52 protein-coding genes, 6 pseudogenes and 1 riboswitch (2 of these 59 only partly in view) are annotated in these 55662 nt (G+C 66.6%); of the genes and pseudogenes, 17 read left to right on the top strand and 41 right to left on the bottom strand.

Features of this window, described 5'->3' with window-relative positions; translation table 11 throughout:
• Both AB3G45_RS02475 and AB3G45_RS02470 read left to right on the top strand, forming a co-directional pair.
• A protein-coding gene (locus AB3G45_RS02475) for a DNA/RNA non-specific endonuclease (RefSeq protein WP_367829075.1) crosses the window boundary here: on the top strand, positions 1 to 1526 show its 3' portion. It extends 427 nt beyond the left edge of the window; only the last 1526 of its 1953 coding nucleotides appear in the window; its start codon lies beyond the left edge, outside the window; it ends in the stop codon at positions 1524 to 1526.
• A gap of 328 nt (positions 1527 to 1854) precedes the next feature.
• On the top strand, positions 1855 to 2445 hold the full coding sequence (locus tag AB3G45_RS02470) for a hypothetical protein (protein ID WP_367829074.1): 591 nt from the start codon (positions 1855 to 1857) through the stop codon (positions 2443 to 2445).
• On the opposite strand, the gene AB3G45_RS02465 is transcribed toward AB3G45_RS02470, so the two are convergent.
• Positions 2331 to 3032, bottom strand: a complete 702-nt coding sequence (locus tag AB3G45_RS02465) for an IS6 family transposase (RefSeq protein WP_367829073.1) — start codon at positions 3030 to 3032, stop codon at positions 2331 to 2333. The two genes, AB3G45_RS02470 and AB3G45_RS02465, sit on opposite strands and share 115 nt — an antisense overlap.
• A gap of 44 nt (positions 3033 to 3076) precedes the next feature.
• Here AB3G45_RS02465 and AB3G45_RS02460 point away from each other — a divergent pair, with 44 nt between their 5' ends.
• From AB3G45_RS02460 to AB3G45_RS02435, 6 genes and pseudogenes are all read left to right on the top strand, one after another.
• Positions 3077 to 3601, top strand: coding sequence for a dihydrodipicolinate synthase family protein (locus AB3G45_RS02460; RefSeq protein ID WP_367829072.1), 525 nt, complete (start codon positions 3077 to 3079; stop codon positions 3599 to 3601).
• 173 nt (positions 3602 to 3774) lie between these two features.
• Positions 3775 to 3996 (top strand): annotated as a pseudogene (locus AB3G45_RS02455) (NAD(P)-binding domain-containing protein); the annotation flags it as partial.
• A gap of 43 nt (positions 3997 to 4039) precedes the next feature.
• On the top strand, positions 4040 to 4612 hold the full coding sequence (locus AB3G45_RS02450; protein WP_367829071.1) for a pyrroline-5-carboxylate reductase dimerization domain-containing protein: 573 nt from the start codon (positions 4040 to 4042) through the stop codon (positions 4610 to 4612).
• A gap of 141 nt (positions 4613 to 4753) precedes the next feature.
• Positions 4754 to 4912: pseudogene (locus AB3G45_RS02445) on the top strand (IS6 family transposase); the annotation flags it as partial.
• Positions 4913 to 4962: 50 nt separating this feature from the next.
• Entirely contained in the window at positions 4963 to 5664 is a 702-nt protein-coding gene (locus AB3G45_RS02440; RefSeq protein WP_367829070.1) for an IS6 family transposase, read from the top strand.
• A gap of 662 nt (positions 5665 to 6326) precedes the next feature.
• Positions 6327 to 6626: a hypothetical protein gene (locus tag AB3G45_RS02435; RefSeq protein WP_367829069.1), complete on the top strand. Its 300-nt coding sequence runs from the start codon at positions 6327 to 6329 to the stop codon at positions 6624 to 6626.
• 35 nt (positions 6627 to 6661) lie between these two features.
• Here AB3G45_RS02435 and AB3G45_RS02430 read toward each other — a convergent pair whose 3' ends face one another.
• From AB3G45_RS02430 to AB3G45_RS02405, 6 genes and pseudogenes are all read right to left on the bottom strand, one after another.
• Positions 6662 to 6988 (bottom strand): hypothetical protein, encoded by a 327-nt coding sequence (locus tag AB3G45_RS02430; RefSeq protein ID WP_367829068.1) that lies wholly within the window; start codon positions 6986 to 6988, stop codon positions 6662 to 6664.
• 34 nt (positions 6989 to 7022) lie between these two features.
• Positions 7023 to 7778 (bottom strand): NYN domain-containing protein, encoded by a 756-nt coding sequence (locus AB3G45_RS02425; protein ID WP_367829067.1) that lies wholly within the window; start codon positions 7776 to 7778, stop codon positions 7023 to 7025.
• Between the two features lie 230 nt (positions 7779 to 8008).
• On the bottom strand, positions 8009 to 8521 hold the full coding sequence (locus AB3G45_RS02420) for a gluconokinase (RefSeq protein ID WP_367829332.1): 513 nt from the start codon (positions 8519 to 8521) through the stop codon (positions 8009 to 8011).
• A gap of 1 nt (position 8522) precedes the next feature.
• A pseudogene (locus tag AB3G45_RS02415) lies at positions 8523 to 8620 on the bottom strand (SDR family oxidoreductase); the annotation flags it as partial.
• 21 nt (positions 8621 to 8641) lie between these two features.
• Positions 8642 to 9054 (bottom strand): annotated as a pseudogene (locus tag AB3G45_RS02410) (biotin-dependent carboxyltransferase family protein); the annotation flags it as partial.
• Positions 9051 to 9293, bottom strand: a pseudogene (locus AB3G45_RS02405) (carboxyltransferase domain-containing protein); the annotation flags it as partial. The pseudogenes AB3G45_RS02410 and AB3G45_RS02405, both read right to left, overlap by 4 nt.
• A 137-nt stretch (positions 9294 to 9430) precedes the next feature.
• On the opposite strand from AB3G45_RS02405, the gene AB3G45_RS02400 reads away from it, so the two are divergent.
• Positions 9431 to 10168 (top strand): hypothetical protein, encoded by a 738-nt coding sequence (locus tag AB3G45_RS02400; RefSeq protein WP_367829066.1) that lies wholly within the window; start codon positions 9431 to 9433, stop codon positions 10166 to 10168.
• A 55-nt stretch (positions 10169 to 10223) separates the two neighbouring features.
• Here the strand turns inward: AB3G45_RS02400 and aztD are convergent, their stop codons facing one another.
• Both aztD and AB3G45_RS02390 read right to left on the bottom strand, forming a co-directional pair.
• Complete coding sequence (gene aztD / locus AB3G45_RS02395) at positions 10224 to 11453, bottom strand: zinc metallochaperone AztD (RefSeq protein WP_367829065.1); 1230 nt, start codon at positions 11451 to 11453, stop codon at positions 10224 to 10226.
• An 83-nt stretch (positions 11454 to 11536) separates the two neighbouring features.
• On the bottom strand, positions 11537 to 12415 hold the full coding sequence (locus AB3G45_RS02390) for a LysR family transcriptional regulator (RefSeq protein ID WP_367829064.1): 879 nt from the start codon (positions 12413 to 12415) through the stop codon (positions 11537 to 11539).
• Between the two features lie 98 nt (positions 12416 to 12513).
• On the opposite strand from AB3G45_RS02390, the gene AB3G45_RS02385 reads away from it, so the two are divergent.
• Positions 12514 to 13254 carry a sulfite exporter TauE/SafE family protein gene (locus tag AB3G45_RS02385; protein ID WP_367829063.1) on the top strand — a complete coding sequence of 247 codons (741 nt, stop codon included), beginning with the start codon at positions 12514 to 12516 and terminating at the stop codon, positions 13252 to 13254.
• A 16-nt stretch (positions 13255 to 13270) separates the two neighbouring features.
• On the opposite strand, the gene AB3G45_RS02380 is transcribed toward AB3G45_RS02385, so the two are convergent.
• The 14 genes from AB3G45_RS02380 to AB3G45_RS02315 all read right to left on the bottom strand — a co-directional run bounded on the left by AB3G45_RS02380 (position 13271) and on the right by AB3G45_RS02315 (position 29472).
• Entirely contained in the window at positions 13271 to 14563 is a 1293-nt protein-coding gene (locus AB3G45_RS02380; RefSeq protein WP_367829062.1) for an amidohydrolase family protein, read from the bottom strand.
• Positions 14560 to 15501 (bottom strand): ABC transporter permease, encoded by a 942-nt coding sequence (locus tag AB3G45_RS02375; protein ID WP_367829061.1) that lies wholly within the window; start codon positions 15499 to 15501, stop codon positions 14560 to 14562. The genes AB3G45_RS02380 and AB3G45_RS02375 overlap by 4 nt, the downstream gene beginning before the upstream one ends.
• 2 nt (positions 15502 to 15503) lie before the next feature.
• Complete coding sequence (locus AB3G45_RS02370; RefSeq protein ID WP_367829060.1) at positions 15504 to 16553, bottom strand: ABC transporter permease; 1050 nt, start codon at positions 16551 to 16553, stop codon at positions 15504 to 15506.
• Entirely contained in the window at positions 16543 to 18069 is a 1527-nt protein-coding gene (locus AB3G45_RS02365) for an ABC transporter ATP-binding protein (RefSeq protein WP_367829059.1), read from the bottom strand. Before AB3G45_RS02365 ends, AB3G45_RS02370 begins: the two co-directional genes overlap by 11 nt.
• 110 nt (positions 18070 to 18179) lie before the next feature.
• Complete coding sequence (locus AB3G45_RS02360; protein WP_367829058.1) at positions 18180 to 19205, bottom strand: BMP family protein; 1026 nt, start codon at positions 19203 to 19205, stop codon at positions 18180 to 18182.
• 145 nt (positions 19206 to 19350) lie between these two features.
• Positions 19351 to 20241: a 3-hydroxyisobutyrate dehydrogenase gene (gene mmsB / locus AB3G45_RS02355; protein WP_367829057.1), complete on the bottom strand. Its 891-nt coding sequence runs from the start codon at positions 20239 to 20241 to the stop codon at positions 19351 to 19353.
• Positions 20238 to 21326: an enoyl-CoA hydratase/isomerase family protein gene (locus AB3G45_RS02350; protein WP_367829056.1), complete on the bottom strand. Its 1089-nt coding sequence runs from the start codon at positions 21324 to 21326 to the stop codon at positions 20238 to 20240. The genes mmsB and AB3G45_RS02350 overlap by 4 nt, the downstream gene beginning before the upstream one ends.
• Positions 21310 to 22698 carry a dihydrolipoyl dehydrogenase gene (gene lpdA / locus AB3G45_RS02345; protein WP_367829055.1) on the bottom strand — a complete coding sequence of 463 codons (1389 nt, stop codon included), beginning with the start codon at positions 22696 to 22698 and terminating at the stop codon, positions 21310 to 21312. Before lpdA ends, AB3G45_RS02350 begins: the two co-directional genes overlap by 17 nt.
• A 4-nt stretch (positions 22699 to 22702) precedes the next feature.
• Positions 22703 to 24046: a dihydrolipoamide acetyltransferase family protein gene (locus AB3G45_RS02340; protein WP_367829054.1), complete on the bottom strand. Its 1344-nt coding sequence runs from the start codon at positions 24044 to 24046 to the stop codon at positions 22703 to 22705.
• Positions 24047 to 24049: 3 nt separating this feature from the next.
• Positions 24050 to 25063 (bottom strand): alpha-ketoacid dehydrogenase subunit beta, encoded by a 1014-nt coding sequence (locus AB3G45_RS02335; RefSeq protein ID WP_367829053.1) that lies wholly within the window; start codon positions 25061 to 25063, stop codon positions 24050 to 24052.
• Position 25064: 1 nt separating this feature from the next.
• Entirely contained in the window at positions 25065 to 26297 is a 1233-nt protein-coding gene (locus tag AB3G45_RS02330; RefSeq protein WP_367829052.1) for a 3-methyl-2-oxobutanoate dehydrogenase (2-methylpropanoyl-transferring) subunit alpha, read from the bottom strand.
• 64 nt (positions 26298 to 26361) lie between these two features.
• The gene (locus AB3G45_RS02325) at positions 26362 to 27489 is read right to left on the bottom strand and encodes an acyl-CoA dehydrogenase family protein (protein WP_367829051.1); all 1128 of its coding nucleotides are present in this window, start codon (positions 27487 to 27489) and stop codon (positions 26362 to 26364) included.
• Positions 27490 to 27502: 13 nt separating this feature from the next.
• On the bottom strand, positions 27503 to 28684 hold the full coding sequence (locus AB3G45_RS02320; protein ID WP_367829050.1) for an acetyl-CoA C-acyltransferase: 1182 nt from the start codon (positions 28682 to 28684) through the stop codon (positions 27503 to 27505).
• A gap of 20 nt (positions 28685 to 28704) precedes the next feature.
• Positions 28705 to 29472, bottom strand: coding sequence for a 3-hydroxyacyl-CoA dehydrogenase (locus AB3G45_RS02315; RefSeq protein ID WP_367829049.1), 768 nt, complete (start codon positions 29470 to 29472; stop codon positions 28705 to 28707).
• A 100-nt stretch (positions 29473 to 29572) separates the two neighbouring features.
• Here AB3G45_RS02315 and AB3G45_RS02310 point away from each other — a divergent pair, with 100 nt between their 5' ends.
• From AB3G45_RS02310 to AB3G45_RS02295, 4 genes and pseudogenes are all read left to right on the top strand, one after another.
• Complete coding sequence (locus AB3G45_RS02310; protein WP_367829048.1) at positions 29573 to 30643, top strand: AraC family transcriptional regulator; 1071 nt, start codon at positions 29573 to 29575, stop codon at positions 30641 to 30643.
• Positions 30644 to 30718: 75 nt separating this feature from the next.
• Positions 30719 to 31245, top strand: a pseudogene (locus AB3G45_RS02305) (zinc-binding dehydrogenase); the annotation flags it as partial.
• Between the two features lie 68 nt (positions 31246 to 31313).
• Positions 31314 to 32069, top strand: a complete 756-nt coding sequence (locus AB3G45_RS02300; RefSeq protein ID WP_367829047.1) for an SDR family oxidoreductase — start codon at positions 31314 to 31316, stop codon at positions 32067 to 32069.
• 22 nt (positions 32070 to 32091) lie between these two features.
• Positions 32092 to 32574: a gluconokinase gene (locus AB3G45_RS02295; RefSeq protein ID WP_367829331.1), complete on the top strand. Its 483-nt coding sequence runs from the start codon at positions 32092 to 32094 to the stop codon at positions 32572 to 32574.
• Positions 32575 to 32607: 33 nt separating this feature from the next.
• Here AB3G45_RS02295 and otnK read toward each other — a convergent pair whose 3' ends face one another.
• From otnK to AB3G45_RS02260, 7 genes are all read right to left on the bottom strand, one after another.
• Positions 32608 to 33879 (bottom strand): 3-oxo-tetronate kinase, encoded by a 1272-nt coding sequence (gene otnK, locus AB3G45_RS02290; RefSeq protein WP_367829046.1) that lies wholly within the window; start codon positions 33877 to 33879, stop codon positions 32608 to 32610.
• A 22-nt stretch (positions 33880 to 33901) separates the two neighbouring features.
• Entirely contained in the window at positions 33902 to 34567 is a 666-nt protein-coding gene (locus AB3G45_RS02285) for an aspartate/glutamate racemase family protein (protein WP_367829045.1), read from the bottom strand.
• Positions 34568 to 34592: 25 nt separating this feature from the next.
• Entirely contained in the window at positions 34593 to 35666 is a 1074-nt protein-coding gene (locus AB3G45_RS02280; protein ID WP_367829044.1) for an ABC transporter ATP-binding protein, read from the bottom strand.
• A complete protein-coding gene (locus AB3G45_RS02275) occupies positions 35659 to 37419 on the bottom strand; it encodes an ABC transporter permease (protein WP_367829043.1) in 1761 nt (586 codons plus the stop codon). Before AB3G45_RS02275 ends, AB3G45_RS02280 begins: the two co-directional genes overlap by 8 nt.
• A gap of 64 nt (positions 37420 to 37483) precedes the next feature.
• Positions 37484 to 38587 (bottom strand): ABC transporter substrate-binding protein, encoded by a 1104-nt coding sequence (locus tag AB3G45_RS02270; protein ID WP_367829042.1) that lies wholly within the window; start codon positions 38585 to 38587, stop codon positions 37484 to 37486.
• Between the two features lie 127 nt (positions 38588 to 38714).
• A complete protein-coding gene (locus tag AB3G45_RS02265; RefSeq protein WP_367829041.1) occupies positions 38715 to 39803 on the bottom strand; it encodes an isocitrate/isopropylmalate dehydrogenase family protein in 1089 nt (362 codons plus the stop codon).
• A gap of 88 nt (positions 39804 to 39891) precedes the next feature.
• Positions 39892 to 40818, bottom strand: a complete 927-nt coding sequence (locus tag AB3G45_RS02260) for a GntR family transcriptional regulator (protein WP_367829040.1) — start codon at positions 40816 to 40818, stop codon at positions 39892 to 39894.
• 187 nt (positions 40819 to 41005) lie between these two features.
• Between AB3G45_RS02260 and acnA the strand changes: the two genes are divergently transcribed.
• A complete protein-coding gene (gene acnA, locus AB3G45_RS02255; RefSeq protein ID WP_367829039.1) occupies positions 41006 to 43582 on the top strand; it encodes an aconitate hydratase AcnA in 2577 nt (858 codons plus the stop codon).
• Here acnA and AB3G45_RS02250 read toward each other — a convergent pair.
• The 10 genes from AB3G45_RS02250 to AB3G45_RS02205 form a co-directional block, all read right to left on the bottom strand.
• On the bottom strand, positions 43579 to 43722 hold the full coding sequence (locus tag AB3G45_RS02250; RefSeq protein ID WP_367829038.1) for a hypothetical protein: 144 nt from the start codon (positions 43720 to 43722) through the stop codon (positions 43579 to 43581). The two genes, acnA and AB3G45_RS02250, sit on opposite strands and share 4 nt — an antisense overlap.
• A 31-nt stretch (positions 43723 to 43753) precedes the next feature.
• Positions 43754 to 44185: a heme-binding protein gene (locus tag AB3G45_RS02245; protein ID WP_367829037.1), complete on the bottom strand. Its 432-nt coding sequence runs from the start codon at positions 44183 to 44185 to the stop codon at positions 43754 to 43756.
• A gap of 90 nt (positions 44186 to 44275) precedes the next feature.
• A complete protein-coding gene (locus AB3G45_RS02240) occupies positions 44276 to 45517 on the bottom strand; it encodes a D-amino acid dehydrogenase (RefSeq protein ID WP_367829036.1) in 1242 nt (413 codons plus the stop codon).
• 149 nt (positions 45518 to 45666) lie between these two features.
• Positions 45667 to 45757: riboswitch (glycine riboswitch) on the bottom strand.
• Positions 45758 to 45793: 36 nt separating this feature from the next.
• Entirely contained in the window at positions 45794 to 47224 is a 1431-nt protein-coding gene (locus AB3G45_RS02235; RefSeq protein ID WP_367829035.1) for an MFS transporter, read from the bottom strand.
• 153 nt (positions 47225 to 47377) lie between these two features.
• A complete protein-coding gene (locus tag AB3G45_RS02230; RefSeq protein WP_367829034.1) occupies positions 47378 to 48403 on the bottom strand; it encodes an aliphatic sulfonate ABC transporter substrate-binding protein in 1026 nt (341 codons plus the stop codon).
• Positions 48404 to 48455: 52 nt separating this feature from the next.
• Positions 48456 to 49319: an ABC transporter permease gene (locus AB3G45_RS02225; protein ID WP_367829033.1), complete on the bottom strand. Its 864-nt coding sequence runs from the start codon at positions 49317 to 49319 to the stop codon at positions 48456 to 48458.
• Between the two features lie 11 nt (positions 49320 to 49330).
• Positions 49331 to 50167 (bottom strand): ABC transporter ATP-binding protein, encoded by an 837-nt coding sequence (locus tag AB3G45_RS02220; RefSeq protein WP_367829032.1) that lies wholly within the window; start codon positions 50165 to 50167, stop codon positions 49331 to 49333.
• Between the two features lie 13 nt (positions 50168 to 50180).
• Positions 50181 to 50510 (bottom strand): 4Fe-4S binding protein, encoded by a 330-nt coding sequence (locus AB3G45_RS02215; protein WP_367829031.1) that lies wholly within the window; start codon positions 50508 to 50510, stop codon positions 50181 to 50183.
• Between the two features lie 3 nt (positions 50511 to 50513).
• Positions 50514 to 52139, bottom strand: coding sequence for an FAD-dependent oxidoreductase (locus AB3G45_RS02210; protein ID WP_367829030.1), 1626 nt, complete (start codon positions 52137 to 52139; stop codon positions 50514 to 50516).
• Between the two features lie 39 nt (positions 52140 to 52178).
• Positions 52179 to 52766 (bottom strand): thioredoxin family protein, encoded by a 588-nt coding sequence (locus AB3G45_RS02205; RefSeq protein WP_367829029.1) that lies wholly within the window; start codon positions 52764 to 52766, stop codon positions 52179 to 52181.
• 417 nt (positions 52767 to 53183) lie between these two features.
• On the opposite strand from AB3G45_RS02205, the gene AB3G45_RS02200 reads away from it, so the two are divergent.
• Together AB3G45_RS02200 and AB3G45_RS02195 are read left to right on the top strand one after the other, a co-directional pair.
• On the top strand, positions 53184 to 54224 hold the full coding sequence (locus tag AB3G45_RS02200) for a glutamine synthetase beta-grasp domain-containing protein (RefSeq protein ID WP_367829028.1): 1041 nt from the start codon (positions 53184 to 53186) through the stop codon (positions 54222 to 54224).
• A gap of 172 nt (positions 54225 to 54396) precedes the next feature.
• Positions 54397 to 55530, top strand: a complete 1134-nt coding sequence (locus AB3G45_RS02195; protein WP_367829027.1) for an aminotransferase — start codon at positions 54397 to 54399, stop codon at positions 55528 to 55530.
• A gap of 5 nt (positions 55531 to 55535) precedes the next feature.
• Here the strand turns inward: AB3G45_RS02195 and otsB are convergent, their stop codons facing one another.
• On the bottom strand, positions 55536 to 55662 hold the 3' portion of the coding sequence (gene otsB, locus AB3G45_RS02190; RefSeq protein WP_367829330.1) for a trehalose-phosphatase. Its footprint extends 689 nt past the window's final position; the window shows 127 of its 816 coding nt (coding positions 690-816); its start codon lies off the right edge, out of view — the gene reads right to left on this strand; it ends in the stop codon at positions 55536 to 55538.

The following is a 55662-nucleotide window of genomic DNA, read 5'->3' as shown; positions in this document are numbered from 1 at the left end:
CCGGCTTTCTGATCGACGACACGCTGGTGGTGACCAACCGCCACGTCGCCCTGATCTTCGCCGAGCGTTTGCGCATGGGCTATCGCTTCCGCCGCGGCCGTTTCGGCGCCGAGATGGAGGCGCGGCTTAATTATCACGGCTTCCTCGGATCGGCCTCGAAGCTGCGCGCCGAAGTCAGCGACGTGCTGTACATCGCTGCCGATCACGAACCCGACTTCGCGCTGCTTCGGGTTGCCCGGCTGGACGACGCCCCGAAGCTGGCCCTCCTCGGCGGAACGCACCGGACGGAACCGCAAACGCCGGTCGCCGTGGTCGGCTATCCGGCCGAGGATGGCGACCGGAACGACACGCCCCTGATGGACGAGGTGTTTCGCGGCCAGTACGAAGTGAAACGGCTGGCCCCCGGCTTCGTCACCGCGCGGTCGGACAACGACATCGTGCTCCTGGCCGACTACTCCTCGCTCGGGGGCAATTCCGGCTCCCCGGTCATCGAGTTGAGCAGCGGCAAGGTGCTGGGCCTGCATTTTGCCGGACGCTTCATGGAGAACAACTATGCCGTCGCCGCCGATGTCGTCGAATCGGCGCGCGCCCAGGTGATCCGCAGCCTTCCCGGCACGGCGATCCCCGCGCCGCAACACATTTCGAAACCCGATGCGTTCGCCGCCCGCAACGGTTACGACCCTCACTTCCTGGGAACCGGCACGCTCTCCGTTCCGCTGCCCGGGCTCGGTTCCTGGGAGGCTGATGTGGCCCCGGTTTCCGACGCTGCCGACGGTGTCCTGCGCTACCGCAACTTCTCGGTGATCCAGTCGGCCTCGCGCCGGCTGCCGCTGGTGACGGCGGTGAATATCGACGGCACGCAGTCGGTGGTGCTGAAGCGCAAGGGCGAGTGGCGGCTGGATGGGCGGATCGAGGCGAAGCACCAGATCGGCAACGCGCTTTACGTCGAAAACGCGCTCGACCGCGGCCACATGGTCCGCCGGCGCGACCCGGGCTGGGGGCCGCACGCGCAAGAGGCGGAGATCGACACCTTCCACTACACGAATAGCGCGCCCCAGCACGAAGACCTGAACCAGAGGGACTGGGTCGGGCTGGAGGACTATGTGCTCGAAGCCGCCGAGACGCGCGGCTTCCGTGTCTCGGTCCTGACCGGTCCGGTGTTCGATGCGGCCGACCGCAAGCTGAAGGTGCAGCCCGGCGCCGAAGACGTCCCGATTCCTGAAGAGTTCTGGAAAGTCGCCGTCATGGTGAACGACGCGACGGGACAGCTTTCGGCCACGGGGTACGTGTTGTCGCAGGGCCGCATGATCCGGAATCTGATCGAAAGCCCCTTCGTCTACGGCCGGTACAAGACCTATCAGGTGCGCATCGCGCTGATCGCGGCCGAAACGGGGCTCGACTTCTCGGCGCTTACCCCGTTCGATCCGCTCGGCGCCGATACGCCGACCGAGGCCAGCTTCGCGGCGGTGGCGCGGGTGGTGAACGGACCGGGCAGCCTCGTCCTTGGCTCGACGGGCCTGTCCTGAGATTGTGCGAGGCCGGCATGTTCGTCATGACAACAGCGGAAATGACCACGTTTACCGGGCGCCTGAGACGTCTCGGCGCCCAGAATCTCGCCCTTCTCTATCTCGACGTGCTCGGGGAAGACGCATCCCATACATTGACGCAGCCGCCTCTGACGACGGTTGTGCAACTCGCGGGCAGGATCGGGTTCAGCGCCACGGACGTCCTGGCTACCTGCGACTGGCTGGCCGCGAATTTCCCCGGCGCGCCCGAAAACGACGACATCGCGCGCATCGCGGACCGCCTGCGCAAGCAGGCGGCGCTGCGGGCGGACAACCCGGTGGACGAGCTGTGGATCGGGGCAACCGCACCGGCCTGCGCAATCTCCTGCGCGACATCTGCGACCACGGCTTCGACTACGGCCTCATCTACGTCGCCGGCGCCACCGCGTCGGGGCGCACGCACAGCAAGCACCTGATCCGCCACGTCGCGGCCCGGCACAACATCCGATACTATATCGTCGATTTCCATATAGAGACCGAGGCGCGGACCCTCGGCCATCTTTACGAGCATCTGAAAGCCGCTTATCGCCTCGCCACGCTGGATGTGCCGATCCACCAGGGGGCGACGCCGGGCGACGTGGCGTTCCGCTTCGCGGCGCGGCTGCGGGCCCAACTCCAGATCGCAATTGAAAAGACGCCGAAACCTTGGGTGGTGATCGATTTCACCGACGAGGTGATCGACCCCGCCGTCGCCGAGTTCATCGGCAGGCACCGTAAACTTAACGCTCGTCAGGCGACAGCGCGGGCTCCTGCTCGGCTTTCCGACTATATCCGAGCGATTTCCGCCCATACGCTCATGGCGGCGGCGCGCAGTTCGCGGTGGTGGCTGGCGGAAATGTCGTGGCGTGAAATGTTGAACAGGTTGGCAATCGGGTCGTGAATGGAGGCGAAGCGCTGCAACTGTCGCCGTGACTTGAAGCGCTTCATGATCCGCTCTCGTCGTCGGACGGGCTGATGGGAGTTCTCTGCCCGGTTGTTGAGGCCTTTGTGGGATCGATGCTCGACGCCGGGCATGATCTCTCGTTTCGCAGCGTCATAGGATCGGAGCTTATCGGTGACTATAACGCGTGGAGCCCGACCTTGACCTTTCAGCAGCTTGCGCATCCGGCGTTTGGCTGCCTTGGCATCGCGGCGGCTTTGAACCAAAACCTCCAGGACAAATCCGTCCTGATCAACAGCCCGCCACAGCCAATGCCTCTCGCCTCGGATCGAAATGACGGCCTCATCAAGATGCCACTTGTCGCCGAGCCGACCGAAAGAACGTCGACGGATCTTGTTGGCAAAGTTGCGACCGAATTTCTCTGCCCACAATCGGATCGTTTGATGCGAAACGATGATCCCTCGCGCCGCCAGCATGTCTTCAACCATCCGCAGGCTGAGCGGAAAACGGAAATACTGCCAAACAGCATGGGCAATGATTTCGGCGGGAAAACGATGGCGGCGGTAAAGAGGGTCTCGGTCAGTCATGGCCGAGCATCCCACATTGAACTCCACTCTTCGTTAAGTTGACGATGCCCCCGATCCTGCTGTACGAAATTCCATACCGCACACGCTTCTCCATGCAGCCGGAAATCATTCACGAGCTTTCCCGTCACGAACGAATCATCGGGATGAAAGTCTGCAATACGGACATGTTTCACTTCCTGCAGATTCTCGCGGGCGTGGATGCAAGCTTCGCGGTGTTGAGCGGCGAAGATACCCTTTTCCCGCTGCATATCGCAGCCGGCGCGCCGGGAGGCATGATCGTTCTGCCGACATTGCTTCCAAAGGCTTGGCGCCAGATCTTCGACCTCGCTTCCACAGGCAAGACGACCGAGGCTCTGGCTCGGCACCGTGAGTTCATTCCGCTGATCAAGATGGCCTTCGCCGAGACCAATCCCGGACCGATCAAGGCTGTCATGGATCTTATCGGCGTGGATTCGCCGGAACTGCTCGCTCCGCTCGTCCCGCCGGCGCAGTCACTGCGCGAACCGTTGCGCGCCGAAGTCAAGCGGTTGCTTGCAAAGTTCGAATCGGGCTGCGATACCGACGCATAACGGATCGAGTTTGAAGATTGTTTTTACGCCACACCAACACCCCGGTGCCTTCGGTGCCCGGGGTGTACCGACTATGGCACCAAGTATATGGCGCCAGAGCATTTTGCATGCCAAACGTCTTCGTTTGGCGTCCGACAAAATGCGGCAAAACAAAGAATTAGAGCGTCGTTCTGATGCCATCAGAATACAAAGCGCTCGGCTCTCGCGAGAAGGAATCTGTCATGATCTTGGGGTTTATCGGTACTGGCGCGATCACTGCTGCAATCGTCGATGGGCTGCTGCGGACAGATTATCCGGCGAGCAGGATTCTCATCTCTGCGCGGAATGCGGAGATTTCCACGCGCCTTGCATCGCTGAGCCCGAAAGTTCAGGTGCGGCAGGACAACCAGCAGATCGTCAACGAAGCCCGAACTTCTCTTCCTTGCGGTCCGTCCGCAGGTGGCGCGCGCCATTATCGGCGCCCTTTCCTTTCCGCCGAGCTGCAAAATCGTCAGCCTGATCGCGACTATCCGGTCGGAGACGCTGGCCGAGTGGATCGGACGCGCAGGGAGCATCACCCGTGCGATCCCGCTTCCTTCTGTCGCCGAGCTTTCCGGCGTCACCGCCATCTATCCGCAAGACCAGGTGGTCGAGGAACTTTTCGGCCAGCTCGGCCAGGTCGTTGCGGCGGCCTCTCTGGGTGAATTCGACGGCTATGCCGCCGCCAGCGCCCTGATGGGCACCTATTTCGGTTTGCTTGCGACCGCCGCAGGATGGATGGTGGAACGGGGCGCAGATAACCAGCGTGCGCGCGCCTATCTCGGCTCGCTGTTCCACGGACTTGCCCAAACCACGGCCGCCGATGAACGCAGCTTCTCCGACCTGATCGAAGCCCATTCCACACCCAACGGCCTGAACGCCCAGGCCTGGCAGCAGTTCAGGGCCGACGGTGGCGCAAAGATTCTTCGCGATGCACTCGCGGCAGTCGCACTGAGACTCGAAAATTCGATTCCCAATGAACGCGCGGATTGAGACAGGCCGAGATTTCAGCGGGGCCTGTCGCAAATTTCTGCGCTTAACGGCATGACCGTCGGAAGAGAAATTTCCGCTCCAGATGTTGTGGAGGCATCGTAACCTTAACCGGGAATCGATTAAAATGTGAGATCTGGCGGCATAACCAGATTTGCTCGTGATCCTCTTTATCGTCGTCACCGATTTCCAGCTGACGCCATCGCCCATGCGGTATGGCTCTATTTCCGGTTTCCGTTGAGCCTGCGTATGGTCGAAGATCTGTTGGCCGAACGCGGCATAGTGTCTCGTCAGACCGTGAGACGGAATCGTCAACTTAACGAAACGTGGAATTCGATGTGCGATGACGGGCCATGACGAACCGTGATCCACTTTATCGCCGCCATCGCTTTCCCGCTGAAGTCATTTCCCACGCCGTTTGGCTTTATTTCCGCTTCCCTCTCAGCCTGCGGATGGTTGGGGACATGCTGGCTTCGCGTGGGATCATTGTCTCGCATCAGACAGTCCGGCTGTGGGCGGAGAAATTCGGGCGAACCTTCGCCAGCGACATCCGTCGTCGCTCATCCAGTCAACTCGGCGACAAATGGTATCTCGACGAGGTAGTCATTTCGATCCGTGGCAAGAAGCATTGGCTCTGGCGTGCCGTCGACCAGGACGGGTTTGTTCTGGACGTTCTCGTGCAAAGCCGCCGCAATGCTAAGGCGGCCAAGCGCCTCATGCGCAAGCTTTTGAAGCGTCAGGGCCGGGTGCCCAGGGTGATGATCACCGACAAGCTTCGGTCCTACGATGCTGCAAAACGTGAGGTTATGCCCGGTGTCGAGCATCGCTCCCACAAAGGCCTGAACAATCGGGCGGAGAATTCCCACCAGCCAGTGCGGCGGCGAGAGCGCATCATGAAGCGGTTCAAGTCACAGCGACATCTACAACGCTTTGTCTCGATCCATGCTCCGATTGCCAACCTGTTCCACATCCCTCGCCACGACATCACCTCCAACCATCATCGCGAACTGCGTGCAGCAGCGATGGACCTGTGGACGAAAATCGCTCAGGCATGACCGACAAAATAAGCCGGCGTCATGGTCTGTGGCTCCTTTGCCGTTAAGTTTACGATGCCGTCCATCCTCTTGCGCGCTCGCGCGTAATCCCGCGAGCGCGCGCTATTGCAAAGCGCCGCACCGCTCTTATTTCTTGCTACGGAGGTCATTGGAGTAGCTGCGATGCAGGAATCCGTCATAAATATCGTATCGATTGATGCGGTCGAAATCTTGGTGCCGAGCGGAAACAAGGGCCGGCTCCGATGCTCTGTCATCTGTCTCTGTTGCGAGCGGGCGGACCAGCCGATGGACGACGATGGCTGCGGCATTTGCGATGCGTGCCTCGGTTTACCCATTCGAGCGACAGATGCTTCCGACGGCCTTGAAACTCCGACACCCTCCCCCCATCTATCGCTCACTGCCCGTCATCGATGACTGCCTGCAGCGATTGAACTCAGTCGCGCGTTCGTAGTCGTCCGGGTCCGAAGGGCGCTCCCCGAAAGGGTCGAGCGCCCTTCGTCATTTCGGCAGGACGCCGACCATGATTGCGATGGTCGTTTGACTTCCTGTCATACCGCACCAGATGAGCACCGTTCGTCCGACTCAAGCGGAGGAACTGGGGAGGTCTCGCAGCCCCGCTGCATCGGATCTCCCCATCAACATGAGTGCATGCAGGACACGAAATGCCGCTTATCAGAAAGCAGGGCGCATCGGCGCCGAAGGAACTCGGACTGTTCTGGCCAATGCAGACGTCCGACGGAATGACCGTCGACGTCTTCATCTATGCCAGCGCACTGCAGCGACTTGATCCGGAATCGGTTGGCCCGGTCGGGTTGCTCAAACGACATAGGGCTTTGCTCGAAAGCATCGCGAGCGAGAAATTCGACCGAGGAGACGCGACCGGCACCAATCTGCTTCATATTACGGAAGAGGATCTGCACGTCGCTCAAGCGAGCGAAGCGAAGGCAGACGACGTACAGTAGGGGCCCAAACTCGCTGGGAACGCCAACATGCGTTATCAGGAATCCGTCGCCGGGATCGCGCGCCGTCCCTCGGCTTTCTTCGCTTTCAGCGCGGCTTCAATCTGCCTGATCGCCTTTGCCGCCTCGAGCAAGATTGCCTTCATCTCGTCGTCGTAGAGATGCACCGGCATCCCTCCCGCCTGAATGAGATCCATGGCCTCGGCGGATTCCTGAAGCCGCCCGGGCTCCCCGAGCAAATCCCAGCCCTCCTTGATCGTGACATAGGCGCGTCCGAGCAGTCGAAGCTTTTCGCCTTCGGAGAGCGTTTGCACCTCGTCCGCTGCCCTCGTCAGTTCCGCGACCACGTCCGCAATTCTCTGCACCAATCACCTCCACCGGGTGGGGCCACCGGCAGCTCTACGACGGATTTGCTTTTGGTTTTGACTTGGCCTGTGGCTTGATCCGGATACGCACCACTCCCCCCTGCGGATGGTCGATCTCGAAGGCGTTCGTCTTACGTACGAGGTCGCTGAGTTTCCGGAAGCCGTAGGTGCGCGGATCGAAATCGGACGCGAGATTTGCAAGCTGCGTCCCGACCGCGCCAAGGGGGACCCAGCCGTCCTCGCTCTCCATCTGCGCGATAACCTTGCGGATAATCGGCACTGCGGCCGATGGCTGCTGCAGGGGTTTCGCGGCGGTGGTGGATTCCACTTCATTCGCGGGCGCGGAAGGCAGAAGGTTCTCGGTATAGACAAACCGCCGGCAGGCCTGACGGAAGCTCTCCGGCGTCTTCTGTTCTCCGAAACCGAACACATCGACACCCTGCTCGCGGATGCGCGCGGCAAGCCGCGTGAAATCGCTGTCGGAGGAAACCAGGCAGAACCCGTCGAAACGACCGCTATGGAGGAGGTCCATGGCGTCGATCACCAGGGTGATGTCGGAGGCGTTCTTGCCCGTCGTATAGGCGAACTGCTGCTGTGGGATGATCGCATGCTTGGCCAATATCTCGGCCCAGGTCTTCGAGCGCGCGCTGGAGAAATCACCGTAGATGCGGCGGACGCTGGCCTCGCCGATCTTGGCAATCTCCTCGAACAGGCCATCCGCGATCTTCGCAGAGGCATTGTCAGCATCGATGAGAACGGCAAGGCGGGGCGAACGGGGTTCGGATGGCATGAAGCCTCCTGTCAGAGGATGCGGCAGGTGAGTATACCGCCCCAAGACCGGAGGTCGATAGAAATTGGAGTGAGGATGGGATAGCGCGCAATGGAGTACGTTGCCAAAGGAACGCCAAATCGTGGAGATAGAGCTTCAGTCATCGCCACCGCGTGAGCGCTTCATCAGAACGGAATAGTAGGCCATGCGTTCCGGCTGGCGCTCTTGAAGGGATTTGAACCAAGGTTGCGCTATAGTTCGCCAAGCTGCATAGCGATCGTGTCAACAATCGCCCGCAGCATTTTGTCGATATCGACTGTGATTGCGGCTTCGTCTTCGGCCGATGGTTCGAGCGCTGCGAACTGGCTGTCGATGAGGCTGATGGGCATGAAATGGCCGGAGCGGGCGGCCATTCGGGTGGCGATCAGGTCGCGTGTGCCGGCAAGGTGGATGAAAGTGACCGGTCCCTTTGCATGGTCGCGGATGCGGTCGCGATACCGCCGCTTCAGCGCGGAGCAGCCGATGATGTGGATGCCGTGCGGATCAACGAGCTTCTGCCCGACGAGGGTGAGCCAGGGCCAGCGATCGTCGTCGGTGAGCGGCTCGCCGCGGCTCATCCTGGCGATGTTTGCCGGCGGGTGCAGGTCGTCGCCGTCGAGATAGGTCGCGCCGATCCGGGCGGCGAGCGCCGCGCCGACGGCGGACTTGCCGCAGCCGGCGACGCCCATCAGGACGATGCGCCTTAGGTTGGAAAGATCGACCATCTCAGAGCGAAGCCGTGATGCCACCGTCGACATAGAGCACATGTCCGTTGACGAAGGAGGGGAGGCATCGGAGGAGAGAAAGATGCCCGCAGCGAGCACGCGCCCGCCCATATCGCCGAAGCCGCCGAAGCCGCCGCGTAGCGACGTGCTGGCGAGCCCATGACCGGAGCAACCTCCACCCCGCCCGCAAGGCAGAGATAGGCCCGTGCATCCTTCAGCGGCGGCGCAAGTTCCAGCACCTGGCCGGCATTCGCCTCGGCCGTCCACCAGGGCTGCAACGGCACACCGTCAAGTGTCGCCCGGCAATCCGCCCCGGTGAGGGCAAAAGCGCCGCGTTCGGAAAAACGCGCGCGGAAGGGAAACGTCTGCACCTCGATACCAGCGGCGTCCGGCGCATTACCGAGAAGAACATTGCCGATCCGAAGCGCCAGCGGATCCATCGCGCCACAGGCCGTGACGCCGATATTGCGGTAGCCGGGCCGGCCGAGGTCCTGGACCGTATTCAGCGGCCCCGTTGCGACGATCTCGATCACAACTCGATCCTTTCGGGACGGAAACGCACGGTATCACCGGGCGCCATGACCGCTGGGGCCGCGGCCATGGGATCGAACATCCGCAATTCGGCAAAGCCGATGGAGTTCCAGCCGTTCGGCCCGGTCAGCACGGCAACGCCGGGCTGCATGCCGCCGATCGTCACGCAGCCGCGCGCCATGTGGAGCGAGGGCACGGTCTTGCGCGGCATGTGGATGCGCGGGTCGAGCCCGTGCAGGTAAGGCCCTGCGCGCTGGCGCTGAACGGGAGCTTGAGCGCAAGCGCTACGCTGCGGCGCTGGCAGAACGCCAGTTCAATCGTGTTGATCCTGATAACCGCCTGGTCGCCGCCGAACTGGAGCGTCGATGGGAAGCAGCATTGAGCGAACTTCGCGCTGCCGAAGATGCCTTTACGCGGCGAGCATCCACTGAACCCTCCAGTCGAACGGGATTTAGCAGAGACCTCAATAACAAGGTTGTCGCGCTATTCGATCGCCTTCCCCAAATCTGGGCCGACGTTGCGACGACGGACGCTCATCGCAAGGCACTGTTACGATGCCTTATCGAAAAAGTCGTCCTTGACCGCGGTGAACGTGACATTGCTTTGGCGAGGATCGTGTGGCGCGGCGGCGCCGTGACTGACCTTCACGTCAAAATGAAAGTCAATTCCATCGCCAAGCTCACGCGCGGTGAAGAACTACGCGCGCGCCTTCTGGAGCTCGCTCGGACGGGCATGCCTGACGATGAAATCGCTGAAGTTCTCATGCGCGAAGGGCACCATTCGCCCAACTGCGAGGACGAGGTTTTGCCGATCACAGTGCAACGCCTGCGCCTTGCAGCGGGCATCAAGGTGAAGGCGCAGCGCAACAGATGGACGCACGGATCTAATTTGCTCAGCGCCGTACAACTGGCCGCCAGACTCGATATCCCCGTCAATTGGATTTACGTCCAGATCAGGCGAAAGCGCCTGCTCATCGACCAGCAGTCCACCGGAGCGTATTTGTTCCAGAATTCTCCGAGTGTTACCAACGCGGTTCGCGACCTACGTAACCACGCCATTGGCCACCTCGATCTGAGAGTCAGTCAGCCTCACCAGGAGGGGCATCAACATGCGTAGTCGTTCATCGATGTGGAATGCCGGCGGCAAGCCGGCATTCCACGATGAAAGGATTTCAGTGGCTGGCGCCCGATCCGCCGGCAGCGACGATCGCGAAGGGCTGGCCCTCGATGGCGATGGTGCGGCTCTCCTTCAGCGTCTGCGGGTCGACGAGACGCACGAGGCCCTTGCGCGGGTCGGTGACGGCGATGTGATCGCCGGCAACCGCCAGGCGCGGACGCGGGTCGCGCCAGTGCCCGTCCTTGCTGTAGGGTTCGGTGACGGTCCCGGATCTGGTGATCGCACCGTCCACGACGTCCAGGAGATGGAGCCTGCCGTCTTCCGTCAGGATGTAGCCGTTGCGCGGCCGGGCGGGATCGAGGACGAAATCGACGCGCCGCAGCGGCAGCTCGACAAGGCGGTAGGGCTCCTCGGCGTCGGGCTCGATGAGCACGACCTTGTCCTCGCCGTAGTTCCCCAGGAAGAACTGCATGGACGTGCCGCCGAGCAGGGTGGAGACCTTGCCCTCCGGCAGCCCGTCGCCATAGGCGAGCATGTCGAGCGTCGGGCCGTCCATGCCGCCCGGCCGGGCGACGAGCACGCCCTCCGCGCAGCCGAACGCCACCAGGCGCGCCGAGGTCGCCTCGCCGTGCAGCCCCGTGCAGGTGGCGACGTCGCCCACCTGCTTGCCGTTCCTGTCCAGCACGCGCAGGCCGAGGCGCGGCGGCAGTTCGCCCTCCTTCACCGCCGCTTCCATGTCCGGCACGGAGACGAGCAGATGATTGCCCATCGGGACGGCGACGCCGTGATGCGCGGCTGTCGTGTCATAGGAGTTCAACTCCGCCTTGCCCTCCAGCAGCGCGCTTTCCGCAACGAGATCGAACCTGCCGCCGCGGTCGTGGAAGATCGCGATCTCATCGCCGTGGGCCACCACATGGCCGGGTTTTTCGCCGCTGATCGTCGTGGGAAGGAGCCTCGGCTCGCTGACCTCGATATCGCGATGTTCGCCGTGGTCCGAAAGCGCAATGCCGGTGTCGATCGCATGGATCAGGTTCTGGTCGCCCTGGACGGCGAAGACGGTGCGGCCCGTCTCGCTGAGGGAAAGGGCCGCATAGCCCTTCAGGTCGAAGCGGCCGATTTCCCTGCCCGTGCCGAGATCGATGGCGCGGACCACGGGCTGCGTGTGATCGGCGACGAACAGCCGCCAGGTCTCGTGCTGTGCCTCGTCCGCATGGACGGCGATTGGGAGGGCGAGGGTCGCAAGGATGGTGGTGGCGAGAAGGGCGCCGGAGCCGGAGCGGGGCATGATGTCTCCTATTAATGTAATAACGTAACGTAGTTTTGTTATAGCGTTACATCTTGCTTGTCCAGCGTTTGTGGCGCCGGCCGCTACACGGCCGCCAGATGCTCCAGAAGGTGGCGAACGACGGGATCGAGCGGCCGGGATTGATGAACGCACAGCAGCAGGCGGCGCGTCGCCCAGGGCGCGCTCAGCGGCACGCAGCGGATGGGCAGGCTGCGCCGGCAGCGCCGGGCCGCAACCTCCGGAAGGATGCCGACGCCGGCCCCCGCGGCCACGAGACGGCAGATCCCCCCGAAGGTCCGCAGGCGGATGCGCGCGCGAAGCTTCTGCCCGATCCGCAGGGCTTGCTGGTCGATATGGTCCTGCAGCGCACCGGCAAAGCCGATGTGATCTTCGCCGAACAGGTCCGGGAAGGCGATCTGCCTGTGCTTCGCCAGCGGATGGTCCTGCGGCAGCACCGCGACGAGGCGGTCCACCGCAAAAGGGAAGGTTGCAAGCGCGCCGGCATCGACGGCGTCGGAGACGATGCCGATCTCGGCCAGCCCGCGCGCCACCGCAACCACGGTGTCGCGGCTCGGCCGTTCGGAGAGGTCGATATCCACCCGGGGATGGGCCGCAGGCCACGGGGCGAGGCGTTCGGGCAGGAATTCGGTGATCGCCGCCGTGTTGGCGAGGACCCGGATCGTCGGCCGCAGCCCGCGCGCATGCTCGGACATGTCCGCATGCATGGTGCCGACCTGGTGCAGCACGAGGCGGGCATGGTGGGCCAGCGTCTCCCCGGCGCGGGTCGGCGTCACGCCGCGGCGGCCGCGCTCGAGAAGCCGCACGCCGCCCGAGGCCTCCATGTCGCGCAGCCGCTCGCTCGCCGCCGCGACCGAGAGGTTGGCGGCAAGGGCGCCATGCGTGATGCTGCCGGCGTCGACGATGGCCAGGAAGAGACGGAGATCGGCAAGGTCAAAGCGCATTTTTCGAGCGTAGCACGGATTGTGCCTTCGGAAAAACCGGAGGCTGGTGCTGGACCTTCCGGCTTGTGCCCGCGGCATGTCCGCCGTTATCTCCCCGCATGGACACGACCGAAATCGTCATCGTCACCGCGACCTTCTTCCTTGCCGGCATCGTCAAGGGCGTCACCGGCATGGGCCTGCCGACCGTCGCCATGGGGGTGCTGGGGGCGCTGATCTCGCCCTTGAGCGCTGCGGCCCTGCTGCTCGTGCCCTCCTTCGTCACCAATCTCTGGCAACTGCTTGCCGGTCCGGATTTCAGGGCGGTCCTGCGCCGGTTCTGGCCGATGATGGCGATGCTTGTCATCGGCACGGTCCTGGGGGCGGGCCTGCTTGCCGGGGGCGATACCGCCCGGTCGACCATGGTGCTCGGCCTCACGCTTGCGGCCTATGCCGTCTATTCCCTGTGCGCGGGGGCAAGGCACGTACCGCCGTCCTGGCAGCCCGTCGCCTCGCCGCTCGTCGGTCTTGCGAGCGGCATCGTCACGGGCGCGACCGGCGTGTTCGTCATTCCGGCCGTGCCCTATCTCCAGTCCCTCGGCCTCGGCAAAGACGCGCTGGTCCAGGCGCTGGGCCTTTCCTTCACCGTCTCGACGATAGCCCTTGGCCTTGCGCTCGGCCTGCACGGCGCGCTGCCGGCGGAGAGCCTGCTGCCGTCGCTCCTCGCCGTCGCGCCGGCCCTGGCAGGCATGGGGACGGGACAGGCGATCCGGCGGCACATCCACCCGGCGACCTTCCGCCGCTGCTTTCTCGCCTGCCTGCTGCTGCTCGGCTGCGAGATGGCACTCCGGCCGTTCCTGTGAGGCGGCGCGGCCCGGTCTACCGTTCTTGCGGCGGAACGGTGTGGCGGCGGTTGATGCTTGCTGGCCGCCCCTCGATCGACAGGGCGGTATCGCGCTTCTCGCGCTCCGCCACGACCTTGCCCTTGGCCACGACGCAGAGCCGCTCAGCGCGCAGCCGCACCGCCTCGATGGGATTGCCCGCATCCAGCACGACGAGGCTTGCCGACTTGCCGACGGCAAGGCCGAGGCGGTCGAGGCCCATGATCTCGGCATTGACCCGGGTGACCATGTCGAAGCAGGCGCGCATGTCCGCGGGCGAGGACATCTGGGCGACGTGCAGGCCCATGAAGGCGACGTCGAGCATGTCGGCCGTGCCCAGCGAATACCAGGGGTCGAGCACGCAATCCTGGCCCCAGCCCACCCGGATGCCGGCCTTCAGCATCTCCGGCACGCGCGTCATGCCGCGGCGCTTGGGATAGGTGTCGTGGCGGCCCTGCAGCATGATGTTGATGAGCGGGTTGGGGATGGCCGACACGCCCGCCTCGGCGATCAGCGGCAGCAGCTTGGAGACGTAGTAATTGTCCATCGAATGCATCGAGGTGAGGTGCGAGCCGGCCACCCGGCCCTGCAGCCCGAGCCGCTGGGTCTCGTAGGCCAGTTGCTCGATATGGCGGGAGTGCGGGTCGTCCGTCTCGTCGCAATGCAGGTCGACCATCAGGCCGCGCTTCGCCGCGATCTCGCAAAGCTCGGTGACGGAGCGCGTGCCGTCCGCCATGGTGCGCTCGAAATGCGGGATGCCGCCAACGACGTCGACGCCCATGTCGAGGGCGCGGATGGTGTTCTCGCGGGCCTTGGGCGAACGGTAGAGGCCGTCCTGCGGGAAGGCGACGAGCTGGAGGTCGATATAGGGGGCGATCTCCTTCTTCACCTCGATGAGGGCTTCCACCGCCAGCAGGCGATCGTCGCAGGTATCGACATGGGTGCGGATGGCAAGCAGGCCCATCGAGACCGCCCAGTCGCAATAGGCGAGCGCCCGCTCCTTGACGGCCTCGTGCGTGAGCAGCGGCTTGAGCTCGCCCCAGAGCGAAATGCCTTCGAGCAGCGTGCCCGAGGCGTTGATGCGCGGCAGGCCGTAGGAAAGCGTCGCATCCATGTGGAAATGCGGATCGACGAAGGGCTGGCTGACGAGGTTGCCCGTCGCATCGACGATACGGCCGGCGGCCGCGTCGAGGCGCGGCTCGATCGCGGCGATCGTCTCGCCCTCGATGCCGATGTCGGCGACGGTTCCATCGGGCAGCGTGCCGCCCTTGACGATCAGGTCGAAGCTCATCTTTCGCCTTTCTGGTAGGATATCATCAAAGCCTTGGGATAGGTAGCGCGGCGCGCCACCAGAATCAGCGCCAGGATCGACAGCGCATAGGGCATCATCAGGAAGACCTGGTAGGGCACGATGCCGCCCGATATCTGCTGCAGGCGGATCTGGTAAGCGTCGAAGGCGGCGAACAGGATGGCGCCGACCAGCGCCTTGCCCGGCCGCCAGGAGCCGAAGACGACGAGCGCGATGCAGATCCAGCCGCGGCCGTTGATCATCTCGAAGAAGAACGAGTTGAACGCCGACATGGTGAGGAAGGCGCCGCCGACCGCCATCAGCGCGCTGCCGGCGACGACCGCGCCCATGCGGATGCCGGTGACCGAGATGCCCTGCGCTTCCACCGCGGACGGGTTCTCGCCGGCCGCGCGCACGGCAAGGCCGACGGGCGTGCGATAGAGCACCCAGGTGACGAGCACGACGGCGAGGAAGGCGAGATAGGTCAGCGGCGTCTGCGTGAACAGCGCCTCGCCGAGCACGGGAATGCTCGACAGGCCGGGGATTGCCAGCGGCTGGAACGGCTCGATCTTCGGCGGCGACGTCACTTCCGGCAATAGGAGGCGGTAGGTGAAATAGGTGAGGCTCGTCGCCAGCAGCGTGACGCCGATGCCGACGACATGCTGCGACAGGCCGAGCGGCACGGTGAGCGTGGCATGCAGCAGGCCGAACAGGGCGCCCGCGAGCGCGGCCACCAGCACGCCGGCCCAAAGGTCCCCGCCGCCATAGACGGTGAACCAGCCGGCGAAGGCACCGACGGTCATGATGCCCTCGATGCCGAGATTGAGCACGCCGGCCCGCTCGCAGATCAGTTCGCCCATGGTCGCGAAGATCAGCGGCGACGCAATGCGGATGACGGCGACCCAGAAGGAGGCGGTGAAGAGGATTTCGAGCGCGTCCATCGTCACCTCCACCTGATCCTGTAGCGCGTCAGAAGGATCGCCACCACCATGGTCAACAGCGAGGTGGCCACCATGACATCGGCGATATAGCTCGGCACCTTGGCGGCGCGGCTCATCGCATCGGCGCCGACGAAGATGCCGGCGACGAAGATCGCCGAGGCGACGACGCCGAGCGGATTGAGCATCGCCAGCATGGCGACGACGATGCCGGTGTAGCCGTAGCCGGCCGACAGGTCGAGCGTCAGGTTGCCCTTGAGCCCGGAGACTTCGGAAAAGCCGGCAAGCGCCGCCAGCCCGCCGGAGAGCAGCGCCGTCTTCATCAGCACGCGGTTGACCGGAATGCCGACGAAGCGCGCGCCTTCCGGATTGTGGCCGACCGCGCGCATCTCGTAGCCGAGTTTCGTCTTCTTCGTGACGACCCATACCACGACGGCCGCAACGATCGCGATGACGAAGCCGAGATGCAGGCGCTTGCCCTGGACGAGGCGCGGCAGTTGCGCCTCCGCGACGACCTTCTGGGATTGCGGCCAGCCCAGCCCCATCGGGTCCTTCAGCACGCCTTCGAGCAGCATGGACACGAAGAGCAGGACGATGAAATTCAAAAGCAGCGTGGTGACCACCTCGTCGACGCCGAAGCGCGTCTTCAGGACGGCGGGGCCGAGCAGGAGCAGCGCGCCGGCCGCCATCGCCGCAGCCATCAGCACCGGGACCAGCAGCGCCGGGGGCAGAGGCAGGGCGCCGGTCCCGAGCACCACGGTGAGCACGCCGCCGATATAGAGCTGCGCCTCGGCACCGATGTTCCAGAGCTTGGCGCGGAAGGCGACGGCGACGGCAAGGCCCGTGAAGATCAGCGGTGTCGCGCGGGTCAGGGTTTCGAGCAGCGCGAATTGCGAGCTGGCCGCACCCCGGGCGACGAGATAGAAGACCGAGAGCGGCGACGCCCCGGCCGCCAGAACGAGAAGCGAGACCAGAAGCAGCGTGGCGGCGACGGCCGCCAGAGGAAACAGGAGGGTGACCGCGAGCGTCGGCGCGGGTTTGGGCTCAAGCCGCATCGTCGCGCTCCCCGCCGTGGCCGGCCATCAGTTCCCCCAGTTCGCGGATGCTGCGTTCGCCGCGCGCCGACGGCGTCGACAGGCGTCCCTTTGACATGACGATGATGCGGTCGGACAAGGCCAGGATTTCCTCAAGATCTTCCGAGATCAGCAGGACGGCCGCGCCGCGTTCCCGCGCGGCAAGCAGCATGCGGTGGACATAGGCGACGGCGCCGACATCGAGGCCGCGCGTCGGCTGGCTGGCAAGGATCACCGCCGGTTCCGGATCGAGCGCGCGCCCCAGGATGAGCTTCTGCATGTTGCCGCCCGACAAGAGGCGGATGCGTGCCTCGGGCGAGGGACATTTCACGTCGTAGTCGGCGATGATCTTCTCGGCGAAGCGCCGCGCGGCCTTCCAGTCGAGAAACCCCATGCGGCTGAAGCGCGGACTGCCGTAGCGCTCGGCGATGACGTTCTCGGTGACGCTCATGTCGCCGATGGTGCCGACGGCATGGCGGTCTTCCGGAATGCGCGCCACGCCATGGTCGAGCGCGACGCGCGGCGACCAGCCGGCAACCGTCTGCCCGGCGACCGAAATGCTGCCGCCGGTCGCGCGCCGGGTGCCGGCGATGAGCGCGGCAAGAGCCGCCTGGCCGTTGCCGGAAACACCCGCCAGGCCGGTGATCTCGCCGGCGCTGAGGGCGAGCGATATGCCGTCGAGCCCGGCGCCGTTATAAGGCGCGGTCGAGACACGGTCGAGCACCAGGAGCGGCACCCCGATCTTGGCCGGGCTGACCTCCGCGGGCTTCACCTCCTGGCCGACCATCAGGGCCGCCAGTTCCTTGCGGTCGGTCGAGGCCGTCGCGCGCTCGCCGGCGAGCCGCCCCCCGCGCAGCACCAGCACGCGATCGCTGACGGCCATCACCTCGTGCAGCTTGTGGGAGATGAAGATGATCGACAGGCCCCTGGCGACGAGCAGCTTCAACGTGCGAAACAGCGCGTCGGTCTCGGCCGGGGTCAGAACGGCGGTCGGCTCGTCGAGGATCAGGACGCGGGCGTCGCGATAGAGCGCCTTGAGGATCTCGACACGCTGGCGCTCGCCGACCGAGAGCGTGGAGACGGTGGCCGCCGGATCGACGGCAAGGCCGAAATCGGCGGAGAGTTGCGCGATGCGCCGCCGCGCCGCCGCCCGGTCGAGCCGGGCGCGCCAGAGGCTTTGCGTGCCGAGCGCGATGTTCTCCTGCACCGTCATGTTGTCGGCGAGGGTGAAATGCTGGTGCACCATGCCTATGCCGGCATCGAGCGCCGCACGCGGATCGCCCGGCGGCAGCCGCTCGCCGAAGGCCTCCACGGTGCCCGCATCGGCGACATAGTGGCCGAAGAGGATGTTCATCAGCGTCGTCTTGCCGGCGCCGTTCTCCCCGAGCAGCGCGACGACCTCGCCGCGCTTCAGGTCGAAGGAGATGGCGTCATTGGCCTTGAGCGGACCGAAACGCTTGCTGATGCCGGAAAGACGGAGGACGGGAGTATCGGACACGCGGACGACCGGAACGGGATTTCGAGGACAGGGCTTTCGCGGGGAGGGACGGCGGCGGCGCGTTCATCCGCGCCGCCGCCGTCCCTCCCCGCGAATGGAAGAGCGGAATGCTAGCTCGATTTCGGCTCGGCGTCGTTGATCTCGACGGTGAAGGACCCGTCCTTGATCGACTTTTCCTTCTCGGCGACCCTGGCCTTCACGTCGTCGGGAACCTTGGCGTCAAAGGTGCCGAGCGGGGCGAGTGAACAGCCGCCGTTCTTCATGAAGGAATAGACGCCGTAGTCGTCCGCCTTGAAGGAACCGGCCTTCACCTCCGCGATCGCCTTGTCCAGCGTCGGCTCGAAATGCCACAGCGCGGAGGCGACCACGGTCTCCGGGTAGTCCGCCTGGGTATCGATGACATTGCCGATGGCGAGGACGTTCTTCTCCTTGGCCGCGTCGGACACGCCGAAACGCTCGGCATAGAGCAGGTCCGCGCCGCCGTCGATCTGGGCGAAGGCGGTTTCCTTGGCCTTGGGCGGATCGAACCACGAGCCGATGAAGGCGACCTGGAATCTGGCGTCCGGGGCCGTTTCCTTCACGCCCGCCATGAAGGCGTTCATCAGGCGGTTGACTTCCGGGATCGGATAGCCACCGACCATGCCGATGTTCTTCGACTTGGTCATGGCGCCGGCGACGAGGCCGGAAAGGTAGGAGGCGTCCTGGATATAGTTGTCGAAGACCGAGAAGTTCGGCACGGCGGCGTCGGGCTTGAAGCTCGAGCCCATCAGGAAGGCGACGTCCGGATAATCCCGGGCGACGGCGCGGGCGGCGTCCTCCACGCCGAAGACCTCGCCGAGGATCAGCTTGTGGCCGGCCTCGCAATATTCGCGCATGACGCGCTCATAATCGTTGTTGGCGGTGTTTTCCGAATAGACATATTCGATGTCCCCGCGCTCCTTGGCAGCATTGGCCGCCTTGTGGATGCGGCTGACCCATTGCTGCTCGACAGGGACGGTATAGATGGCCGCGACCTTGAGCGGATCGGCGGCGATGAGGCGGCCGGGCAGGCCCACGGCGGCGAGCGCGGCGGAGCCGCCGGCGGCCTTGATCAGGGTTCGTCTGGAAATGCCGAAATTGAACGGATTGCGTTGCATTCGATTCCCCTCTGCTTATCGCGCAATTCATTGAAAAGCGTCTTTTTTTACCACTTGGTCAACATAGGTGAAATCGCGCGCGGCGGCAATCGGCCGTGGCGGAAAGTTCGCCGCGGTCCCCCTCGACAAGATGACGGCCTGCCGCCTATCGCGTGTCCGTCTTGTCGCGCAGCAGGGTGATGATGGCGGAAAAATCCTTGCCGGCGAACCCCTCGTCGGCGAACTGCTGGTAGAGCGCCGTCGCCGCGGCGCCGAGCGGCGTCATCGCGCCTGCATCCTGCGCGGCCGCCTGCGAAAGCTTCAGGTCCTTCAGCATCAGCGCTGCGGCGAAGCCCGGCTCATAGCCGTGATTGGCCGGCGAGGCGGGGACCGGTCCCGGCACGGGGCAATAGGTGGTGAGCGACCAGCATTGGCCGGAGGAGACCGAAGCGACGTCGAACAGCGCCTGGGGCGAAAGGCCGAGCCGCTCGCCGAGCACGAAGGCCTCGCTGACGGCGATCATGCTGATGCCGAGGATCATGTTGTTGCAGACTTTCGCCGCCTGGCCGGCGGAAGCGCCGCCGCAATGGATGACCTTCCTGCCCATGGTCTCGAACAATGCCTTCGCGCCGGCGAAGACCGCCGCGTCTCCGCCCACCATGAAGGTGAGCGTGCCGGCCGATGCGCCCCCCGTCCCGCCCGAGACGGGCGCGTCGAGCGCGGGACAGCCATGCGCCACGGCCAGCGCATGCGCCTTGCGGGCGCTGGCCATGTCGATGGTCGAGCAGTCGATGAGCAGCGTGCCCGGCGGCACGACGGCAACGAGCTCGTGCCAGACGGAAAGCACATGCGCGCCGGCCGGCAGCATGGTGATGACGATGCCAGCGCCGGAAACGGCCTCCGCGACCGAGGCGGTGGCCGAAATCCCCTGTTCCGCGGCATGGTCCAGCAAGGCGGCCGCAAGGTCGAAGCCGCGCACGGCATGGCCGGCCTTCACGAGATTGGCGGCCATGGGACCGCCCATATGGCCAAGGCCGATGAAGGCGATGGTGCTCATTTCCCGTCTCCTTTCCCTGTATCCGCGGCAAAGAGCGGCTCTGCCGACGGCGCGAAGAAGGCCGCGACATCCTCCTCCGTGACCTTGTCCAGGCGCGCCGGGCGCCATTGCGGGTTGCGGTCCTTGTCGACGACCGCGGCGCGGACGCCCTCATAGAAATCATGGCTGCGCAGCACGGCCGCCGTGGCGGAAAACTCCCGTTCCAGGCAGGTTTCGAGCGCGGCCTCCTGCCGTCCGAGGCGGAGCAGGCGCAGCGTCACTTTCAGGCTGAGCGGCGATTTCGTCCGCAGGACGGCGAGCGTCCTTTCAGCGAAAGCCGACCCGTCCCTTGCAAGCGCGTCAATGATCTCCTCGATCGTGTCGAAGGCGAAAAGGCGGTCGATCGATGGCTGCTGCGTCGCGATCCCGCCCGGGGACTGCGCCTCCGCAAAGGCGTCGATCGCGGCCGACACATCGGCCCCTCCGGCGGATGCCGGCAGGCGGGACAGGGCTTCGGCCAGATCCGGCAGGCGGTCCGAGGGCACATGGCTGTCGGCAAGGCCGAAGGCGATGACGTCGGCGGCGGCCAGCGGCTCGCCGGTCAATCCGGCATAGGTGCCGAGTTCGTCCCGCCTGCGCGTGAGGAACCACGAGGCGCCGACATCGGGGAAGAAGCCGATGCCGGTCTCGGGCATGGCGAAGCGGGTGCGCTCGGTGACGACCCGGTGGCCGGCATAGACCGAAACGCCGACCCCGCCGCCCATGACGATGCCGTCCATGAAGGCGACGAAGGGCTTTTCGAGCCGGCCGAGGCGCGCGTTCAGGCGATATTCCTCGCGCCAGAAATCGACGGGCTCCGGCGAGCCGGCCCTGCCGCCGTCATAGATCATGCGGATGTCGCCGCCGGCACACAGCCCCCGTTCGCCCTCACCGGAAATGAGCACCGCCGCGACACGGGGATCCTCTTCGAAGGCATCCAGCGCCTTCTCGATGTCACGGACCATCGCAAGCGTCAGGCTGTTGAGCGCCTTCGGCCGGTTGAGCCGGATGCGGCCGAGCGTGCCGGTGCGCTCGATCAGGGTCTGGGGTTCAGATGTGGAGGGCATGGCCGAGGGCTTTCAATGCGGCTTCCTGCAAGCCTTCGCTGCGGGTCGGGTGAGCATGAATGGTGCCGGCTATGTCCTCCAGCCGCGCGCCCATTTCAAGCGCCAGCGAGAAGGCGCTGGACAGTTCCGACACCCCGGCGCCGACCGCCTGCAGGCCGAGCACCAGATTGGTGTCCGCACGCGCCACCGCGCGGACGAAGCCGTCTTCGGACTGGGTCGTCATGGCGCGGCCATTGGCATTGAAGGGGAACAGACCGACGCGGATCTCGTAGCCCTGCGCGCGGGCCTCGTCGGGCGAAAGGCCGGCGGTGACGATTTCCGGATCGGTGAAGCAGACGGCGGGGATGGCGCGCTTGTCCCAGACGCGCTTGCGGCCGGCGACGATCTCCGCCACCATCTCGCCCTGCGCCATGGCGCGATGCGCCAGCATCGGCTCGCCGGTGACGTCGCCGATGGCGTAGACGCCGCGCATGGAGGTGCGGCAGTGATCGTCGATGCGGATGAAGCGGCCGGCGCGGTCGAGATCGAGCTCTTCGAGGCCCCAGCCCTCGGTGCGCGGCCTGCGGCCGACGGTGACGAGCACCTTGTCGGCGGCAATGCGCTTTTCCGCGCCGGATGCGGTCTCGACCGCCAGCGCCTCATCGGAAAAACCTTTTGCCTTGACGCCGGTCAGCACGCTGACGCCGAGATCGGCAAGGCGCTTTGCCACCGGCTTGACGAGTTCGGCATCGTATTGCGGCAGGATCTGCGGCATGGCCTCGACCACCGTCACCTTCGCGCCCAGCTTGGCGAAGGCCGTGCCGAGTTCGAGGCCGATATAGCCGCCGCCCACCACGGCGAGCTTTTGCGGCACGCTTTGTAGCGACAGCGCCCCGGTGGAGGAGAGGATCGCGCCGCCGAAGGGCAGCGCCGGCAGTTCGACCGGTTCGGAGCCCGTGGCGATAACGACCGTCTCGGCGCGGATGAGCTGGGTGCCGGTCTCGGTCTCCACCTCGACGGTCTTGCCGTCGCGAAACCGCGCCTCGCCGTGCACGATCTTGACCCTCGCCTTGCGCAGGAGGCCGAGCACGCCGCTGTTCAGCCGCCCGACGATGCCGTCCTTCCAGCGGACGGTCTGGGCAAGGTCCAGCTTCGGCGCCTCGACGGTGATGCCGAGCGCGTTGGGACCGGTCATGTGGCGCACCTTGTCGAATTCCTCCGCCGCATGGATCAGCGCCTTGGAGGGGATGCAGCCGACATTGAGGCAGGTGCCGCCGGCCTTGGCCTTTTCGACGATGACCGTATCGAGACCGAGCTGGCCGGCGCGGATGGCGCAGATATAGCCGCCGGGGCCGGCGCCGATGACGAGGAGCTTGCAGACGATCTCTTTCATGTCCTCAGCCTTCGATGAAGATCAGGGCGGGGGTTTCGATGAGGGCCTTGATGCGCTGGACGAACACCGCCGCATCGAAGCCGTCGACGATCCGGTGGTCGAAGCTCGACGACAGGTTCATCATCTTGCGCGGGATGAACTGGCTGCCGTCCCAGACGGGCCGCGTCACGATCTTGTTGACGCCGACGATCGCCACCTCCGGGTGGTTGATGATCGGCGTCGTGACGATGCCGCCGAGCGCGCCGAGCGAGGTGATGGTGATGGTGGAGCCCGAAAGCTCCTCGCGCGCGGCGGTGCCGTTGCGGGCGGCGTCGGCCAGACGCGTCAGTTCGGCGGCGCTGTCCCAGATCGTCCGCGCCTCGGCATGGCGCACGACCGGCACCGTCAGGCCGGCCGGCGTCTGCGTGGCGATGCCGATATGGACGGCGCTGTGACGGGTGACGATGCCGGCATCGTCGTCGAAGGTGGCGTTGACGCCCGGCTGCTCGCCGAGCGTCCTGACCAGCGCCCGCATCAGGAAGGGCAGGATGGTCAGTTTTTGCTGGTCGGGCTTGCGGCCGGCATTCATCGTCGCGCGCAGGTCTTCCAGATCGGTGACATCCACCTCCTCGACATAGGTGATGTGGGGAATGCGCGTGCTGGCGAGCCGCATTTTCTCCGCGATACGGCGGCGCAGGCCCGTGACCTTCACCTCCTCCGTACCGGTCTTGCGGGCAAGGCCGGCCGGCGTAGCGACGGGCTGCGCGCCGCGCGCGACGAACTGGTAGAGGTCGTCATGGGTGATGCGGCCGGCCGGGCCGGTGCCGGACACCTGCCTGAGATCGACGCCGGCCTCCTGCGCACGCAGCCGCACGGCGGGCGAGGCGAGCGGCTTGTCATGAACATCCGGTCCGGCACGACTTCCCTTCTCCCCAGCGGGGAGAACGTGGCCCCCCCGCGTCTTGCCGGAGGCGAGCCCGAGGACAGGCTCCGGGCCGGATGAGGGGGGCGGCTGGCTCGGCGCGGGGGAAGATACCCCCTCATCCGCCCTTCGGGCACCTTCTCCCCGCTGGGGAGAAGGAAGGGGCTGCCGCTCCTCTTCCGTTACGGTCTCAGCGTCGCCCTCTTCCGCAACTTCGATGCGCAGCAGCGGCGCTTTCACGGCCACCGTGTCGCCGATCTCGGCGCCGAGCCAGAGCACGGTGCCGTTGACGGGCGAGGGAATCTCCACCGTCGCCTTGTCGGTCATCACGGCGGCGAGCACCATGTCCTCGCGCACCGGATCGCCCGGCTTGACGTGCCATTCGACCAGCTCGGCCTCGGCCACCCCTTCGCCCACATCGGGCATCTTGATGACGAACTCGCCCATCCTTCAGCCCTCCATCACTTCTTTGAGCGCCCGGCCGACGCGGGCCGGGCCGGGGAAATAGTCCCATTCCTGCGCGTGCGGATAGGGCGTGTCCCAGCCCGTCACGCGCACCACCGGCGCTTCGAGGCTGTAGAAGCAGTGCTCCTGAACCAGCGACACCACCTCCGCGCCGAAGCCGGAGGTCAGCGTCGCCTCGTGCACGACGACGCAGCGGCCGGTCTTCTTCACCGATTGCACGATGGTGTCGAGATCGAGCGGCAGGAGGCTGCGGAGATCGATCACCTCGGCGTCGATCCTCGTCTCTTCGGCCGCGGCGAGCGCCACATGCACCATCGTGCCATAGGCGACGACGGTGATGGCGCTGCCGGACCGGCGGATCTCGGCCTTGCCGATGGGGATCGTGTAATGCCCCTCCGGCACCTCGCCGAGGTCGTGCTTCGACCAGGGCGTCACCGGCCTTTCGTGATGGCCGTCGAAGGGACCGTTGTAGAGGCGCTTCGGTTCCAGGAACATCACCGGGTCCGGGTCCTCGATGGCGGCGATCAAGAGGCCCTTGGCATCGTGGGGGTTGGAGGGAACCACTACCTTCAGCCCGCAGACATGGGTAAAGAGCGCTTCCGGGCTCTGGCTGTGCGTCTGGCCGCCGAAAATGCCGCCGCCGGTCGGCATGCGCACCACGATCGGGCAGGTGAAGTCGCCGTTGGAGCGATAGCGGATGCGCGCCGCCTCCTGCGTGATCTGGTCGTAGGCCGGGTACATGTAGTCGGCGAACTGGATCTCGACGCAGGGTTTCAGCCCGTAAGCCGCCATGCCGATGGCGGTGCCGAGGATGCCGGATTCGTTGATCGGCGCGTCGAAGCAGCGCGTCTTGCCGTATTTCGCCTGCAAGCCTTGGGTCGCGCGGAAAACCCCGCCGAAATAGCCGACATCCTCGCCGAAGACGACCACGTCGTCGTCGCGTCCCATCGAGACGTCCATGGCGCTGCGCACGGCCTCGATCATCGTCATTCTTGCCATGTCAGTATCCTGCCTTCTGCCGCTGGCGGCAGATATGGGCGGGCATTTCCGCATAGACGCCCTCGAAGATATCGCGCACCGACGGCTTGCCCCCGGCATGCAGCGTGCCGTGGCTCTCGGCCTGCTTCTGCGCCTGGATCACCTCGTCGAGGATTTCGGCTTCCGCCTGGGTATGGCGCTCCTCCGACCAGACCCCGCGCACGATGAGGTGCTTCTTCAGCCTGAGCACGGGGTCGCCGAGCGGCCAGGCCTCGGATTCGGTCTTCGGGCGATAGGCGCTCGGATCGTCCGAGGTGGAGTGGGCGCCGACGCGGTAGGTGACGTATTCGATCAGCGTCGGGCCGAGATTGCGCCGCGCCCGCTCGGCCGCCCATCTGGCGACGGCGTAGACCGCGAGGTAATCGTTGCCGTCGACGCGCAGCGCCGGGATACCGAAGCCGAGGCCGCGGGCGGCAAAGGTGCCGGAGCCGCCGCGAGCGATGCCCTGGAAGGTCGAGATGGCCCACTGGTTGTTGACGATGTTGAGGATGACCGGGGCCTTGTAGGTGGAGGCGAAGACGAGGGCGGAGTGGAAATCGGATTCCGCGGTCGAGCCGTCGCCGATCCAGGCGGCCGCGATCTTCGTGTCCTTCTTGATGGCGGACGCCATGGCCCAGCCGACGGCCTGCACATATTGCGTGGCGAGGTTGCCGGAGATGGTGAAGAAGCCGTTCGCCTTGGAGGAATACATGATCGGCAACTGACGGCCGCGCAGCGGATCCGCCTCGTTCGAGTAGATCTGGTTCATCATCTCGACCATCGGATAGTCGTCGGCGATGAGCAGCCCCGCCTGCCGGTAGGTCGGAAAATTCATGTCGCCCTTCTTGAGCGCCTTGCGGAAGGCGGAAGCGACCGCCTCCTCGCCGAGATGCTGCATGTAGAAGGAGGTTTTCCCCTGCCGCTGCGCCATCAGCATGCGGGCGTCGAAGGCGCGCAGCTTCATCATGTTGCGCAGGCCCGTCAGCAGTTCCTCGTCGGAAAGCAGCCCGGCCCACGGCCCGACCGCCTCGCCGTCGCGGTTAAGCACGCGGATGATCGAATAGGCGAGATCGCGGATATCCTCCGGCGCCGCATCGACCGCCGGGCGCGGCACCGCGCCGGCTTTCGCGATCCTGACGTTGGAGAAATCCGGCTCGCCGCCCGGCCGGACCGCCGGCTCGGGGACGTGCAGGCTCAGATGCGGAACCTCGGTCATGCCCTGTCGTACCTCCCTGTCGGCCACGCCCGCCGCTCTCCCCGCGACGGGCACGGCCCGAACACTATAGATTGCGCGCGATGACGATGCGCTGGACGTCGCTCGTTCCCTCGTAGATCTGGCAGATGCGCACGTCGCGATAGATGCGCTCGACGGGGTAATCCGCCATGTAGCCGTAGCCGCCATGGATCTGGATCGCGTCGGAGCAGACCTTCTCCGCCATTTCCGACGCGAACAGCTTTGCCATCGAGGCCTCGGTGAGGCAGGGCAGACCCTCCTCCTTCAGCTGGGCGGCATGCAGCACCATCTGGCGCGCCACCTCGATCTGCGTCGCCATGTCGGCCAGCCGGAAGGCGACGGCCTGATGGTCGATGATCGGCGTGCCGAAGGCGGTGCGCTCGCGGGCGTAATCGCGCGCCGCCTCGAAAGCCGCCCGCGCCATGCCGACGGACTGCGCGGCGATGCCGATACGCCCGCCTTCGAGGTTCGAGAGCGCGATCCGGTAGCCCTCCCCTTCCGCTCCCAGCCTGTTTTCGACGGGAATGCGCATGGCGGAAAAGGCGATCTGGCAGGTGTCGGAGGAATGCAGGCCCAGCTTCTCTTCCACGCGCACGACCTCGTAGCCGGGCGTATCGGTCGGCACGAGGAAGGCGGAAATGCCCTTCTTGCCCGCCTCGGGATCGGTGACGGCAAAGACGATTATGAGGTTGCCGTTCCTGCCCGAGGTGATGAACTGTTTCGCGCCGTCGATGACATAGTGGTCGCCGTCGCGGCGGGCGCGGGTTTTCAGGTTCGAGGCGTCGGAGCCGGCCTGCGGCTCGGTCAGGGCAAAGCCGCCGATCCATTCGCCGGAGGCGAGCTTCGGCAGGAAGCGCTCCTTCTGCGCCTCCGTGCCGTATTTCAGGATCGGCACGCAGCCGACGGAACTGTGCACGCTCATGATGGTCGAGGAGGGACCGTCGCCGGCGGCGATCTCCTCTAGCGCCACGGCATAGGCGACCGCGCCCGTCTGCGACCCGCCATAGGCTTCCGGCACCAGCATGCCGAGGAAGCCGAGTTCGCCCATTTCCGCCAACTCCTCGCGCGGAAAACGGCTCTGCCTGTCGCGCTCGGCGGCGCCCGGCGCGAGCCGCTCGCGGGAAAAATCGCGCGCCATGTCGCGGATCTGGGTCTGCTGTTCCGTCAGGATCATGTCCGGCCTCCGTTCAGTGCCGCTCGATGGCGACCGCCGTCGCCTCGCCGCCGCCGATGCAGAGCGTCGCCATGCCGCGCTTCAGGTCGTAGCGTTGCAGCGCGGCAAGCAGCGTGACGAGCACGCGCGCGCCGGAAGCGCCGATGGGATGGCCGAGCGCGCAGGCGCCGCCGTGGACGTTCACCTTGTCATGCGGCAGGTCTAGGTCGCGCATCGCCGCCATGGCGACGACGGCGAAAGCCTCGTTGACCTCGAACAGGTCGACATCGCCAAGGTTCCAGCCGGTGCGTTCGGCAAGTTTCCTCAGCGCGCCGATGGGGGCGGTCGCGAAGAGATTGGGCGCCTGCGCATGCGTGGCATGGCCGACGATGGTGGCGAGCGGCGTAAGACCCTCGCGTTCCGCCTGCGAGCGGCGTATCAGCACCAGCGCCGCCGCGCCATCGGAGATGGAGGAGGCGTTCGCCGCGGTCACCGTGCCGCCTTCGCGGAAGGCGGGCTTGAGCGTCGGTATCTTCTCCAGCCTCGCCTTGCCGGGCTGCTCGTCGCGGCCGACCACGGTTTTCGCGCGGCCCACCGTGACGGGGACGATCTCGCCATTGAAAGCGCCGCTCTCGATGGCGTCGCGGGCGCGGGTGAGCGAGGTCACGGCATAGTCGTCCTGCGCGGGGCGGGTGAACTGGTAGGCCTCGGCGCAATCCTCGGCGAAGGTGCCCATCAGGCGACCCTTGTCATAGGCGTCCTCCAGCCCGTCGAGGAACATGTGGTCGATGACGCGGCCGTGGCCGAGCCGGTAGCCGCCGCGCGCCCTATCGAGCAGGTAGGGCGCGTTCGTCATGCTCTCCATGCCGCCGGCAACGGCGATCGAGGCGCTGCCGGCGGCGATGAAATCATGCGCCAGCATGACGGCCTTCATGCCCGAGCCGCACATCTTGTTGACGGTGGTGGCCCCGGCGGAAAACGGCAGACCCGCGCCGATGGCCGCCTGCCGGGCCGGCGCCTGGCCCTGGCCTGCCGGCAGTACGCAGCCGAAGACCGTCTCCTCGACGCTATCGGGGCTGACGCCGCTGCGCTCCAGCGCGGCGCGGATGGCGGCCGCGCCGAGTTCCGGCGCGGTGGCGTCCTTGAGGTCGCCCTGGAAGCCGCCCATCGGGGTGCGGGCCGAACCGACGATGACGATGGGATCCTGCAGCATCATGAAACCTCCCGGGACCGGCCTCAGCGCGGCGCCATGCGCAGCGCGCCGTCGAGGCGGATGACCTCGCCATTCAGCATGACGTTCTCGACTATGTGGCGCACCAGGGCCGCAAATTCCACCGGTCTGCCGAGGCGCGGCGGAAAAGGCACGCTCCGCCCCAGCGAATCCTGCACCTCCTGCGGCATGCCGGCCATCATCGGCGTCTCGAAAATGCCGGGCGCGATGGAGACGACGCGGATGCCTGAGCGGGCCAGCTCCCGGGCGATCGGCAGCGTCATGGCGGCAACCCCGCCCTTGGAGGCCGCATAGGCCGCCTGGCCGACCTGCCCGTCGAAGGCGGCGACCGAGGCCGTGTTGACGATGACGCCGCGCTCGCCGTCCGCCCCCGGCTCCTCTTTCGCGATGGCTGCTGCTGCCAGCCGGATCATGTTGAAGGTGCCGATGAGATTGATGCCGACGGTGCGGGCAAAACTGTCGAGCCGGTGCGGCCCGTCGCGACCGATCACCTTCTCGCCGGGCGCGACGCCGGCGCAGTTCACCAGCCCGTTGAGATGGCCGAAGCGTTCCAGCGCGCGGTCGACGGCGGCCTCGCCGTCCTTCTCCTGCGTGACGTCGGTCTTGATGAAGGCCGCGTTTGCGCCAAGCCCGGCGGCGATGCCGGCCCCGGCATCGGCATTGACGTCGGCGATGACGACATTCGCCCCTTCGCCCGCCAGCATGCGCGCCACGGCAGCGCCGAGGCCCGAACCACCGCCGGTGACGACGAAGGTCTTGTCGCGGATCAACATGCGGCTCTCCTCCAGCGCATTCGATTTCGACGGGGCTGGTCCCAGGCATCCGGGGCCTGTCCGGCTTGCGTCACTCTAGGCCGGTGCGATATTGCATGCGATGACCGAAGCGCCGCGAATTTTCGGCCAGTTTTACCACATTTCGCAGGGCATGACGATGACGGAAACCGGACGGCGCATGATATCGCCTTTCTTCGTGGAAGAGGCGCTCGATTGCCTGAGACGGCAGGGGAAATCGCCGAAAAAGGTGCTGGCCGCCATCGGCCTGCCCGCCCGGATCGAAGGACCGATCTCCGCCGAAGGCTACGGCGCCCTGTGGCTGGCGATCGCCGCCGAAATGGACGACGAGTTCTTCGGCATGGGCGGACGGCCGATGCGGTGCGGCAGCTTCACCCTGCTGTGCCATTGCGTCCTGCATGCCAAAACCCTCGACCAGGGGCTGCGGCGTGCGCTGCGTTTCCTCAACGTGGTGCTGGAAGACCCTGCGGGGCATGTCGAGATCGCCGACGGGCTGGCGCAGATCGTGCTGACGGATCGGGCGGACGGGCGCTCGGCCTTCGCCTACCGCGCCTACTGGATCCTGCTGCACGGCATCGCGTGCTGGCTCGTCGGGCGCCGCATTCCCCTGCGGATGGTCGATTTCCGCTGTGCCGAGCCCGATCACGGCGCGGATTACCGGCTTTTCTTCGGCGCGCCGGTGCGCTTTTCGCAAGCGGTCTCCCGGCTCGCCTTGGATGCCTCCGTGTTGAAGCTGCCGATCGCGCGCAGCGAGCAGGCGTTGAAGCAGTTCCTGCGCAACGCGCCGGCCAATATCCTCGTGCGATACCGCTACGATGCGGGCCTTGCCGCCGCCATCCGCAAGCGGCTGCGGCAGGTGCCGCCCGCCTCGTGGGGCGCGTTCGACGACCTGGCGGCGCAGATGCGCATGTCGCCCTCGACCCTCCGGCACCGCCTGCAGGCGGAGGGCCGGACCTATGCGACGATCCGCGACGAGATCCGGCGCGACCTCGCCGTCGAATTGCTGCAGACGACGACGCTCGGGGTCGGGGAGATCGCCGCCCGGCTCGGCTTTTCCGAACCCAGCGCCTTCCACCGCGCCTTCCGCAAGTGGACGGCCAAGAGCCCGGCCGGCTTTCGCCGGGAAACGGCGACGGCCTCCGGATCCCGCTGAGGGCCGCAGCGGCTGCTGTCGCGCACGATCAGCCGCGCCCCGGCATCGACCGTCGTCAGCCGCCGGCACGCAGATGCCGCCGAGATGCTGGGCAAGCGCGTGCTCGTCACCGGCTGCGGGCCGATCGGCACCCTGTCGATCCTTGCCGCCCGGCGGGCCGGCGCCGCCGAGATCGTCGCCGCCGACCTTTCCGAAGAGGCGCTCGGCTTTGCCCGCGCGGTCAACCTGTCGGAAGACCGCGAAGGCCTCGCCCGGTTCAGCGAGAACAAGGGCTGTTTCGACGTGCTCTACGAATGCTCCGGCGCTCAAGCAGCGCTCGTTGCGGGCATCCATGCGCTGCGCCCGCGCGGCGTCATCGTCCAGCTCGGCCTTGGCGGCGAGACGAGCCTTCCCATGATGGCGATCACGGCCGAGGAACTGGACCTGCGCGGCTCCTTCCGCTTCCATGAGGAGTTCGCGGTCGCCATCTCGCTGATGCAGGCGGCCTGATCGACGTGAAGCCGCTGATCACCCATACGCTGCCGCTCGCCGAGGCCCTGAAGGCTTTCGAGATCGCCTCGGACAAGGGACAGTCGATGAAGACGCAGATCGCTTTTTCCTGACAACGCGTGCAGGAAAACGTGTAAAGGGCTTTCCGTCCGCAAGGACGAGAACCAGGGGACAAGACGCCATGAGCACCCAACTCTTCGACCTGACGGGCAAGCGCGCCCTCGTCACCGGCTCCTCGCAGGGCATCGGCCTAGCGCTGGCGAAGGGCCTTGCCGACGCGGGCGCGGACATCGTGCTCAACGGCCGCGACACCGCCAGGCTTGCGGCGGCGGCGCAAGCGCTCGGCGCGCGGCACACGCTCGCCTTCGATGCCACCGACCATGCGGCCGTGCGCGCGGCGATCGACGGTTTCGAGGCTGAGGTCGGCGCCATCGACATCCTCGTCAACAATGCCGGCATGCAGCACCGCACCCCGCTGGAGGACTTTCCCGCCGATGCCTTTGAGCGGCTGCTGAAGACCAACGTCTCCACCGTCTTCAATGTCGGTCAGGCCGTCGCGCGCCACATGATCGCGCGCGGCGCGGGCAAGATCATCAACATCGCCAGCGTCCAGACGGCGCTCGCCCGCCCCGGCATCGCCCCCTATACCGCCACCAAGGGCGCGGTCGGCAACCTCACCAAGGGCATGGCGACGGACTGGGCGAAACACGGCCTGCAATGCAACGCCATCGCGCCCGGTTACTTCGACACGCCGCTGAACGCCGCGCTCGTCGCCGATCCCGCCTTTTCCGCATGGCTGGAAAAGCGCACGCCGGCCGGCCGCTGGGGTAAGGTGGAGGAGCTTGTCGGCGCCTGCATCTTCCTGTCCTCCGACGCTTCCTCCTTCGTGAACGGACATGTGCTCTATGTCGACGGCGGCATCACGGCCTCGCTCTGAGGCAACCCGGCGCATCGTGCTGATGGGCGTCGCCGGCTGCGGCAAGTCGGCGGTGGGCGCGGCGCTCGCCGCGCGGCTCGGTGCGACCTATCTCGACGGCGACGACCTGCATCCGGCGGCGAACATCGAGAAGATGAGCCGCGGCGATCCCCTGACGGATGCCGACCGCTGGCCCTGGCTGACGCTGGTCGGCCAAAGGCTGGCCGCGCCCGGCGGCATCCTCATCATCGGCTGCTCGGCGCTCAAGCGCCGCTATCGCGAGCACATCGTCCGCGAGGCGGACGGCCCCGTCACCTTCGTCCATCTTGCCGGCAGCAAGGCGCTGATCACCGCCCGCATGTCGGCGCGCGCCGGCCATTTCATGCCGACGAGCCTCATCGACAGCCAGTTCGCCGCCCTCGAACCCCCGGCAGGGTACGAGAATGCCGTGACGGTCGATATAGACGACACGCTGGAGGGCATCGTCCACCAGATCGTGGCGAAGCTGGCGCAGCGCGCCGCCTGACGCCCCGCTCCCGTTTCGGGCGTGTCTGCGCCGTCATCGCCCCGCAAGCCTTTCCAGCGCCTTGCGGAAGAAATCGGGCGCGCCGAAATTGCCGGACTTCAGCGCCAGCGCCACCGGCCGCTCCCCGCCCGAGACGAGCACCGGCACACCCGGATCGATCTCCGCGCCGATCGTCAGCGCACCGAGGTCGAGCGCCGAGACGACCGCGCCCGACGTTTCCCCGCCCGCGACCACCAGCCGGCGGATGCCCGCCGAAACGAGGCGCCGCGCCGTCTCGGCAAAGAGCGCATCGAGTGCGCTTGCGACCTTTTCGCGCCCGAAGCGCGCCTGCATGGCCGCCACCTCTTCCGGCGTTCCGCAGGAATAGGCGAGCGGCGCCTCGCCCGCATGGGCGAGCAGGAAGGACACGAGGTCCGCCGTCGTGACCCGGCCGTCCATCACGCCGGCGACGTCCACGGCGAGCGTCGGGTGGGTGCGGGCGTGGATCGCCACCTGCTCGCGCGTCGCGCCGGAGCAGCTGCCGGCAAGGATCGCCTCCGGCCCGGTAATGCCGGCCCTGCCCGCTCCCGCGCCGCGGGCGAGCCCTTCGGCCATGAAGGTCGCGGCAAGGCCCATCGCGATGCCCGAGCCGCCGGTGACGAGCCGGTGCGCCGCGGCGGCGCGGCCGATGGCGACGAGATCCTCGTCCGTGACCGCATCGACGACGACGAGGGTCCGCCCGTTCTGCCCCTCGGCCTCCAGCGCCGCCGCGATCCCGGCCGCGCCGCGCCGGACGGTGGCGAGATCGACATGGCCGACCTCCGTCGCCGTCTGGAGTCGCAGCCAGCGGCGGATGTCCGCATCGGTCATCGGGTTGAGCGGATGGTTCTGCAGGCCGGATTCGTGGAGAAGCCGGTTCCTGACGAAGAGATGCCCCTGGTAGACCGTCCGGCCCGCACCCGGAAAGGCCGGGCAGGCGATCACGCCCCTGACCCCGAGCGCGTCGGCAAGCGCCTCGGCGACGGGGCCGATATTGCCTTGCGGCGTAGAATCGAAGGTCGAGCAATATTTGAAGACGATCTGGCGGCAGCCCTGGTCGAGCAGCCAGGAAAGGGCGGCGAGCGATTGCTCGACCGCGGCAGCGGCGGGGATCGACCGGCTTTTCAGCGCGATGACACCGGCCTCGACCGAGCGATCGACCCTTTCCCGGGGGATGCCGAGATATTGCACCGTGCTGAGGCCGCCCTCCCCCGGCAGCCCCCTGGCAAGGGTGTTGGCGATGTCGCTCGCCCCCGTAAAATCGTCGGCAATGACGCCCAGCAGCATGAATGGTCCTTCCGCGAAAATGTCAGGCGACGCCGAGAAGGCGCTTCACCTTGTCTATGGCGGCGTCCGGGCTCGACAGGACGGGAATGTCCGTCACCGCCCGGACGGCCTGCAGGGCCCGCGCCGTGGAGAAATGGCCAAGGACGATGCTGTCGAAACCGGACAGTTCGGCGGCGGCGGAAGCGACCAGCCGATTGTGGGTCTCGACGTCGCCGGCCCGCACCGCCTCGATGGCGCCTTCCACCAGGAAGCTTTCCAGCACCGCGCCGGGGTCCGTCAGCGCGGCCTCCTCGCGGAACTCCGCCTCCATGCCCGCGCGGGCCGGCGGGAAGGTGTAGAGCATGGCGGTCCTGCCGCCCTGCCGTATCGCCGCCTCGAACATCGCCTCGTTCGGCTTCAGCACGGGGATGTCGACCGTTGCCGCCGCCTGCTCGATCGCCCGCCCGAAGGCCGAGCAGGTGAAGAGCACCGCATCGCTGCCGATCTGCCGCGCATAGGCCGTCAATGCCGCGATGCGCGCCGCCAGCGCATCGGTGATCTCGTCCTGCCGGGCCCTGTCGGGCGACAGGCTGTCCTCCAGCAGGTTGACGAGGTCCGCTTCCGGCCAGGCCGCGGCGAAGGCGAGCCGGATCGGCTCCATCGCGATCGGCGTGGCGTGGACGAGGGTGATGCGGGGCGGTTTCGACATGGCTTTCCCTTCCGTTCCGGCGGCCCTACTGGCCGGCCGAGAACACCCAGACGCTTTCCGGGGGGATGCGCGCCCAGACCTTGCCCGGGGACAATTGCCTTGCGCCGTGCGCCTTGGCGACGAAATCGCCGCGGCTGAGGCGATATTCCCAGCGGTCGCCGAGATAGATGCTGTCGTCGAGGTCCATTTCGAGGCCGCCCGCTTCCGGCCTGTCGCTGACGCTGATCTGTTCGACGCGGATGACGGCGCAGGCCTCCTCAGCGGCGCTGAGGCCGGCCGCCTCGCGCACCGTGCCGTCGAGGCTCCAGTTGTCGCCGCCGATGACGGCCACCCTGCCGTCGACGGCCTTCACCCTGGCGCTGACGATGTTGTTGGCCCCGAGGAAATCCGCCGAATAGAAGCTGTTCGGGTTGGAATAGATCTCCTGCGGCCCGCCCTGCTGGACGATCCGGCCGTCCTGCAGGAGCAGGATATTGTCGGCGGCGGCCAGCGCCTCGCTCTGGTCGTGCGTCACGAGGATGGCGCAGATCTCCAGATCGAGGATCAGCTTGCGGATCCAGTAGCGGGCCTCCTCGCGCAGCTTCGCATCGAGGTTGGACAAGGGCTCGTCGAGCAGCAGCACGCGCGGCTCATAGACCAGCGCCCGGCAGATCGCGACGCGCTGCTGCTGGCCGCCCGAAAGCTGCGAGGGGAAGCGGTCGGAAAGATGGCCGAGGCCCATGCGCTCCAGGATCGCCTGGACGCGCTTTTCGATACCAGCCTGCGCAACGTTGCGCAGCTTCAGGCCGTAACCGACATTCTCCTTCACCGTGCGGTGCGGCCAGAGCGCGTAGGACTGGAAGACGAGGCCGATATTGCGCTGCTCGGGCGGCAAGGCGAGCTTCTTCTCGCCGTCGAGCACGGTCTTGCCGCCGATGACGATCTGGCCGATCTCCGGCTGTTCGAGGCCGGCGACGCAGCGCAACAGCGTCGTCTTGCCGGAGCCCGAGGCCCCGAGCAGGGCGACGATGGAGCCGCGCTGCGCGGTGAACGACGCGCCCTTCAGGATCTGCAAGCCGCCCAGCCACTTCTGGACATTGCTGACGACGAGTTCAGTCATGGATTTTGGCTCCCAAACGGAGGGCGAGGGCAAGGCCCGCGCCCGTCAAGACGATACTGATGAGGGAAAGGGCGGCGATGGTGTTCATGGCGCCGGTCTGGAGAAGCGAGACCATCAGCGAGCCGATGACCTCCGTACCGGCGCCCATGAGGTAGACGCCCGTCGCATATTCGCGCAGGAAGATGATCATGATCAGCGCCCAGGCGCCGGCAAGGCCGGGCCGGACGATCGGGATCACCACGTCCTTCCAGGTGCGGCCGATCGTGGCGCCGGTGGTGCGGGCGGATTCCTCCAGCTCCGGCGCCACCTGGATGAGCGTGCCCTGGAGAAGCCGCAGGCCGTAGGACAATCCGACGACGACATAGGCGATGAACAGGCTGGCCAGCGTCGGGCGCAGCGGCGTCAGAAGCGGCACGAAGAGGAACACCCAGAAGAAGGCGAGGCCGATGACGAGGCCCGGCAGGGCGCGCGGCAGGAGCACGATATAGTCGAGCACGGTGTTCGACAGGCCCCAGTTGCGGTGTCCCGCAAGGCCGACCATCAGGTAGATGCCGACCGCCACGGCGCCGCCGACGACGGAGAGCAGCACGGTGTTGACGATGCCGCGCACCAGGCTCGGCACTTCGAACATGCGGTCGAAATTCGAGAAGGTGAGCTGGTCCCACAGGTTGACGCCCTCGCCCCAGGCATCGACGAAGGCGCGCACCGCAATGCCGCCGATCGGCAGGACGACGGACACGAACAGCCAGAAGCCGATGATCGACAGCGCGATGACCTGGCCGCTGGTGCCGAGCTTCAAGGTGGCGACGCGTGCGCCCTTGCCGCCCATCGCGGCATATTTGCGGGCATTGCGCAGGAGCTTGCGCTGCATCCAGACGAGCGGCAGCGTGATGAGGATGAGCACGACGGCGACCACGGCCATCAACTGGTAGGTGGGCGTGCCGAACAGCGTCGTCAGCTTGTAGATATAGGTGGTGAGCACCATGATGCCGTTCGGATCGCCGAGGACGAGCGGAATGCCGAAGGTCTCGAAGCCGAGAAGGATGTTGAGCGCGGCCGCGAAGATCAGTGCCGGCAGGACCATCGGCAGCGTGACGTCGCGCGAGACCTGCCAGATGGAGGCGCCCGTGGTGCGGGCGGCCTCCTCAAGGTCCGACGGCAGGTTGCGCATGGCCGAGGAGACGTAGAGATAGACGTGCGGCACATGGCTGAGGCCGGCGATCAGGATCATGCCCGGCAGGCTGTAGATGTTCCACGGCACGAAGCCGAGGACGCCGCGGATGAAGAGCGAGACGAAGCCGGTCGGCCCGACCGACACCGTGTAGCCGAAGGCCAGCACGATTGACGAGATGAACATCGGCACCAGCACCAGGATCTCAAGCAGGCGCTTGCCCTTGATGTCCGTGCGCGTCACGAGGAAGGCGAGCAGGCCGCCGAGCGGCACGGCGATGGCGACCATGCCGAAGGAGAAGACCGCCGTGGTGCCGAGCGCCTTGTAGAAATTCCTGTCGGTGAAGACATAGACATAGGCATCGAGGCCGAACCGCGCGCGCGGGCTGAAGAAGGCCGCCGTCAGGAAACTCTGGTAGATGATCAGGCCGACCGGCGCCAGGACGGCGATGGCCAGGAGCCCGATGACGATGCGCCTGAAGAGGCTGGCATTGCCGTGGCGCGGCATCCTTGCCGGATATTTCTTTTCGGCCGCGGCCCTGGACAGGTCCAGCGCGGCCGGCGCTTGAGCGTGGGTAGACATTCTTGCCTCTCGCAAAGGGTGGCGGGGCCGGCCGCGGCGCGAGCGCGCTGCGGCCGGCAGGACATCAGCGGCCGAGGGCTGCCTTCCAGTCGTTGAAGAACTGGACGCGCTTGGCCGGGTCCATGTATTCGAGCACGCCCTCATCGACCGCGATCGGCTTCAGGCCGCCGCCGACACGCTCGTTCAGCGTCTTGATGTTGAGACCGGCGGTCACGTCCTCGCGCACGGAGGGCAGGCCGCCCTCGGCGAGCAGCGACTGGCCTTCGCTCGACAGCATGAAATCGATGAAGAGCCTTGCCGCGTTCGGGTGCGGGGCATCCTTGGTCATCAGCGCGAGGCGCGAGAAGGCCGGCGTATAGTCGGTCGAAAAATGCACGCCGAGGTTAGGGCTCTCCTTCACCCAGTCCAGCGCGTAGGAGCCGATGATGTTGATGGCGATGACGTTCTCGCCCGAGACCACCGTCTCCTTCATGCCGCCCGAGCTGGAATAGATCTTCGCGCCGTTCTCGCCCATGGCCTTGGCGAGATCCCAGAAATCCGCGCGGTGGCGCGCATCGTTGGAGTGGTGGAGGAAGCCGGAACCGCTCTTTTCCGGATCGAAGGTCGCGACCTTGCCGTCAAGCTCCGCCTTGTTGTCCTTCAGGAAGGCGATCAGGTCGGCATAGGTCTTCGGCAGCTTGTCCTCCGACAGCGCCTTGGTGTTGTAGATGACGCCGACCGGCTCGACGGTCGTGCCGTAGAGCATGTTCTTGTAGTTCGCCCAGGCGGGAACGTTGCCGGCCTCCGGCGAGGCGTATTCCCCGGCATAGCCGTCCTGCACCAGCGTCATCTGGAGGTCCATGGCCGAGCTCCAGACCACGTCGGCGGTCGTCTGGCTCGCGGCGGCCTCGGAGATCACCTGGTTGTAGGCGCCGTTCGTGCCGAGGTCGTTATAGGCGATCTTGATGCCGTATTTCCTGGTGAAGCCGTCCTGCAGCTTCTGCGACTGGGCCGCGTCCGTCGAGGTGTAGATCGAGACCGTGCCCTCCTGCTTCGCAGCGGCGACGATGGCCGCATAGTCGGCCGGATAGCCGGCCGGAAGCTCCTCGGCCGAGGCGCCGAAGGCGGCCATGAGCGCGGTGCCGAGCACAAGGGCGGCCGCGCGGGCGGATAGGTTGCTGTTCATCATCTCTTCTCCCAAAGATCAGGCCCGCGCCCGGAAGCGGCCGCGGGCAATGCGCGAGGGCCACTCCCTGGCCTCGCATCCTCCATGCCCGTGTTTTGGTTTTTGACAGTCCAAAACACAAACAACGCCGTCAGGCGCGCTTGCGCTCGCCGTCGCCGTTTCCAACCGCACCCGCCACGCGGGCGCCGAAGACGTCGGTATTGGTGGTGCCGCCGAGGTCGCGCGTGCGCGAGCCCGGATTGGCGAGGACCTCGTCGACGGCCCGTTCGATCTCCGTACCCGCCGCCTCGAACTGCGGCAGGCCGCGCTGCTCGCCGAGCCAGCTCAGCATCATCGCGGTCGACAGGATGAGCGAGGTGGGGTTGGCGATGTTCCTGTTCTGGATGTCCGGGGCCGAGCCGTGCTGGGCCTGGGCGCAGACGAGGCCGGTCTCGGCATTGGCGTTGATCGAGCCCGCAAGGCCGAGGCTGCCGGAAAGCTCGCTGGCAAGGTCCGACAGGATGTCCGAATAGAAGTTCGTCGCGACGATCACGTCGAAGCGCGAGGGATCGCGCACCAGATGGGCGGCCATCGCGTCGATGATGACCTCGTTGAGCGCGACCTCCGGGAACTCGGCCGCGACCTTGTGGACCTCTTGCAGGAACAGGCCGTCCGTGAGGATGAAATTGTTGGCCTTGTGGACCGCTGTCACCTTCCTGCCCCGCTTCATGGCGAGCAGGAAGGCCTGGCGGGCGATGCGCTCGCAGGCGGACGCCGTGATCTTGCGCACCGACAGGGCGACATCCGGCGTCGGCATAAATTCGCCCGTGCCGGCGAACATGTTGCGGTCGGGATAGAACCCTTCCGTCGCCTCGCGCATGATGACGAGGTCCATCGTCTTGGCGTCGTTGAGGAAGGGGCGCGAGCGCGCCGGGCGCACATTCGCATAGAGGTCCAGCTTGACGCGGAAGCCGGCCGAGACGTTCACGCCCCCCTTGTCGCGGGGCGGATAATCCATGTGCGACTGCGGGCCGAGGATGATGCCGTCGAAGGTGCGCGCCCGCTCGATCGTCTCGTCGCGCAGGGTCGTACCGAATTTCTCAAGGCTGGTGAAGCCGGTGTCCTCGAAGTGGTATTCGAGGCCGAGGCCGAAGGCCGCGTCCGCGACCTTCAGGACCTCCATGGTTGCCGCAGTGATCTCGGGACCGATCCCGTCACACGGCGTCACGAATATTTTCATCAGATCCATCTCCCATGAGGCGACGCGCGATAGCGCCGCGCAATGTCACGGGAGCAGTATTGGCTTTTTTAATTCAAAAATGCAATCCTTATTTTTCGGCATCCTCTTTTTCATGCGCCTGGTGCGACCAGGACCAGGCGACCGGAGATTTTTTCGACAGCGCGCCGCCGAGATGCCGGCGCATCGTGTAGGAGGCCTCGACGATCTCCCCGCGCTCGAGAAGATCGAGGATCCCGAGATGCTCCTGGCATTGCCGCACCGTGCGGCTGCGGTCGACGCGCGAGCGGTATTCGAGCAGGCGGCGCATGCGGTTCACGCGCACCAGCGAGAGATGGAAGAACGGATTGTTCGACATCTTGATCAGCTCTTCGTGGAAGAACGCGCCGTTGTGCAGCAGGCGCTCGGCCGGCAGGCGCTCGATATCGGTGTCCAGCATGCGCTGCTGGATGCGCCGCTGCTCCTCGATGATCTTCCGGTCGAGGCGGAATTCCGGCTCCAGCATGGCGGCCGGCTCGATCAGCATGCGGAAGCGATAGATCTGCTCGAAGGCCTCCGGCGTCTTGGCCACCGGCAGGAAGCGCCAGCCATAACCCTGCTTGCGCTCCGCCCAGCCCTCGCGGGTGGCGCGCATCAGGACGTCGTTGAGCTGCGACTTCGTCAGTTCATAACGCTCGCGCAGCATCTGCTCGGTGACCTCGGCGGGGATGCGGTCCGTCAGCCAGTCTTCGGCCAGCCGCTGGTAGTCGTTCGCCACCTCGAACGGCTCGGCATCGTCGCGCACCCGCTCGACGATGCCGCCGGCGATCTCCCGCACGAAGAAGCCGCGGTTTTCCTTCTGCTCCAGCAGCCCCTGGCTTGCCAGCATGTCCATCGCCTCGCGCACCGGCGAGCGCGAGACGCCGAACCGGTCCGCCAGTTGCTGGGTCTTCACATGGTCGCCCACCGCAAGCTCGCCGGAGGTGACGAGAAGGGTGATTTCGTTGGCGATCGTCTGGGCAAGCTGGCTGGAGCGCATGTCTTTCGTGTCCCGGATCTGTCTGAGGGCGTGTGGCGCAGGTTATTCCACGGCCGGCGCAAAAGAAACAAGGGGCCGGTTTCTTTGCATGTCTGGCGGTATAAAAGCCAATGGCTGGCCCGTTTTCAATTGACATTCATACATAATTGGCTTTTTAGATATTAAAAATCACTTTTCGGAGTCTCCAATGGCGCAGCGGATCGAAACGGCTGAGGAAACGGTCCGGCTCGTCCCGCTGGACGAGGTCTTCCAGGGCCGGCTCGAACGCCTGCCGGTCGTGCTGCGGATCCTGCTGGAGAACGTCGCGCGGCGCGAGCCCGGCCGGCTGGCCGCCTTCACCGAAGCGCTCGACCGCTGGCTCGACGAGGGCACGAGCGAGGTGGAGGTCGATTTCCACCCGTCCCGCGTGCTGATGCACGACACGACCTGCGTGCCGGCGCTGGTGGATATCGCGGCGATGCGCGACGCCGTCGCGGAAGCCGGCGGCGATCCTGCCGCGCTGACGCCGGTTCTGCCCGTCGACGTCTCGGTGGACCACAGCGTGGCGGTCGACTGGTACGGCCGCCCCGGCGCCCGCGAACACAACATGCGCCGCGAAATGGAGCGCAACAGCGAGCGCTACCGGCTGATGAAATGGGCGACCGCCGCGCTGCCCGGCGTGCGGGTCCATCCGCCCGGAACCGGCATCATGCACACGCTGAACCTCGAACAGCTCGCCACCGTCATCCGCATCGAGGAGCGCGACGGCGAACGCTGGGCCGTGCCCGACACGCTCATCGGCACCGACAGCCACACGCCGATGATCAACGGCATCGGGGTGCTGGCCTGGGGCGTCGGCGGGCTGGAGGCCGAGAGCGTGCTCTTCGGCATGCCGGTGACGCTGCGCATTCCCGACGTGGTGGGCGTGCGGCTCACCGGCAGGCTGCGGCCCGGGATCCTGTCGACGGACCTCGCGCTCGAGGTCACCCACCTCTTGCGCCGGCACGCCATAGCCGGCGAGTTCGTCGAGTTCTTCGGCGCGGGCGTCTCCACGCTCACCGGCGGCGACCGGGCGGTGGTCGCCAACATGGCGCCGGAATACGGCGCCTCGACCGGCTTCTTCCCGATCGACGCGCAGACGGTCGCCTATCTTCGCGAGACCGGGCGCACGGCCGACCATTGCGCGCTGGTGGAGGCGGCCGCAAAGGCGCTCGGCCTCTGGTTCGACCCCGCCGCCGCGCCGCGCTACAGCCGCATCCTCGACCTCGACCTTGCCGGCGTCGAGCCGCTTCTGGCCGGCCCGCGCCGCCCGCAGGACAAGCTGCCGCTCGCCGCGGCCGCCGGGGCGCTGGAGGCGGCGAGCGGCCGGCCCTTCGCGCGCGAGGCGCAAGGCATACCCGACGGCGCGATCGCGATTGCCGCCATCACGAGCTGCACCAACACGTCCGACCGGCGCCTGCTCGCCGCGGCGGGCCTCGTCGCGCGCAAGGCCCGCCGCCTCGGCCTTCGCCCACCCGCCTGGGTGAAGACGTCGCTCGCGCCCGGCTCGCCGTCCGCCGAACGGTTCCTCTCGGCCAGCGGCCTGCTCCCCGATCTGGAGGCCCTCGGCTTCGGCATCGTCGGGCATGGCTGCACGACCTGCATCGGCAATTCCGGACCGCTGCATCCCGACATGGCGGAGGCCATTGCCGGCGGCACGGTGGCGAGCGCCCTGCTTTCCGGCAACCGGAACTTTCCGGGGCGCGTGCATCCGTCCCTGCAATTCGGCTTCCTCGCCTCCCCGCCGCTCGTCGTCGCGCTGTCGCTCATCGGCAGGGTGGTGCCCGATCCGATGAAGGCAGAAATCGCGCGGGACGCCGACGGCGCGCCCGTCCGCCTCCGCGAGCTGCTTGCCTCCGACGCGGAAATCGACGCCGTGGTGCGGGGATTCTCCAATCCGCAGGACATTCGCGAGGCCTTCGAGCAGGCCGGGGTCTACGAGCCCTGGCAGCGGCTCGACGCGCCGCGCGCCGCGCGCTTCCCCTGGGCGGAGGCCTCCACCTATATCCGCCGGCCGCCCTTTGCCGCCGCAGGCCCGGCAAGCCGGCCGGGCGCCTATACGGCCCATCCGCTGCTCGTGCTGGGCGACGACATGACGACCGACCACATCTCGCCGGCCGGCCAGATCGCGGCCGGCAGCATAGCCGGGCGGCACCTCGTCGAACGCGGCGATCCGCCGACCGATCTCAATGTCTACGCGGCCCGGCGCGGCAACTGGCAGGCCATGGTGCGCGGCCTCTTCGACAACCCGACCGCCGCAAACGCCCTGATCGGCGGCCGCCCGGCCTCGCGCACCGTCCACGCCCCGACGCTGGAGGAAGGTCCGCTCTGGGACATCGCCGAGCGTTATCGCGCCGAAGGCCGCGCGGTCGTCCTCATCGCCGGCGAGCGCTACGGCACGGGCTCATCCCGCGACTGGGCGGCCAAGGGCGTGGCGCTGCTCGGCGTGCGCGCCGTGCTCGCCCGCAGCTTCGAACGCATCCACCGCACCAACCTCGTGGGCATGGGCGTCCTTCCCATCGTGATCGACCGCGACACGCCCTTCCTGCCGGAGGCGACGGACCGGATCGAGATCGACGCGAGGCGGGTGGAGCCGCGCGGCGCGATATGCGTGAGCCTGCTGCGGCCGGACGGTTCGCGCCGGGCCATAACCGGCCGGGCCGCGGTGGAGACGGACCGCGAGGTCGCCATCCTTCAGGCCGGCGGCATGATCCCGGCGATCCTCGCCGCCACGCTTCACGGTTAGCCGCCGGCCAGCGCGAGCATGTCGGCAAACAGCACCGTCCACTGCGCCTCGCTGAGGTCGATGAGGCCGAAGGCCTTCAGCAGGAAGGCGCCTTGTTGGAAACTGAGTCCCCGCTGATCAGGAAAGGGAAGACCACGCACGCTCGGCGCGGCCTCATCCCCATCGACAGCCTCAGTCGACCTGGGCGACGAGGCCCGCGGCCTCGATGCCGGCGACCGCGCAGGTCTCGTCATTGTCCGAAGTATCCCCCGTGATGCCGACCGCGCCGAGCAGCGCCCCGGCCGCATCGCGGATCAGCACGCCGCCCGGGACGGCGACGATCCTGCCGCCGGAGACGGCGGTCAGGCCCTCGATGAAATGCGGGCGCTCCTTCGCGTTCCTGTCCAGCCAGCGCGAGCCCATGCCGACGGCAAGCGAGCCGTAGGCTTTGCCGAAAGCGATCTCGTAGCGCAGCATGGAGGCGCCGTCCTGCTTCTGGAAGGCCTTCAGGTGTCCGCCGGCATCGAGCACGGCCACGGTGAGCGGCTTGAAGCCTGCCTTCGTGCCGGCCTCAAGGGCGGCGGCGATGATGATGTTGGCGGCGGCAAGGGTGAGTTCGGCCATATCTGTCCTCGTAGGGTTGCGGTTTTCCATGAGGTCCCGGCAGCCAGCCGCCGGGACCTGAAAAGTCTCGAAAGATTCGCCGTTCTTCTATCAGGCGGCGATGGCGCGGTCTGCCGCCATCTCGCCGGCGATCGTGTCCGTCACCATCTGCGCGGTCGCCGCCGAAAGGGTCCAGCCGAGATGGCCGTGCCCGGTATTGTAGAACACGCCGGGCTGACGCCCCCTGCCGACCCGCGGCATCATGTTGGGCATCATCGGGCGCAGGCCCGCCCAGGGCACGACACGATTGGTGTCGACCTCGGGAAACAGCATGCGGGTCCAGTCGACGAGCGGCTTGACGCGGTCGTGGCGGATATCGCGGTTCATGCCGTTGAACTCCGCCGTGCCGGCGACGCGGAAGCGGCCCGGGCCGAGGCGGCTGGTGACGATCTTCGCCCGGTCGTCGAGCAGGCTCACCCAGGGCGCCGCCGCCTGGCTGCGCTCGTCATCGAGATGAACGGTGATCGAATAGCCCTTCACGGGATAGACGTTGACCCGGTCGCCGAGCATGGCCGCGATCTGGCGGCTCGCCGTGCCGGCGCAGACGACGACGCCATCCGCCTCGACCTGGCGTTCCGCGCCCTCGCCCGTCGCATAGCCGATGCGGAACGCGCCGCTCCTGCCGACCTGCGTGACGCGGGCATCGAAGAGGAAACGGGCGCCGCGGCGCTCGCAGGCTCTTGCAAGGCCCGAGGTGAACTTGTGGATGTCGCCGGTCGAATCCGAGGGCGTGTAGAAGCCGCCGTGGAAGGCCCCGTGCAGCGTGGGTTCGATCGACTTGACCTCTTCGGCCGTCACCGCCCGGCGGTCGAGCCCGCCCTCGGTCAGCAGGGCATTGACCTTCGCGGCATGGTCGAAGCTCGCCTTGTCCCAGTAGACATGCAGGATGCCGCGGCGCACATGGTCGAAATCGATGTTCTCGCGCTCGGCGATGGAGAAGAGGTGCTGGCGGGCGGCGATCGCCAGCCGGGTCGTCTCCACCGTGTTGTCGCGATAGCCGAGGATGTTGGAAGCAAACTCGGCGAGCCAGGAATATTTGTGCCAGGTCGGCCGCGGGTTCATCAGCAGCGGCGCATCGTTCCGCATCATCCATTTGACGCCCTTGAACAGGGTGGACCAATGGTTCCAGACCTCGGCATTGCTGGCGGAAAGCTGGCCGCCATTGGCAAAGGAGGTTTCCATGGCGGCGTAGCGCTGGCTTTCGAGCACGGTCACGTCGAAGCCGCGTTCCAAAAGGGCATAGGCAGTGGTGACGCCGGTGATACCGGCGCCGATAACGGCGATATGGGGCATATAAGTCTCTCGCTCCGTATGACATCAGGGTACGGGCCGGAACCCGCGTTTTCCCCAATCTGTCACGGTACCTGAGAGTTTACCTGTCACGGCCCGGCCGCGGCGGCTTTCCCCTTCGGTGGACGCTCGCAGCGCCTCTCTCCAGATCGTTCAACTGCACGGTCACTTGTGCCTGAGAGTTTCCTGGGGGGTTGCTCCGTCGGCGCCGGCCTTCAGGCCGATCTCTCCCGTGCAGTCTTGTCGAACGCGCGCAGGCTACCGCAATCCTGAAGAGAATCAAGAGGGGCGGCAGCGATGCCCGGAAACTTCCGCCCCGGCGCCGGTAGGCAGCGCGAGGAAACGCAGGGCCGAGATGAAGCCGATGGCGCCGATGACGAGGAAGGCCGCGCGGATGTCCGTCAGCATGCCGCCGCCGCCGGCTTCGGGGAAAAGGACGCCCGAGAGGCGGATGACGGCAGCGGCCACGGCGACGCCGAGAAGCTGCGCGAGCTGCTGCAGCATGGCCGAGATCGTCGTCGCCGCGCCGCGTTGGGCGGGCGTCACGTCGGCGAAGGCGATCGTCGTCAACGCCGTGAACTGCATCGAGCGGGACAACCCGCAGGCGATCAGCAGCGTAAAGAGCAGGAGACGCGGCGTCTCGTTGTCGACGAAGGCGAAGGCGCCGATCGTCAGCGCGGCGACAAGGCCGTTGACGATCAGCAGCGTGCGGAAGCCGAAAAGGCGCAGCGCCGGCGTCGTCACGCTCTTCATCAGCAGGTTGCCGAGGAAATAGACGAGCACGAGCGACCCAGTCTCGACGGCATCGAGGCCGAGGCCGACCTGGAAGAGGAGCGGCAGCAGGAAGGGCGTGGCATTGACCGCAAGCCGTCCGGCAGTGCCCGCCGAGAGCGTCGCGAAGGCGAAGGTCGGCACCTTGAGCACCGCCATGTCGAGCAGGGCATGCGGCACGCGACGCAGATGGCGGATGGCGATCCAGCCGGCGACAAGGCCGAGGGCGAGAACGGCGAGCGTGCCGGCGCCGCCCGTCGGCGCGCTGGAGAGTTCCAGGCCGGCAAGCGTCAGCGCGAGCGCGCTTCCCGTCAGGAGGAAACCCTTCAGGTCGAAGGGTCGCGCACCTTCGGCCGGCGTCTGCGGCACGAAGAACAGGACGAGCATCACACCGACGAGGCCGAGCGGCAGGTTGATGAAGAAGTTCCATTCCCAGCCGGCATGCGTGGTCACCCAGGCGCCGATCAGCGGCCCGATCACCGGCGCGATCAACGCCGGCCAGGTGATGGTGGCGATCGCCCGCACCAGCTCCGCCTTCGGCGCGCCGCGCAGCACGAGCTGGCGCCCGACGGGCGTCATCAGCGCGGCGGATGCACCCTGGAAGAGCCGCGCCGCGGTGAACTCGGCGAGCGAGCCGGCAAAGCCGCAGGCGACGGAGGAAAGCGTGAAGAGCACGATCGCCGTCAGGAAGACCTCGCGTGCGCCGAACCGGTCGGCAAGCCAGCCGGCCGGCGGTATGAACACGGCCATGGCGAGCAGATAGGCCGTGAAGCCGATGTTGAGCGCCACGACATCCGTCGAGAAGGCCTGCGCCATCGCCGGCAGCGACGTCGCGATGATCGTGCTGTCGAGCATCTGCATGAAGAAGGCCACGGCGACGACGGCCGGGACGATGCGGGTACGGTGAAGCGGTAGTGGCGGAGAGGGAATGGAGGACATCGCAATCGCAAAACGGGCGACGACGTTCGAGCGCCGCCGTCCCGTCCTATAGAGCAATTCCGGCAAAAGCGCGAAGCAGTTTTGCCGGAATTACGCCGGGATGGAAGGATGGAGCGTTTCCGCGATCCGGAGACAAGCGGAAACGCCCGAACATCAGTTGCTGGCATCCGCCTTTTTGATGGCTGCGTCGTAGAAGGAGCGGTCGATCCAGGTGTCGTAGTTCACCTTGCCCTTCAGGAGCCCGGCATCGGCCATGAAGGCCTCCTCGCCCTGAAGCGCACGCACCGCCTCATCGGTGATCTGCGGATCCTGGAAGAACTTGCCGTCCGGATAGGTCGCGCGCACCGCATTGTCGCTGTTGCCGGTCTCCTTGACGAAGATCGCGATCGTTTCTTCCGGATTGGCATCGGCCCAGCGCGCCGCCGCGATATCGACGGCCAGCAAACGCGTCACGATGTCGGGATATTTGCGGGCGAAATCGCCGTTGACGCTGAGGAGATGCGGCACGGCCCATTCCGGGCTGCCGGAAACGCCGGCATCGAAGATCACCCGGGCCTCGCCTTCCTCGACCAGCTTCTGCACGGGGCCGGTGCTTTCGACCACCGCGTCGACGTCGCCGCGCGACAGGGCCGGCCCGGAGCTCTCGATGCCGAGATTGAGGCTCTCGACATCGGTGATCGAGAGGCCCGCCGTCTTCAGCGCCTTGGCGAAGGTCGAGTGGCGCACGGTGCCGGCGAGATAGGCGACCTTCTTGCCCTTGAGGTCCTCGATCTTCTGGATCGGCGAATCCGGCTTCACGACGATCTGCGTCTCGTTGGAGCGGTTCCAGCTCGACAGGCCGACGAGCTTCACATCGGCGCCGGTGGCCGCAAGGCGCAGCGACGGGTTGTTGCCGATATAGGTGAAGTCGATGGCGCCGGAGCCGAGGGCGACGGTCGCCGCCGAGCCGCCGTCGAAGGTGGTCAGCTCGATCTTGATGCCGTCCTTGGCGAACTCGTCCTCCAGCAGCTTCCTGTTGCGGTAGAGGATGAATTTCAGGTGGCCCGGCGCCGTGGAGCCGATGCGGATGACGTCCGGCTTTGCCTCGTCGGCAAGGGCCGGCGCAAGGCCCGAAACGGGCAGGATCGAAAGCGCGAGCGCGATTTTCAGGAAGGTCCGGCGGAGCGGAAACGATGTCATGGATAGATCCTTTCGGGAGAGATCGCTGGTTGGGAGGACTTAGGGATCGGGGTCAGTTCGGGCCGCTTTCGCCGCTGCCGCGCCAATGCGTCGCGCGCCGTTCGCCGGCCACGAGCAGGTAGTTGAGCAGGAGGCCGATGATCGTCAGCGTCAGGATGCCGGCATACATGCGGTCGGTTTCCAGCATCAGCGACGCGTTCTGGATGAGGTAGCCGATGCCGGACTGGGCGGCGAGCATCTCGGCGGCGATCACCGAGAACAGCGAGGTCTTCACCCCGAGCCGGGCGCCGGCGACGATCGAGGGGATGGCGGAAGGGAAGATCACCTTCTTGAAGAGGTCCCAGTCCGAGGTGCCCATGGAGCGCGCCGCCTTGACGAGCAGCGGATCGACGGACTTCACCCCGACGATCGTGTTGATCAGCAGGAAGAACACCGCGGCGTAGAAGGTGATGGCGATCTTCGAGGCCTCGCCGATGCCGAGAACGAGGATGAAGACCGGCAGCAGCGCGAATTGCGAGGTGTTGCGCAGCGTCTGGACGAGGAAGTCGGAGGCTTTCTCGAACAGCGAATAGCGCCCCATCAGGAAGCCGAGCGGCACGGCGGTGACGAGGGCAAGCAGGAAGCCGATCGCGGCCCGCTGCAGGCTGATGCCGATATGGTCGGCAAGCTGGCCGGAGACGATCATCTCCCAGAGCACCGCAAGCACCTGGCTCAGCGGCGGGAAGAACAGCGCGTTGATCCAGCCGGCGCGCGGCGCGATCTCCCAGAGGAGCGCGAAGGCGACGACCGCCGGCAGGCCGAGCGTGACGGTCGAGACGGCCTCGCCGAAAGCGCGCGGCGCCCTGGAAGGGGTGCGCTTGCGGCGCAATGAAAAGGTGTTGCGGAGCGGCAGGTTGCGGTCGGCGATGAGGCTCATCTCATCCTCCCTTAATTGGCGTAGGTGGAAGCAAGGGTCCAGTCGCGCTGGGCCTTGCCGACTTCGTCGCGCAGGCTTTCCCAGACGCGGCCGCGATAGGCGTTGAAGGCCTCGCTGTTGCGGATTTCGAGGTCGCGCGGGCGCGGCAGGTCGATGTCGACGATCTCCTTCACGCTCGCCGGCCGGGCCGTCATCACCACGACGCGGTCGGCAAGGTAGATCGCCTCGTCGATCGAATGGGTGACGAAGACCACCGTCGTCTTGATCTGCTCCCATATGCGCAGGAGCTCGCTCTGCAGGATGTCGCGCGTCTGCGCGTCGAGCGCGGCGAAGGGCTCGTCCATCAGCAGGACCTGCGGATCGGTGGAAAGCGCCCGGGCGATCGCCACGCGCTGCTGCATGCCGCCCGAAAGCTGCGAGGGAAAACGGTCCTCGAAGCCCTTCAGGCCGAAGAGATGCAGGAAATCCTTCGCCCGCTCGCGCCGCTCGGCCGCGGGAACGCCGCGCACCTCCAGCGCGTATTCGACATTCTGCAGGGCCGTGCGCCAGGGAAAGAGCGCATATTGCTGGAAGACATAGGCCGTGCGGGCATGAGGCTTCACGACCTCGACCCCGTCGATGCGGGCGACACCCGAGGTCGCCTCCGTCAGCCCGGCGATCACGTCGAGCAGCACCGACTTGCCGCTACCCGACGGGCCGACCAGCGTGATGAACTCGCCGCTGTCGATGGTGAGGTCGACGCCGTCCAGCACCGCGATGCGGCTCGACGTGACGCCGTCGACGGTCACGGTCTGGCCGGGCTTCAGATTGAACGACTTGCGCACGGCGCTGACGGCGATGCGTTCCATGGGTATCTCCTTTTCAGACCTGCGCCACGCGGATATGGCGGGTCGGGTCATTCCGTGTTCCCCCGGCGCGCCCACGATTCCAGCCGAGCGCACGGGCATAGGCGCCGAAGAGGTCGCGTTCGAGGACTTCGGGCTCGGCGATGCCGGTCGGGCCGTCGGCCTTTTCGGCGACGTAAAGCGCATCGGTCGGGCAGTAGATCTCGCAGAGGAAGCAGGTCTGGCAGTCGTCCTGCCGGGCGATGACGGGAAGCCCCGTCTCGTCCCGGTCGAAGACGAAGGCCGGACAGATGCGCTCGCAGATGTCGCAGCGGATGCAGCGGTCGGCGGAAACGACTTCGATCATCGCTCAGCCCTCCTGCGCCGTTTCGAGGGCAAGGCTCTCGCGCACCGCCGTCACCCGGTCGAGGCCGGAGACGAGGATGCGGGCCGCCTGCGCCTCGCTCTCGCCCGGGAAATCGCGCCGGCGGTGCACGCCGCGGCTCTCGGTGCGCAGCGCGGCGGCGGCGACCGTCCAGCGGGCGCTGGCCGTGACGGCGGCGACCTCGCGGGCCTGCAGGCGGTCGATGCCCGTCGCGGGCGGCGCTCGGTTCAGCCGGGACCAGAGGTCCTCCAGCGCCCTGCCGCTCGCTTCAAGCGTCGCGGCCGTGCGCCAATAGCTCCTGTCGAGCGGGGCGATCTCGTCATGCGCCGCGCGGGCGGCGGCGGCAAGGTCGACGGCCTCTCCGTCCGTGCCGCGAAGGCCGGTCGTTCCGAGTGGGCGCAGGCTGCGTCCGTCCCGTCCCTGCCGGCGGCGGGCATGCCCGGCCGCGCCGTGGCCGGCCCACCAGCCGCTGGCGATCGCCCAGGAGGCGTTGATCGCGCCGCCGCCGGAAATGCCGCCCGTCACGTTCTCGCGGCTCGCCGCGTCACCGGCGGCATAGAGGCCGGCAATGCCGGTGCCGCAATCGGAGGAGACGATGCGGATGCCGCCGGTGCCGCGCACCGTGCCCTCATATTTGAGATCGACACGGAAGAGGTCCTCGAAGGGATCGATGCCCATGCGCTCGTAGGGCTGGAAGCAGTTCGGCTGGCCGCGCCGCAGCCAGTCGCGCATGGCGGGTTCGGCAAGGTCGAGCCGGGCATAGACCGGGCCGGACAGCAGCGCTTCGGCCACCTGCCGCTCGCCGCCGCCGATGCCGTTCGTCACCGGCTCGCCGCGCGCGTCGCGCAGCACCGCGCCGTCCGCGCCGTAGAAGGTGGCCCAGCGGAAGGGCAGGCCCTTGTTCAGCGACGAGCCGTGCGGGGCGAGCGTGTATTTGCCGGTGAACTCCATGCCGGACAGCGCCGCGCCGGCCTCGGCCGCGAAGAGGTAGCCGTCGCCGGTCAGTCCCGTGCCGCCGAGGATGCGCTCGAAAAAGGCGCAGCCGCCCGTGGCCAGCACCACGGCGCCCGCCAGCACCTGGAAGCTCGCCCCGGTACGGCGCGCAAGCCCCGCGGCACCGGCGACCCCGTCGTCGTCGCCGAGCAGTTCGAGAATGGGATGATGATCGAGGATCGTCACGCCGGCCTTCTGCACGCGCTGGCGCAGGAAACGCATGTAGTCCGGCCCGCGCAGATTGGCGATGTAGAGGCTGCCGTCCTCCTCGCTGGGGAAGGGATAGCCCCACTCCACCAGCCTCTGGAGGTTCTCGTAGGCCTGGTCGGCGGCGCGCAGCATCCAGCGACGGTCGGCAAGGCCGGCCGTGCGCCTGAAGCGCTGCTCGACGGAGGCCGCCCGCCCCTCGCCCGGCGGCACGCACCAGGTCCCCGTGTTCGACGGCGCCGTGGCGCCGCTCGTGCCGTGATAGCCCTTGTCGGCCAGGACGACGCGGGCGCCGGCCTCGGCCGCCGACAGCGCCGCCCAGCCGGCGGCAGGCCCGCCGCCGACGACGAGCACGTCCGTTTCGATGAGGCGCCCCTCTTCAGCGGGCTGTTCCTTGCGACGCGATGCCATGATGCTCCGGTTTCGTGCGAGGGATGCGGGGTCGCCGGTTCAGGCGGCGGTGGAGAACCAGGAGGGCTCGTTGCCGGCCGTCCACTTGATGTTGCAGCCGATGGAGGGAACCTGGGTCGCGGCGGCGGGATCGCCCTTCAGCACCGCTTCCACGGCCGCACGCAGGTCCGCGCCGGTCACGGCCTTGCCGTTGCCCGGGCGGGCATCGTCGAACTGGCCGTGATAGGCCAGTCGCCGCGCGCGGTCGTAGAGGAAGAAATCCGGCGTGCAGGCTGCGCCGTAGGCCTTGGCGACGCCCTGCGTTTCGTCCTTCAGGTAGGGGAAATCGTATCCGTAGGTCTTCGCCTCGATGCCGAGCCGTTCGAGCGTTTCTTCCGGGTGCGCCGCCGCGTCGTTGCTGTTGATGGCAACGACGGCGAGCCCCTGCCCGGCATGGTCGCGGGCGAACTGCGCCAGCGCCTCGCGGATCAGCACCACGAAGGGGCAGCGGTTCGAGATGAACGCGACCAGCAGAGCCGGGCTGTCCGCGAAGTCCTTGAGGCTGAACTCCGCGCCCGTCGCATCGGGCAGGACGAAGTCCCGGGCGCGGGTTCCGAGCGTGATGGGATTGGATTCGGTCTTGGGCATGATATCCTCCTGGCAAGTCGACGGGATCATTAAATGATATAATCCATAGATTTTATAGGCAATAGATTGCCATAAAACCCCGCCCACTGAGATATTGTTCGCGCCGGCTCCCCCGCGGAGGGGAATTTTTTCCACGCGCCGCCGAGCGGCCCATGCGGCAGAGCCCCCGGTCCTCCCCTCCAAGACGGGCGATGCCTCAAAGCCCGTCGCACCGCGCCCATTTTTTGTGCAGATTGCTCCCTCCTTCGGCGGCGTCACCGCTTCGTTTGCGGGCAATCGCCTGCCGGGCAACGATTTTCCGCAAATATCGCCGCTCTCTTCGATCTGGCACGCTTGATGCTTCCTGATAGCTATCCGGCTGTCGGGTGTCGCAAGCCCCCGGCAGCCTTGCCAACCCGCGTCATGTGAGAGAACGAAATGACTAAGTACAAGCTCGAATACATCTGGCTCGACGGGTACAAGCCGACCCCGAACCTGCGCGGCAAGACCCTCGTCAAGGAGTTCGACGCGTTCCCGACGCTGGACGCGCTGCCGCTCTGGGGTTTTGACGGCTCCTCGACGATGCAGGCCGAGGGCAACAGCTCCGATTGCGTGCTGAAGCCGGTCGCCAGCTATCCCGATCCGGAGCGCAAGAACGGCGTGCTCGTCATGTGCGAAGTCATGATGCCCGACGCCAAGACGCCGCACCCGTCCAACACCCGCGCCGCCATCCTCGACGACGAGGGCGCCTGGTTCGGCTTCGAGCAGGAATATTTCTTCTACCAGAACGGCCGTCCGCTCGGCTTCCCGGAGACCGGCTACCCGGCGCCGCAGGGCCTGTACTATTGCGGCGTCGGCTACGGCAATGTCGGCGCGGTCGCCCGCAAGATCGTCGAGGAACATCTCGACATCTGCCTTGCCGCCGGCATCAACCATGAAGGCATCAACGCCGAAGTCGCCAAGGGCCAGTGGGAATTCCAGGTCTTCGGCAAGGGCTCGCGCAAGGCCGCCGACGAGATCTGGCTCGCCCGCTACCTCCTGCAGCGCCTGACGGAAAAGTACGGCATCGACGTCGAATATCACTGCAAGCCGCTGGGCGACACCGACTGGAACGGCTCGGGCATGCATGCCAACTTCTCGACCGCCTATATGCGCGACGTCGGCGGCAGGGACTATTTCGAAGCCATGATGGAGGCTTTCGCCGAAGCCCGCGCCGACCACATCGCCGTCTACGGCCCGGACAACCATATGCGCCTGACCGGCAAGCATGAAACGGCCGCAATCCACCAGTTCAGCCATGGCGTGGCGGACCGCGGCGCCTCGATCCGCGTGCCGCATTCCTTCGTCAACAACGGCTATCGCGGCTACCTGGAAGACCGCCGCCCGAACTCGCAGGGCGACCCCTACCAGATCGCCTCGCAGATCCTGAAGACGATCTCGACGGTCCCGACCGACGTCGAGACGCGCGAAGCCGCCTGAGCGGTTTTCCAGAACGACAGAGACAACGCCCCGTTTTCACGGGGCGTTTTCGTTCGTGCATCCGTCAGGCGGGGCAGCGGTCCCTGCCGCCGCCTTGACTGCGCATTATATTGCCCATACGATCCTCGCCGTCTGCCGCTCGCCCGCCGCGAGACGCCAAAGGAGTTATCTTATGAAGATTCGTGATTTCGGCGTTGAAATCTGGATGAACCGCTACGAGAACCATTGCGAGTGGAACCTCGCCGAGACCTGCGTGGAATCCCTCACCGTCGCCGAACTCCTGGAAATGGCGGGCAAGACCGACACGATCCTCTCCGAGCTCCTGCCGATGAAGCTGACCTATGGCGCAATCGAAGGCAGCGAACGCCTGCGCAGGCTGGTCGCCGGCCTCTACGAGAAGCAGGCGATGGAGAACGTCGTCGTCACGCACGGCGCGATCGGCGCGAACGCGCTGGTGCACGGCACGCTGGTCGAGCCGGGCGACCGCGTCGTCTCGGTGCTGCCGACCTACCAGCAGCACTATTCCATCCCGGAAAGCATTGGCGCGGACGTCCGGATCCTCAGGCTGACGGAGGCGACCGGCTTCCTGCCCGACCTTGAGGCGCTGACGCGGCTGGCGATACCGGGCACGAAGCTCATCGCCATCAACAACCCCAACAACCCGACCGGCGCGCTGATGGACCGCGCCTATCTCGAAAAGGTGGTCGAGATCGCCCGGGCCGCCGGCGCCTGGATTCTCTGCGACGAGGTCTACCGCGGCACGGACCAGGAGGGCGACGGCATGACCGCCTCCATCGCCGACCTTTACGAAAAGGGCATCAGCACGGCCAGCATGTCGAAGACCTTCGCGCTCGCCGGCCTTCGCCTCGGCTGGATCGCCGGCCCCGTGGAGCTGTTGCACGCCGTCTCGATCCATCGCGACTACAACACGATCAGCGTCGGCATGCTGGACGACCATTTCGCCGCCATCGCGCTGGAGAACCGCGACAAGATCCTCGCCCGCAGCCGCGCCATCACCCGCACGAACCTCGCAAGGCTCTCGGCCTGGGTCGACGGCGAGCCGCTGGTCTCGTGGATCAAGCCGAAATCCGGCACCACCGCGCTCCTGAAGTACCACCTGCCCCTCTCCTCGGTGGAGTTCTGCGAAAGGCTGCTGGCGCGCACCGGCGTGATGCTGACGCCCGGCAGCGCCATGGACATGGAGGGCTATGTGCGGATCGGCTTCACCAACAACGGCACCGTGCTGGAGGAAGGGCTTGCGCGCATCTCGACCTTCCTCCGGGAGCAGCAGGCGGCGGCCGCCTGACGGCCTCAGGAGGCGGGCGTCGCGGTCCGCTCCCTGCCCGCCACGGCGATCGTCGCCAGCGCCGAGCGGATGGCCGAGGGCGACGACGCCTTGGCAAGGGCGCAGGTGGCGGTGCCGAGCGATCCCACGCGG

It is taken from the genome of Shinella sp. S4-D37 (assembly GCF_040812195.1).
Lineage (GTDB): Bacteria > Pseudomonadota > Alphaproteobacteria > Rhizobiales > Rhizobiaceae > Shinella.
This window is presented reverse-complemented; position numbering and strand designations above follow the sequence as displayed.

What these genes read in the sequence shown, in the direction of transcription:
- AB3G45_RS02335 (WP_367829053.1), bottom strand. Translation starts at nt 25,063, where the DNA reads ATGGCAAGAATGACGATGATCGAGGCCGTGCGCAGCGCCATGGACGTC.
- mmsB (WP_367829057.1), bottom strand. Translation starts at nt 20,241, where the DNA reads ATGAGCACCATCGCCTTCATCGGCCTTGGCCATATGGGCGGTCCCATG.
- otnK (WP_367829046.1), bottom strand. Translation starts at nt 33,879, where the DNA reads ATGCTGCTGGGCGTCATTGCCGACGATTTTACGGGGGCGAGCGACATC.
- AB3G45_RS02275 (WP_367829043.1), bottom strand. Translation starts at nt 37,419, where the DNA reads ATGTCTACCCACGCTCAAGCGCCGGCCGCGCTGGACCTGTCCAGGGCC.
- AB3G45_RS02260 (WP_367829040.1), bottom strand. Translation starts at nt 40,818, where the DNA reads ATGCGCTCCAGCCAGCTTGCCCAGACGATCGCCAACGAAATCACCCTT.
- AB3G45_RS02300 (WP_367829047.1), top strand. Translation starts at nt 31,314, where the DNA reads ATGAGCACCCAACTCTTCGACCTGACGGGCAAGCGCGCCCTCGTCACC.
- AB3G45_RS02285 (WP_367829045.1), bottom strand. Translation starts at nt 34,567, where the DNA reads ATGTCGAAACCGCCCCGCATCACCCTCGTCCACGCCACGCCGATCGCG.
- AB3G45_RS02375 (WP_367829061.1), bottom strand. Translation starts at nt 15,501, where the DNA reads ATGGACGCGCTCGAAATCCTCTTCACCGCCTCCTTCTGGGTCGCCGTC.
- AB3G45_RS02220 (WP_367829032.1), bottom strand. Translation starts at nt 50,167, where the DNA reads ATGGAACGCATCGCCGTCAGCGCCGTGCGCAAGTCGTTCAATCTGAAG.
- AB3G45_RS02195 (WP_367829027.1), top strand. Translation starts at nt 54,397, where the DNA reads ATGAAGATTCGTGATTTCGGCGTTGAAATCTGGATGAACCGCTACGAG.
- AB3G45_RS02205 (WP_367829029.1), bottom strand. Translation starts at nt 52,766, where the DNA reads ATGCCCAAGACCGAATCCAATCCCATCACGCTCGGAACCCGCGCCCGG.
- AB3G45_RS02380 (WP_367829062.1), bottom strand. Translation starts at nt 14,563, where the DNA reads ATGAGCTTCGACCTGATCGTCAAGGGCGGCACGCTGCCCGATGGAACC.
- AB3G45_RS02200 (WP_367829028.1), top strand. Translation starts at nt 53,184, where the DNA reads ATGACTAAGTACAAGCTCGAATACATCTGGCTCGACGGGTACAAGCCG.
- AB3G45_RS02315 (WP_367829049.1), bottom strand. Translation starts at nt 29,472, where the DNA reads ATGTTGATCCGCGACAAGACCTTCGTCGTCACCGGCGGTGGTTCGGGC.
- AB3G45_RS02295 (WP_367829331.1), top strand. Translation starts at nt 32,092, where the DNA reads ATGGGCGTCGCCGGCTGCGGCAAGTCGGCGGTGGGCGCGGCGCTCGCC.
- AB3G45_RS02310 (WP_367829048.1), top strand. Translation starts at nt 29,573, where the DNA reads ATGACCGAAGCGCCGCGAATTTTCGGCCAGTTTTACCACATTTCGCAG.
- AB3G45_RS02385 (WP_367829063.1), top strand. Translation starts at nt 12,514, where the DNA reads ATGGACACGACCGAAATCGTCATCGTCACCGCGACCTTCTTCCTTGCC.
- AB3G45_RS02425 (WP_367829067.1), bottom strand. Translation starts at nt 7,778, where the DNA reads ATGCCATCCGAACCCCGTTCGCCCCGCCTTGCCGTTCTCATCGATGCT.
- AB3G45_RS02460 (WP_367829072.1), top strand. Translation starts at nt 3,077, where the DNA reads ATGCCCCCGATCCTGCTGTACGAAATTCCATACCGCACACGCTTCTCC.
- AB3G45_RS02230 (WP_367829034.1), bottom strand. Translation starts at nt 48,403, where the DNA reads ATGACATCGTTTCCGCTCCGCCGGACCTTCCTGAAAATCGCGCTCGCG.
- AB3G45_RS02280 (WP_367829044.1), bottom strand. Translation starts at nt 35,666, where the DNA reads ATGACTGAACTCGTCGTCAGCAATGTCCAGAAGTGGCTGGGCGGCTTG.
- AB3G45_RS02325 (WP_367829051.1), bottom strand. Translation starts at nt 27,489, where the DNA reads ATGATCCTGACGGAACAGCAGACCCAGATCCGCGACATGGCGCGCGAT.
- AB3G45_RS02265 (WP_367829041.1), bottom strand. Translation starts at nt 39,803, where the DNA reads ATGAAAATATTCGTGACGCCGTGTGACGGGATCGGTCCCGAGATCACT.
- aztD (WP_367829065.1), bottom strand. Translation starts at nt 11,453, where the DNA reads ATGCCCCGCTCCGGCTCCGGCGCCCTTCTCGCCACCACCATCCTTGCG.
- AB3G45_RS02225 (WP_367829033.1), bottom strand. Translation starts at nt 49,319, where the DNA reads ATGAGCCTCATCGCCGACCGCAACCTGCCGCTCCGCAACACCTTTTCA.
- AB3G45_RS02340 (WP_367829054.1), bottom strand. Translation starts at nt 24,046, where the DNA reads ATGGGCGAGTTCGTCATCAAGATGCCCGATGTGGGCGAAGGGGTGGCC.
- AB3G45_RS02420 (WP_367829332.1), bottom strand. Translation starts at nt 8,521, where the DNA reads ATGGTCGATCTTTCCAACCTAAGGCGCATCGTCCTGATGGGCGTCGCC.
- AB3G45_RS02215 (WP_367829031.1), bottom strand. Translation starts at nt 50,510, where the DNA reads ATGATCGAAGTCGTTTCCGCCGACCGCTGCATCCGCTGCGACATCTGC.
- acnA (WP_367829039.1), top strand. Translation starts at nt 41,006, where the DNA reads ATGGCGCAGCGGATCGAAACGGCTGAGGAAACGGTCCGGCTCGTCCCG.
- AB3G45_RS02390 (WP_367829064.1), bottom strand. Translation starts at nt 12,415, where the DNA reads ATGCGCTTTGACCTTGCCGATCTCCGTCTCTTCCTGGCCATCGTCGAC.
- lpdA (WP_367829055.1), bottom strand. Translation starts at nt 22,698, where the DNA reads ATGAAAGAGATCGTCTGCAAGCTCCTCGTCATCGGCGCCGGCCCCGGC.
- AB3G45_RS02235 (WP_367829035.1), bottom strand. Translation starts at nt 47,224, where the DNA reads ATGTCCTCCATTCCCTCTCCGCCACTACCGCTTCACCGTACCCGCATC.
- AB3G45_RS02350 (WP_367829056.1), bottom strand. Translation starts at nt 21,326, where the DNA reads ATGCCCTCCACATCTGAACCCCAGACCCTGATCGAGCGCACCGGCACG.
- AB3G45_RS02320 (WP_367829050.1), bottom strand. Translation starts at nt 28,684, where the DNA reads ATGATGCTGCAGGATCCCATCGTCATCGTCGGTTCGGCCCGCACCCCG.
- AB3G45_RS02370 (WP_367829060.1), bottom strand. Translation starts at nt 16,553, where the DNA reads ATGCGGCTTGAGCCCAAACCCGCGCCGACGCTCGCGGTCACCCTCCTG.
- AB3G45_RS02240 (WP_367829036.1), bottom strand. Translation starts at nt 45,517, where the DNA reads ATGCCCCATATCGCCGTTATCGGCGCCGGTATCACCGGCGTCACCACT.
- AB3G45_RS02270 (WP_367829042.1), bottom strand. Translation starts at nt 38,587, where the DNA reads ATGATGAACAGCAACCTATCCGCCCGCGCGGCCGCCCTTGTGCTCGGC.
- AB3G45_RS02245 (WP_367829037.1), bottom strand. Translation starts at nt 44,185, where the DNA reads ATGGCCGAACTCACCCTTGCCGCCGCCAACATCATCATCGCCGCCGCC.
- AB3G45_RS02435 (WP_367829069.1), top strand. Translation starts at nt 6,327, where the DNA reads ATGCCGCTTATCAGAAAGCAGGGCGCATCGGCGCCGAAGGAACTCGGA.
- AB3G45_RS02210 (WP_367829030.1), bottom strand. Translation starts at nt 52,139, where the DNA reads ATGGCATCGCGTCGCAAGGAACAGCCCGCTGAAGAGGGGCGCCTCATC.
- AB3G45_RS02360 (WP_367829058.1), bottom strand. Translation starts at nt 19,205, where the DNA reads ATGCAACGCAATCCGTTCAATTTCGGCATTTCCAGACGAACCCTGATC.
- AB3G45_RS02465 (WP_367829073.1), bottom strand. Translation starts at nt 3,032, where the DNA reads ATGACTGACCGAGACCCTCTTTACCGCCGCCATCGTTTTCCCGCCGAA.
- AB3G45_RS02330 (WP_367829052.1), bottom strand. Translation starts at nt 26,297, where the DNA reads ATGACCGAGGTTCCGCATCTGAGCCTGCACGTCCCCGAGCCGGCGGTC.
- AB3G45_RS02440 (WP_367829070.1), top strand. Translation starts at nt 4,963, where the DNA reads ATGACGAACCGTGATCCACTTTATCGCCGCCATCGCTTTCCCGCTGAA.